The following is a 57,671-nucleotide window of genomic DNA, read 5'->3' as shown; positions in this document are numbered from 1 at the left end:
GATTAGGAGGCAGTTATGAAGAAAATTGCAATAATTACGTTGTTGTTTATAGTGATAGCAACAATGGGAGGATGCCAGAATTCATCCGGAGAACAGGAGATAGACAAACCTGAGGAGCTTGAAACACCATCTGAAGAAAACAACGAAGGAGCAGAAGAAGGATATAATACTTCACCAACTGATGACATCAAAGAAGGTGAAACTATCACTAGAGGCGAAATAATGCAGTTTGAAGGAGAATATATTCATATTATTTCAGGCGATATAGTCGAGGTCTTTGAATATGATCAGAGACAAGAAAATGATTTTTACTTAGGCCAAGAAGTATCACTAATTAAGGGAGATGGATTTAACACCCTGGAGCCAGTAATAAAAGATGATTTCAAAATGACATATAATAATATGGGGATGCCGATTGATACCATATCTGGAGAGGTTATTGGTACAGAAGAAAAAACTTTAATGATTTTGAGTAACAATACGGAAGTAACGTTTAAAACTTATGAGACTGCAAACATTGAGGAAGGTACAAATATAACAGTTTTTGCCATGAGTCTGGATAAGGATTTACAGACAGTAATCACAATTCTCAATGAAGACAGCAAACTATCATTAACAGTAACAGACATCCAGCGTGGTGAAAATGGGGAAATGCTTCTGTCAATGAAAGATGTCGATGATGGTGAATACATCGTTAATGCGAGCGGTTGTATGCTGGAACTAAACATGTCTGAAATTGCACTTGGAGACGAATTGACAGTTTATCATAATGGCGTTATGGAAAGTTGGCCAATGCAAGTTGATACAGTTATGCTAAGAAAATAGGAATTCAACTTAAAATATAAAAAACAAAATCAAAATATCAAATTTTTTGTGAAATTTGATATTTTTTTTATGTTTTGTTGATATAATTGTTGTATAAAAAGGAAGGATGCATTACGGAGGTAGATATGAAACTGGAACTAAAGCTGTTCGGAATACCGGAAATAATGTTGAATGGCAAAAGAACGGAATGGTCGTTTAAAAAGGCAGAAGCGCTTGTAATATATCTTTATATGATGAAATCTGCATTTAAGAGTGATATAGCAGACATGTTGTGGGGAGATACACTTAACCAGGAAAAAACCATGCAGAACTACAGAAATTGCATATATACCATCAGAAGAGCTTTGGGTAAGGATATTTTTATTAAAAAGTCAGGCGGGATAATATGCTTGAATGATTCATATAGGATAACAAGCGATTATGACAACCTGGTATCGGGGAAAATATCAGTAGTGGATATAGAAGACGTTGAATTCATGAAATCGTATTTCTTGAAGGAAAGCAGTCTATTCAATGAGTGGCTTGATGAGAAGAGGAATGAAACCAGGTCTTTTATTATTGAAAACTCTATAGCTGTTATTGAAGATGAAATAAGCAATGGCGAACTGGATAATGCTGAAAGGATAGCTCTTAAGGTTATGGAGCTTGACGAATTCGATGAAAGGACATATGAACTTTTAATACAAATATACGATGCTAAGGGCCAATTTGGGAAGATTATCGACCTGTACAATTGTCTGGAAAATCTATTCAGGGAAGAGCTCGCGATTGCTCCAAGTCCTTCAATAAAGAACTTGGTTGAAGCGGCTAGAATCAACAGGGACAGGATTCAAAAGAAAAACAGTTACGGTGAAACCGAAAAATCCGAGATAAGACTTTATGGAAGAAATAAGGAGAGGAGTTCCATAAGGCATGAAATCCAGTGTTTTTCGGAAGATCATGAAGCTAGTTCAATTATTGTAAAAGGTGAAGAAGGGATAGGCAAGACAAGTCTTGTTGACTCTTCAACATATAAAGTTTCTTCAAAGGCAAATATTTACAGGACTCAATGCTACAGAGCTGAAAGAAATTTCATACTGAAGCCTTGGTATTCAGTAATACAGAACATTTCAAGAAATTTTAGAGATGTTATTGAAACATTGCCACTAAATATAGTTGCTCCTTTGGTCACTGTTTTTCCATTTCTTAGAACTGATAAAATCATGAATGACATGGAAGTAGATAATATTATATTTTCCAACTATGAAGTTATAGAAAGGGAGGTGGTCAATCTTCTTTTAAAGATAATCGAGAACAAGAAGATCATTATAATTTTTGAAGACATTCAGTGGATAGATGATGTAAGCCTTTCCTTGATCAGAAATATTCTTCAAATGGATAAAAACAGGTCGCTTTTTCTACTTATGACGGCAAGGACGCCTTTCCCGGAAAAAATTGACGGTATGATATATGACATGGAAAGATCAGGATATCTTTCGGTGATAAATCTTGACAGATTTTCAAAGGAAGAGACGATTGAAGCTGCAAGATATATTTCACCTGATATTGAACTTGATGAAAATGAGGCGGATAGGTTGTATCTTGAAACGGAAGGAAACCCTTTTTATATCAAGGAAGTGTTGAGCAGTTTTATTGAGAATGGAATGTTTAACAATCTGACTTCTAATATAAAAAGCTTGCTCCACCAGAGAGTCAGCATACTTAATGATGAGGAAAAGAAGATACTGGAAATCATATCTGTACATTTTGACGGTGTAAGATTGGCGTTTTTGATGAATCTATCACTGACTGATGAAATCAAGCTTGTAAACATATTAGAAAAACTTATTGAGAGCAATCTTGTAGTTGAAAGGTATGAAAACGATGATATAGTATATCAATTTTCTCACATGAAGATTCAGGAATACGTATATGCGGAAATGTCCCGTGCAAAGAAGAAAATTCTACATGGAAAGTCGGCGTCAATATTCGAAGACATGTTAAGGGACAATGGGAGAGAATCCTTCTATTATTCAAAGATTATATATCATTATGAAAAATCTGGAAATATTGCCAAGTTTATAGAATATACAATAAAGTATCTTTATAATCACCTATGCGTAGCTCATGAATTCTTCCCGGTTTTTGAAAAACAATATGAAACGAAAGTAAAGATAGAGAGTGAAAACATAGAGCACCATTTTTCAAGGATAGCAAAATGGGTAGAAAATGTAGATCTTGATTTGATGGAAATAGAAACGAAAAATCAGATATCAATGTTTTATCATATGATTGGCAGATACTATATCAGGATGGGTGAGTATGACAAGGGAAAGACATATATCGAAAAACTCAAAATGCTGAACAGCGTAAAAATAAAACAAATCGACAAAAAAAATATCATTAAAGCCAACAGACAGCTTGTGTGCATTTACATGAATAGATTTGATCAAGATGATTTGGGCAGAATTGTTGAGGAGTCTCTTGAACTTGTCAAGGATGAGTGTGATGAAGAAAAAGCCATATGGTACAGGCTTAAGGGTTATCATGGAATAATGACAGGTGAAATTGAAAAGGCAAGGGAATATTTGGCTGATTCCATAAGGATTTTCGAGAATTCAACTGAAATCAATAAATATATTGTCAATCTTGCCGCGTCGCACAACTGGATGGGTGAAACATACAGGATAGAAGGAAGATATCCAGATGGCAGTAATCATTACGAAAGGGCGATATCTCTATGTGAAGAAAGTGAAACACTTGGGGGAACTCCCATATTTTATGCAAATTACGGACAGTATCTCTTTGAAATGGGAAAGTCCGATGATTCAAGGGTGTTATTCGAAAAATCATTGGAATTGTATAAAATGACGGATTCGCTCTGGGGCAAGTCGATACCTTACTCATATCTGGCGAGAATGGATTTTGACATGGGAAAATATGACAGTGCAAAGTCATATATTGAAAAAAGTATTATGTATTCAAAAAAACTGAAAAGCAGCTATGAAAAAGGAATATGCAGAAATTGTGCAGAGTATATAATAAAAAGACTAAACGGAGAAATTTGTACAGGGGCAAGTGAAATCAAGTCGGTTCTAGAAAAATATCTCCAAATTAGTATAAAATCAACAGTGAAATAGTGATTTAAGATGAATAGTCAAATACATAATTATCAAAATGTCAAATTCCTATAGGAATTTGATATTTTTTTTTATATTTCTTTTATGGCCAATGAGTACAATAAAGACAAATAAACAATCATTTGGAGGAATAAAATGAACAAATCAATACTGGATGAAAGAGTACAGTTGGATCAAGGCAAAGGCACCGCAACAGTTGTCCTGGATGGAGACAATCTTACTATACAGGATGTTGTAAATGTAGCGAGAAACAACTACAAGGTGGAAATATGCGAAGCCAGCAGGAAAAAAATCATAGAGATCAGAAAACATATTGACGAAAATTGGATTACGGATGATGCACCACCTGTGTACGGGTTCAATACAGGAGTAGGAAAGTTGAAGGATTACAATATTTCAGCTGAGGACAACAACAGGTTCCAGAAGAATATTGTAATGTCACACTGTGGAGGAGTAGGAGAGCCGGCATCTGAAGAGGTTGTGCGGGCTACGATGGTTGTGAGGCTCAATGCATTTTGCCAGGGGGTCTCAGGACTTAGAATGGAGACTGTTGAAAGGCTTGTGGATCTTCTGAACAAGGGAGTGCATCCTGTAATTCCTGTGCAGGGTTCCGTTGGAGCATGCGGAGATCTTGCTCCCCTAGCCCACATGACATCTGTAATGATCGGATACGAAGATGCAGAGGCGTATTTTGAGGGCGAAAGAATGAGTGCACCCGAGGCACTTGAGAAAGCCGGGCTGGCGAAGGAGTTTGAGCTAAAGGCAAAGGATTGTCTTGCTCTGATAAATGGAACAACCATGTTTGCAGGTATGGCTGCTCTGAATGTAGCAGATGCGGAGGAGCAGCTTGCTACGGCTGAAATCTCGGCAGCATTAAGCCTTGAAGCCGTAAGGGGGGAGCTTGCCGCTTTTGACGAGAGAATACACCTGGTAAGGAAGCAGGATGGACAGATCAAGGTTGCAGAAAACATCAGAAGACTGGTTGAGGGTAGCAAAAGAACAACGGAAGAGGCAAGAAAAGTGCATCTCAAGGATGATGTGCTTCACCCAAATTACCAGCCAAGAGTACAAGATCTTTATTCCTTGAGATGCTTGGCACAGGTACAGGGGGCGTGCAGAGACAATTTTGATTATGCAAAAGGCCTTATAGAGAAGGAGATAAATGCTGCAACAGATAATCCTCTTGTATTTTGGAATGAAGAGACACAAAATCTTGATTTTATAAGTGGTGGCAATTTTCACGGAGAGCCTATTGCCTTTGCAATGGATATAATATCGATGTCTTTAGCTGAGATAGGAAATATATCGGAAAGGAGGATATTCAGTTTATGTGACAATACCCTTAGCTATGGCCTGCCTCCGATGCTTGTAGGAGAACCAGTAGGGCTTAACTGCGGATATCCTGTAATTTCATGTGCTGCAGCAGCTCTTGCATCTGAAAATAAGACATTATGCTTCCCTGCAAGTGTTGACACAATACCTACCAAGAGCAATCAGGAAGATCATGTCAGCATGGCTCCCTGGGCATGCAGGAAGCTTCAGCAGATAATAGGCAACTTGAACAGGATACTTGGAATAGAATTCTTGCTGGCAGCAAGAGGGATATACATTACAGAGAAACACCTTGGCCAGTTTGAGCTGGGAAGGGGAACAAAGGCGGCTTACGATCTGTTGCGGGAAAGAATACCTTTCACTAATGACGATTCATACATGCCTAATCAGTCCAAGGCTGCAATAGAATCGGTTGAAGACAAATCCATATTGAATGAAGTTGTAAGGGAGGTAGGTGCATTTTAAAGAAACTTGTTAAAGATACTTGGAAAAATCAGTAAAAGTAGCGGAGGATAGGCAGATGCTTAAAGATTTCAATGAAAAAGTTGATAGAAGAAACACTAATTGCTTTAAATGGGATAAACTTCATGAGAAATATGGTAAAGAGGATGTAATTTCAATGTGGATTGCCGATATGGAATTCAGAGCACCTGAAAAAGTGATTGCCAGCATTGTAGAAAGGGCAAAACATGGCATATATGGATACACTTTCAGAGATGACAAATACTATAATACCATATCGGAATGGATGAAAAAGAGACATGATTGGAATATTGAAAATGACTGGATAGTTTTTAGCCCTGGGATAGTACCGGCATTGAGTTTTTGTGTATCATGTTTTACAAATGTTGGTGATGGAATAATAGTTCCTTCGCCAGCATATCCTCCCTTCTTTAATGCAGTAAAAGATCAAGGCAGAATAGTTGTTGAAAGTTGTTTGAAATACGAAGGAACCAGGTACAGTATTGATTTTAACGGATTGAACCGAAGTGTAAAGTTGATGAATCTAGAAATGGAAAAAAATGAAACAGAAAAGAAAGTTAAGATGATATTTCTATGCAACCCGCACAATCCAACAGGTAGAGTATGGACAAAAGATGAACTTTGCAGGATTGGAGAATTCTGTCTGGAAAACGACATACTTATTGTTTCTGATGACATACATTCCGATATTGTATACGAGGAAAATCAATATACTCCAATTGCTAGTATTTGCAAGGAGTTTGAAGATATTACCATAACATGTATTTCACCAGGAAAGACTTTCAGCATGACAGGACTTGCAACATCTTCAATTATTATACCCAACATCGAATTGAGAAAAACTTTTACCAAGATGGTTGAATCCTATGAACTTGACGGGGGAAATGTTTTTGGAATGGTTGCTTCTACTGCGGCATATGAGCATGGAGAAGAGTGGCTGATTCAACTTCTCAAGTATCTGGAAACTAACCGTAATTATATGCTTGATTATTTTGAAACAAATATCAAAGAAATCAAACCCATAAAGCCTGAAGGAACATATCTTGTGTGGCTTGATTGCAGCGGCTTGGGCTTGAGTGGAGCAGAACTAATGGATTTTTTTGTCAGCAAGGCAGGTATTGCAGTAAATCCCGGCATATCATTCGGCGAACATTCGGATCAGTTTGTCAGGATGAATATCGGGTGTACATTTGAACAGTTAGAGTCAGCATTGTCAACTCTTGAATATTCAGTAAGGAATTTATAAAAAAATGAATTAATGGGAGGAAGAAATGAATAATAAGAAAGAAACAAGCATAACATTGTCAAAGGCTATATTCGTATTTGTATTTTTGTTTGTATCAATGTTGCTTACGATTAAAGTCTTTGGAGGCTCGCCACATATGCCTCTATTGGTTACAGCCATTCTTGCAGCAATAATTGCAGTCAGATCCGGATACGAATGGAGTTATATTGAGGAAGGAATCAAGGAAACCATAAAGATGTCATCACAGGCCATAATAATTATGTTGATCATTGGAACTGTAATAGGAACATGGATTTTGGGAGGAATAGTGCCGACAATGATTTATTACGGTCTTAAAGTATTGTCTCCTGGAATATTCCTGATTGCTACTTGTATAATTTGTTCTGTTGTATCTTTGGCAACAGGAAGTTCATGGTCTACAATTGGTACGTTGGGAGTGGCTCTTACAGGAGTTGGAATAGGTCTTGATGTGCCTGTTGGAATGACTGCGGGAGCAATTATTTCAGGAGCGTATTTCGGAGACAAGATGTCTCCTCTATCAGATACTACGAATCTTGCACCTGCTATGGCTGGAGCACAGCTTTTTGATCATATCAAGCACATGGTTTACACTACAGGTCCCAGCTATGCAATTGCATTAGTCGTATTTGGAATTCTTGGGATGAAATTTGCCGGTAAAGATTTGGATGCAGCTACAATCAATCTCTATCTTGATACCATAAGCGCCAATTTCAATGTATCACCAATAATGTTCCTTCCACCTGTATTAATAATAATTATGGTGGTCAAGAGAATACCTGCATTGCCTGGATTGGTTGGAAGTTCCCTCTTGGGATGCATATTCGGAGGATTGTTCCAGGGAGCAAGCATATCTCAAATGATTGCATCGGCGCATTACGGGTACTCAATTGAAACAGGTGTGGAAGTAATTGATACACTTTTCAACAGAGGTGGATTGAATAGCATGATGTGGACGGTTTCGTTGATTCTCATTGCACTGTCTCTTGCAGGTATAATTGAAAAATCAGGAATGATCAAGGTTATTGCAGAAAAAATATTGACATATGCAAAATCAGACAGATCAATAATTACAGCTACTTTGATCACTACAATTTTCACTAATTTTGCAACAGGTGTTCAATATGTGGCCCTTGTATTGCCGGGAAGAATGTACAAGGATGTATATCGCGACAAAGGACTGCATCCTAAGAATCTTTCAAGAGCCTTGGAGGATACGGGAACTCTGGTCGCTCCACTTGTTCCGTGGAGTACTGATGCAGCCTTTATAACAGGAGCTTTGGGAGTAAGTCCTTTTGCCTATGTTCCCTTCTGCATGCTCAATCTAATCAATCCGATAATTGCAGTGATCTATGCACAACTTGGAATTACAATTGTGAAGATGGATGAGGAAGAAAAGACCGAATCAATTTAATAAGTATATTTGAATATAAATGGAAAGCAGGGAAGACTTAATGTTTTCCCTGCTTAGTACAGAAATGTCAGTAAAGGTGATATATGGATATAAAACACTGTAATCAATTCAAGTGTTTTAAATAACAAAAAATAGACTTAGGGAGGAACGAAATGGATTTTGTAGGTTTAATAAATACTCTTGTAGGGTATTTGTGGGGTACTCCACTTCTGGTAACACTTTTTGGAGCAGGAATTTATTTCACTGTAAGAAGTAAATTTTGGCAATTCGTACATTTAAGATATTCAATCAAGCAAATTGCCAATTCATTGAAACCCAAAAAAGATGACAGCAGTGGAATGCTTTCGTCCTTCGAGGCTGTTGCTACAGCTTTAGGTTCAGCAGTAGGAGTTGGCAACATAGCTGGAGTTGCAAGTGCGATAGCATTGGGAGGACCGGGAGCTCTTTTCTGGATGTGGGTTTCTGCCTTGGTTGGCATGGCTACCAAGATGGTTGAAATCACATTGGCTTTGCATTATAGGGAGAAGAATGAAAATGGCGATGCTTATGGTGGACCCACGTATTACATGGAAAAAGGATTTAAGGAGAAAAAGTATTTTGGGTGGAAAGTCTTGGCTACCGTATTTGGATTGGGAATACTGAGTGATTATTTTCTTGGAATGTCGGCATATACAGTTTCTGAAGCTGTATCTTCAGTATTTGGTATAAATCAAATTATGGTTGCTGTAGTATTTGCCATTGCCTTGACAGCAGTTGTTCTTGGAGGAATAAAAAGATTGGGAAAAGTCTTGTCTGTAGTTGTTCCCTTCATGTGTATTTTGTATTTGATTGCAGGGATCATAATTATCCTCAAGGATGCAGCTTCTCTTCCATCAAGTTTTGCTTTAATATTTCAAAGTGCTTTTAAACTTTCAGCTGCTATTGGTGGTTTTGCCGGAGCCAGCGTGGCACTTGCTTTTAGAACCGGACTTGCAAGGGGTGTATATTCCAATGAAGCCGGATGGGGTACAGCAGCCATGATACATTCAACTGCAAAGGTTAAACATCCTGTTGAACAGGGAGTTATGGGAGTAGTTGAAGTTTTCATAGATACAATTATAGTCTGTACAGTTACTGGACTTGTTATAATAAATACAGGAGCATGGTCGTCTGGTCTTTCGGCAGCCCCCTTGGCAATTGAAGCCTTTGAAATTGGTCTTGGCAGTTTTGGTCCGATGATACTGGTTCTTGCAATATTCCTTCTTGGATGGACTTCAGTTACTGCAAAATATACAAATTATGAAATTGTATTGAGACACATATTTGGAGTTAATGAAAAAACACTTAAAATAATTCTTAAGCTCTTCAGGTCCTGCGTAGCAATTCCCGGACTAATGCTTACCATTATCAAAGTGAATTTTGACATATCATCATCAGTAATATGGCTTTTTGCAGATCTTGTAACAGGACTTCCTACACTAGTGAATATCATTTCACTTTTGTTGCTTAGTGGAAAATTCTTTGAACTTCTGAAAGATTACAATGACAGGAATTTTGGAAGGCTTAAAGGAAGTGAAGGAAGGTCATCGATTAGACTTTTCTACGATGAAGATATTGTATAGTACAAACAAAACTAAAGCTTTTATCGAGTAATATTACGACAGTGCTGAATAACTTGAATAAAAAATAGATCCAAGGGGTCAAATAAATGAAGCTACTCATAACCGGATTGTTATCCGGTTATTGAGTAGCTTTCATGATTTCTTATTGTATTAGTTGTACCTTGCCATGAAGAACTTTTCATCTACTTCAAGAGCAGCTTCTGCAAGCTTCTTGAACTGGTTCTGGTCTATTTCCTTGGTGTTTATTATGTAATACTCCCTGAAGTGAATCTCTTCTTCTATTACATCCTTGAAAATATTTTCTACTTTCTGCACCATATCTTTGTCTTCAGAGTGGATTCTTGCGTAGTATTTACCTGTAAGAAGAGTTCCGTCAAACTCAATGGATTTGTTGAAGTCAGATGGATAGCTTGCGTGGCTGCCTGTAGCCACGTCTATTATATCCTGTACAACTGCATTTGCTGTGGGAAATTTTCCTGCTCCCTGGCCGTAGAACTTGAGATCTCCAATTGTTTCCCCAGCTAGACCTGCTATATTGAAGTTGGAAGTTACGCTGCCTGTAAGCTCACTCTGAGTATAGAGCACTGGCTGTACACTTGCGCAGTACTTGCCGTCTTCCTTAACTGAATTTGCCAGCATCTTCAGTGTAAGGTTTTGCTTTTTGAAGTAGTCTATGTCGTGCTTTGAAATATTTCTGATACCGAATGAATAAATGTCCTCCAGAGGAACTATGGACTCGTAGGCTATTGAAGACAGTATGTTGATCTTGTTCTTGATGTCGATTCCATCGATATCGGCAGATGGATCAGCTTCTGCATATCCCTTGCTTTGTGCAAGCCTCAGTATATTGTCGAATTCGTAATTGTTTTCATACATATTATATAGTATGAAGTTTGTTGTTCCGTTAAGGATGCCGTCCAGTTTTGTAACGTCATCAATTCTCATTGCTTGTTTTAGAGATTTGATGATCGGTATTCCGCCGCCGACACTTGCTTCATAAAGAAGTATTGCATTGTTTTCTTCTGCCAGTTTGTTGAAGTCTTTAAGGTGCTTGGCAACAACGGCTTTGTTTGCAGTTACGACATGTTTTCCTGATGATAAAGCTTTGCTGATAAATTTAAATGCGGGATTAATTCCGCCCATTACTTCTACAATCAAATCTATTTCATCATTTTCTAGAACATCCGCAGGGTTTGTTGTCATAATGTCCATAGTTACTTCCGACTGGTCTTTAACCAGAATCTTGACAACCTCCAGATCTTTCAAGAATTTCTTGTTTTTACCATTTGATATTATTTCGTAGACGCCTGAACCGACAGTTCCGCATCCCAATAAACCGATTTTCATTAAGTCCTCCTCTGTTTCTGTAAAAAAAACACTTGTAATTATATGTTGAACAGTATATCATAGATAGGAGTATATATCAATGTTTAAATTAACAGATTATTCGGAGGAAATAATGGTATTAAAATACGAAAGCACTAGGAATAAAAATATAAATGTGAATCCCTCAGAGGCAGTAGTTAAAGGCCTTTCAGATGATGGTGGATTGTTTGTTCCGAGAGAAATCGAAGAACTGGGACTTGATCTTCAAGAAATGTGCAGTCTTGGATTTCATGACACGGCCAAAAAAATCCTGAGTCTCTTTTTCGCGGACTTTTCAGAGGAACAAATCAATGATTCTGTAATGAATGCTTATGACAGCAAATTTGACAGTAAAGATATAGTGCCTGTTGAAAAGGTGGGAGACAGATTCATAATGGAACTCTTCCACGGATCTACAATTGCCTTTAAGGATATAGCTCTTTCAATACTGCCGTATTTGATGAAAAAAGCTCAGTCAAACTGCAAAATGAAGGAAGACATAGTAATCCTTACTGCAACATCAGGAGATACGGGAAAAGCGGCTCTTGAAGGATTCAAGGATGTAGAGGGAACAAAGATAATAATATTCTATCCAAATGACGGAGTAAGTCCCGTTCAGGAAATGCAGATGGTTACTACAGAAGGAGACAATACCCATGTAGTTGCAGTTGAAGGAAACTTTGATGATGCCCAGTCGGCAGTCAAAGAAATATTCAATGACCTGGAGTTGAGGGAAAAGCTTGGCGATATGGGGATGAAGTTCTCTTCTGCCAATTCAATAAACATAGGCAGGCTTGTGCCTCAGATTTCATATTATTTCACTACTTATGCAGACCTTGTCAAAAAGAATGAAATACAGATTGGAGATGAAATCAATTTCGTAGTGCCAACTGGAAACTTTGGAAACATACTTGCCGGCTTCTTTGCAAAGCTATTGGGACTTCCTGTAAACAAGCTTATATGTGCTGCAAATGAAAACAATGTACTTTACGATTTCCTTACTACGGGAGTCTATGATATAAACAGGGAATTCAAGAAGACCATGTCTCCGTCAATGGATATATTGATTTCAAGCAATCTTGAAAGACTTCTATATTTTATGAGCAACAAGGACAATGAGTATATAGCAGAATTGATGAACCAGCTTAAGACGGAAAAGAGATATGAAGCAAATGATGAAATAAAGGCGAAGATCAAGGAGCAGTTCTGGAGTTCATACTGTTCGGAAGATGATACTACAGATACGGTGAAGAAAGTATATGAAGAGTTCGGATACGTACTGGATACACATACTGCTGTTGCATATAAGGTTTATGAAGATTATCTGAAGGAAAACAAGGATGATTCAAAAACGGTAATCCTTTCAACTGCAAGTCCGTTCAAGTTTACTGGAAGTGTTTACAGGTCTCTCTTTGGAGATACTGACATGAAGGAACTCGACCTTATTAAGGAACTGTCTGACAAGACAGGCATCAAGGTGCCGGTACAGATAGATGGTCTTGGTGAAAGAAAGATCCTTCACAACAGACTTTGTACACCGGCATCTATGGACAAGGAAATATTGGACATATTAAGAGAGGGAAAGTAATGTTTGAAATAAGAATACCTGCAACAACTGCGAATCTGGGACCTGGATTTGACTCTCTCGGTGCTGCGCTTACGATGTATGCAACATTGACATTTGAAGAAGGCGACAAGAAACTGGAATTAACAGGTTGTGATGAAAAATACAATAATGAGGAAAATCTGATTTATACTTCATATGTAAAGACATTCGAAATATATGGAGAAAAAGTTAAAAATGTAAAAATAGGAATCAAGTCGGACATACCACCTTCAAGAGGCCTTGGAAGCTCGGCTGCCTGTGTGGTTGGAGGGGTGGCAGGTGCCTTGCACATGATGGGAAAAGAAATAAGGAAAGACAATCTTCTTGATATTTCAACCATAATTGAAGGACATCCGGATAATGTTTCACCTGCTATTTATGGAGGACTTACAGCTTCGCTTAAATATGGAGACAGGGTGTTTACAGAGATATACGAAGTAAATGAAGAAATAGTGTTTTATGCATTCATACCTGATTTCTCATTGGCGACTTCAGATTCAAGAAAAGCCTTGCCTGAAAATGTTAAATTCAATGATGCAACCTTTAATGTGTCGAGAATACCGCTTCTATTAAGGGGTTTTGAAAAAAATGACAAGGAACTTATAAAGGTATCTATTGAAGATGTTCTCCATCAGCCTTACAGAAAAGGTCTTATTGATGAATATGAGGAGGTAGTTCAGGTATGCAATGATTGCAATGGACATGCTGTATATTTAAGCGGTGCCGGTCCTACAATAATGTGCATATCAGATGAAGCTGGAAACAGGGATTCTCTGGAAAACAGCACGACGGAATTCAGAAACAATTGGAAAGTCAGGGAATTGAAGATAGACAGAGAAGGAATACAAATAATAAGGAGTTGATTTTTTGATTAAAAAATATCTTATAGTAAACAAAAAAATACTGCCTGATGTATACGAAAAAGTAATTGAAGCCAGAAACATGATCAATGAGAACAGGGTGAAGGGAATCAGTGAAGCGGTAAAGAAGGTTGGCATAAGCAGAAGTACTTATTATAAGTACAAAGACTTTGTATTTGCACCATCAGAAGATTCTGTAGGCAGAATGGCCATATTCGGAATCATGCTTTCACACAAGAGAGGAGTTCTTTCAGCAGTTCTCAACTCCATCTCCGACCACAATGCAAATATACTGACGATCAATCAGAACATCCCGGTTAATGGACAAGCCAATGTTACATTATCATTGGATATTTCGGGAATAGATACCAGCCTTGAAGAAATGATAGACTTTTTAAAGAGTATAGACGGAGTATTATCCGTAAAACTTATATCAATCGAATAGACTGAAGTATTTGAATCAATAATCGAATAATAATGAAAAAAGCCGTCTTTTTAACCCGAAGACGGCTTTTATATGACCTATATAACATGAGTCGTTCTCCAATTATGAATAACAGCTCCCTACTCCGTCGGCACGAAAATCCTTGACTTATGAGGAAGATTTACGAGCCTCCAAGTCGAGACCTCGCTGTTATTCATAATTGCTTCACTGTTCTGAATTATTATTCTGGGTATAAGAGGTTTTCTTCTTTGATATCAATCAATACCTCTTCAAGATATTTCTTAGCCTCGTATTTTGCCATGGGAAGGCTCATGTCGTGATAGTTACCGCAGGAAACGGCATCGCATCCTGGAATCTCTCCTTCGTAGTCGGCAATGAATTGGAACATTTCAACGAGAATGGGGACTATGTCCTTTGAGGTACGGTCTCCCTTGAGGATAAGGTAGAAACCGGTCCTGCATCCCATTGGACCGAAATATATTGTATCATCGTTGTAGATTTCATGATTCCTAAGGAAGGTGGCTCCCAGGTGTTCTATGGCGTGAAGCTCCCCTGTGTTGATGACAGGCTCCCTGTTGGGTACTTTCATTCTTATGTCATATGTAGTAATGAATGCATCGTTGACAACATCCTTTCTTGAAACGTAAACTCCTCTAATGAGCTTTTCGTGATCTATTTGAAAACTCTCTATTTTTTTCATACTGTCCTCCTGGAAACATATTTTGTGTAGTGATTTATAATTAAAGCAATCTTGTCTAATCTGATTATAGAATAATTTTGTTAATATTGCAAAAGAGAATTCCTTAAACCCAGGTATTCAAGGGATTGGGAATTTTTGCCTTGTTGATTTTTTTGAACTACATGGCATACATGCTTTGACATGGACTCAAACAGGGAATATAATTGTCCTTGTGATGGAAATATAAATGCAATAATCGAATCGATTATGATTAAGCATTTTGAAATAAAACTTATGCGAGGATAAGATGACTAAACGACTTTTTGAAGAAAATGTATATTTAAAGGAAACCAATTGCAGAATAATTGGAAAATCCGAAGTGGAGGGGAAGAAGCTTGTAGAGCTTGATGGCACCATATTCTTTCCTGAAGGCGGAGGACAGCCTTCCGATACTGGAACAATAGGAGAAGCAAATGTCCTATATGTATTTGAAAAAGGAGAAAGGATATACCATCAGGTGGATGTATTCCCCGAAGGTGAGGTTGTGAAATGCATACTTGACTGGAAGAAAAGGCTTGACCATATGCAACAGCATTGCGGTGAGCATATCCTGTCAGGTGTTATGCTAAAGGAATATGGTTTTCACAACAAGGGATTCCACATGGGAGAAGATTATATAACCATAGATATCGATGCCAAGAGTGTTACTGATGAAATGATCAAGAATATTGAACTGAAATGCAACGAGGCAATCTATGAAAACAGAAATATTGAAATTATAACTGTGGACAGTGTTGAAAAGGCAAGGGATTATCCAATAAGAAAAATGCCGGATATAGATGAAGATATCAAAATCGTCAATATAGTGGATACTGACTGCGTAGCCTGCTGTGGAACTCATCCGTCAAAAACAGGCGAGGTAGGACTTGTAAAGATTTTAAGAACTCAGAAATACAAGGGGATGACAAGAATATTCTTCAAATGCGGAATGAGGGCCTTTGAGGATTTTCAAAGGGAGCATGAAATTATATCTACTCTCAACAGGAAATATTCTTCAGACCTTGATACTCTAATCGATAGAAATGACAAGGAAACCATGAAGATGGACGAGATGAAGAATGATTTGAAAAGTTTGAGGAAACAGTTGTCAAAATATGATGCAAAAACCCTGATGGAAGAAGCTGAAGGTGAAAAAATATCAAAGCTGTTCGAATACAAGACGGCGGAGGAACTTGACAATATAGTTTCTGAACTTGCTGACATGGGAAGCTTTGAGATTATTCTTTCATCAGGAAAGGACAAAAGGATAGTATATGCAAACAATACAGACAACGGCAACAGCTGCGGCAAGATATTCAAGGAAAACATTAAGGATTACAATGGCAGGGGCGGTGGAAAGAACGAGCGGGCTCAAGGGTCCTTTGCAGACAAGGAAGATTTGATCAAGTTCCACAATTTCCTTAAAACTTTGTAATTGACAAGGCACTGGCGTGAATGTATAATTATGAATAGTAAGTTTAACTGAATACTTTTGTATTATTCAAGTGTGTCAATTCTAAGGCTTTGCTAAGAAAGTCACACCGATAGGGTATGTTTGGAAACAGACATATCTCCCGTGTTTGGAATGAATAATTATATTTGATTTTCTATGGCAGTATAGAAGATTTAACGTGTATAATTTGCGGGCATTCCTTAGGGGATGTCCGTTTTTTATAGCAACCATTATCATAATTTGGAGGAGAATTAGATGAAGAAAAAAGTATTATTAATGCTTGTACTGGTTATAAGCATGGTGATGTATGTTGGATGTTCACCAGCAGAGACAGTTGAAGAACCGGCAGAAGATGTCGAACCACAAGAAGAAGCAAATGCGGATGCAGATTCGGAGCCTGCAGCAGAACTGGAGGGAGATCTTGTGATTTACCATGCAGGAAGTCTTTCAGTGCCATTCGGTGAAATGGAAGCTGAATTCGAAGAAATGTATCCCAATGTTGATGTACTCAGGGAGCCTGCAGGTAGTAGAAGTTGCGCCAAGAAAATATCAGAACTCGGCAAAGAAGCACACATAATGGCATCAGCCGATTATACTGTAATCGACAACCTTCTTATTCCTGACTTTGCTGATTTCAACGTATTGTTCGCAAAGAATGAAATGGTTATCGCTTATTCTGAAACAAGCCAGTATGCTGATGAAATCACTAGTGAAAATTGGTATGAAATACTTCTGAGAGATGGAGTGAACTACGGACACAGCGACCACAATGCAGACCCCTGCGGATACAGGTCACTTATGGTATACCAGCTTGCAGAAGATCATTACGGAATCGAAGGACTTGAAGCGGAGCTTGATGCCCACTGTCCGGAGAAGAATATCAGACCTAAGGAAACTGACCTGCTTGCAATGATAGAGACGGGAACACTTGATTATTTCTTTATCTACAGATCGGTTGCAGTACAACACGATCTTCCTTTTGTGGAGCTTCCGGAAGAAATCAATTTAAGCAGTGTTGATTTTACTGACTTCTATGCAACAGCAACAGTTGAGGTGGCAGGTTCAGAGCCTGGACAAACCATAACCCAGGTTGGAAAGCCAATAGTTTATGGAGTGACAATTCCAAAGAATACTCCTGATGAAGCTCTTTCAGTAGCTTTTATCAACTATCTTCTTGACAGGGACAAAGGACTTGCGATAATGGACAAGAACGGACAGCCTGTTTTGGATCCATTGGTTGTATATGGAGAAGAAAACCTTAATGAAGGAATCGCAATAGAGAAATAAAAACAAATACCGCTGCCCTCGGGCAGCGGTATATGACTTATGAGGAGTATACATGAAAGGTAAAAGAGATTTGATACATTCGCTATCAATGATTGCAGGAATAATTATTATATTTTTTATTGTTTATCCCATTTTCATACTTGTAAGTACCACTGATTATGAGATTTTGGGAGAAACAATAAGGGACAGCTCAGTAAGGGATGCCATATGGACAAGTTTGTCCACGGGAAGTATCTCTACACTGATTTCAGCATTTCTTGGAGTTCCCCTGGCTTATGTGCTTGCAAGATTTGAATTCAAGGGAAAAAATATAGTTGAGAGCATACTGGACATACCTCTGGTAATACCCCATACGGTGGTGGGTATCATGCTTCTATCAATGCTAAGTCCGAGAAGTGCTGTGGGAAGCATACTGCAATATATAGGTCTTGAGGTGGTGGGAACAAAAAGGGGCATTGTTCTTGCAATGATGTTTGTAAGCCTGCCCCTAATGATATCGAGTGCAAAAAATGCCTTTATGGGAGTATCAGGCAAGATGGAGAATGTATCCAGGTCACTTGGAGCATCGCATATCCAGACAATAAAAAATGTAACATTACCAAATGCATACAGGGGAATACTTACAGGAATGATACTTACCTGGGCAAGGTCCATAAGTGAATTCGGAGCCGTGGTAATTCTTGCATACCATCCAATGATAGCGCCTACTATAATTTTTGACAGGTTCAATTCCTATGGACTTAAGTATTCAAGACCCATTGCACTTTTACTGATAATTATATCTCTTATAATATTCATAGTTTTCAGAATGCTTACATTGAAAGGAGACAGCAATGATTAGACTTAACAATATAAATGTACAGCTGTCCAAATTTGCACTCAAGAATATTGATCTCCATGTCGAAAAGGGAGAGTTTTATTCACTCCTTGGACCGACCGGGTCCGGAAAATCCATGCTCCTTGAAACCATAGCGGGACTTAAGAATGTTAAGAGCGGAAATGTAATCATAGACAAGATAGACAAGACGAAAGAAAAGCCTGAAAACAGGAATATTTCAATAGTATATCAGGATTTTGCACTTTTCCCCAATATGACAGTGGAGGAGAATATCAAATATGGACTTAGATTCAAGGAAAATGATCCAAAATATGAAGAAAATTATTATAACCTAATAAAAATATTCAATATTGAACATATCACAGACAGATACCCGAAGAACTTAAGCGGCGGAGAGAAACAGAGGACTTCACTGGCAAGGGGTCTTGTAGTAGAACCCAAGATACTCCTGTTGGACGAGCCTTTTTCAGCGCTCGACAACCATACAAAGAAGCAGATAATGCAGCAGATGAAGGAAATTCACAAGCAGTTCGATATTACAATTCTTATGGTTACGCACAATTTCAGTGAAGTATATTATCTTGCAGATAAGGTGGCTATAATAGACGATGGAGAAATAATTCAGGTTAATGAAATTGAAAAAGTATTCAATCAACCTGAGAACAAATTTGTTGCTCAATTTACAGGAATGGAAAACATATTCGAAAGAAAGGATATTGAACTTGGCTTGCCTGAAGAATTATCAGGGGACCCATACATATATGCAGGTATAAGGCCTGAAAACATACACCTTGGAAATGAGATTTGCGATTTGGTTTTTGAAGGAACAATAATCGATGTCTACAATAACGGCACCCATCTTGAAGTTACAGTTGAATACAACAACATGAAATTTATAATATTTACAATAAACCAGTTGATGAATACAAGGCTAAAAAATGGAGAGGCCATACAGTTCGGATTCAATAAAAAAGACGTTTGTTATATTAAATAAATCAAATATTTGAGTAATTCGATGAAATGTAATATCAGTAATGACAGCTGATGATATTGAGACGGTTAAACTGTCTCTTTTTTTATAGCATAGTAAAGAAACAGATAGCAATTGCTTTCAAGGAATCCTTTATGGAAATATACTGATAAAATTTAGAGTTTAAAACAATGGATCAGATTTTTATGAAAAAATAAATTATCATGACAATTTCGGCCGCAATCTTGATGACTGTGCCGCCCAGAATGCCTATTAAAGTTCCTATGCCCGAGCGCAGGGACTTTTTTAGTTCTCTGCCGGTCAGTAATTCTATAATTACTGCACCTGTAAAGGGACCTATTATTATCCCAAGAGGCCCCAGGAAAATCAGACCGATAATTGTACCAATAATAGCACCCTTGGCAGCATGCTTGCTGCCTTCAAAGGCCTTTGTGCCTACTGCGGACGCAACAAAATCAACTCCCAGTATGAATGCACAGGCGATTCCCTGGAGGATGAAGAAATTGACATCGAGACATTCAAATTTTGTCATTACTCCATAGATTATCATACCTCCATAGATTATTCCCACTCCCGGTAGAACTGGAAGAACTGTACCGGCAAGACCGATTATGAATAAGATTACAGCAACTATCAAGGCTAATGTATACATGTAGAACCTCCTGAGTATATTATATCATAGGAAATTGAGAAAAAGATTAAATAACATTAGAAGATAAAATTAAGGTAAAACAACATGGCAAAGGTGCATAAAGGGAAGGATTTATGATATAATAATGAAAATAGATTTATCTCAGTCCCGTATAAAACCCATCATTGCAAGGAGCTGTAAAGAGATGGAAACTGGGATATAGTTGCAGAAAAATTTGTAGAACTTAAGAGAGGTATGTTTTGAAAGATAAAATAATAGCAGGGAAAACAATAACTGAGTGGAAAAATAAATATCCGCTTATGAATGATATAATGGGAGCAAATGAAGTTTTTTGGATAAATCCGAAGCTTGAGAATTTTGAAAAGGCAATGGAGAAAATTTCATTGAATGAGGAAGATGTTAAAGATGCTGAAGCGAGACTATTGCGATTTGCACCATTTATTGAAAAGCACTTTCCTGAGACCTATAGGACAAATGGGATAATTGAATCCATGATTGTTGAAATAAATGACATGAAGATGGCTTTGGAGGAAATCTCCGGTCTTGAGATTCCAGGGATGATGTTGTTGAAGCTTGACAGTCATCTTCCCATATCGGGGTCAATAAAGGCAAGGGGAGGAATCTACGAGGTCTTGAAACATACTGAAGACCTTGCTCTTGCAAACGGGCTGATAGCTCTAGATGATGATTATTCGATTCTGGCCGAAAAAAAGCACAGGGAGTTTTTCAACCGGTATACAATCCAGGTGGGATCTACAGGTAATCTGGGTTTGAGTATTGGAATAATGAGTGCAAAAATCGGATACAAGGTTATTGTACACATGTCATCAGATGCCAAGAAATGGAAAAAGGATATGTTGAGAAGCAAGGGTGTAACTGTTAAGGAATATGATTCAGACTACAGTAAGGCAGTTGAAGAGGGCAGAAAGCTTTCCGATGCAGATCCAATGAGTTATTTTGTTGATGATGAAAATTCAAAGGATCTGTTCCTTGGCTACAGCGTAGCGGCAGCCAGACTGAAAAGACAACTGGATGATTTGGCTATAACCGTTGATGATGAACATCCGCTGTTTGTGTATCTTCCTTGTGGTGTAGGCGGCGGACCGGGAGGAGCGGCATTTGGTTTGAAATTGCTGTTCAAGGACAATGTGCATTGCTTTTTTGCTGAACCGACGCACTCCCCATGCATGCTTATAGGAATGATGACGGAAAAGCATAGTGATATATCTGTTTTTGATTTCGGTCTGGACAATACAACCGAGGCGGATGGCTTGGCGGTAGGTAGAGCGTCAGGGTTTGTAGGAAAGACTATGGATGAACTGCTGAGCGGTATCTATACAGTAGATGATGAAATACTTTATGTGCTTCTAAGCACATTGATAAATAGTGAAAATATTATGCTGGAACCTTCCGCCTGTGCAGGACTACCGGGACCCGTTGAGCTCATTGGAAATGAGAAGACTCTTGGATATCTGCAAAAGCATAATTTGGAAGGAAAGATGGAAAATGCAGCCCATGTTGTTTGGGCCACAGGAGGAAGCATGGTACCTGATGATGTCATGGAAGGATATTATCAAAAGGGAAGGTCATTGATATCAAAAATCTTACAGGAGGGATGAGGATGTCATTTGAAATAGTAAAAGGTGATCTGACAAAGATGGAAGTGGACGCAATAGTAAATGCTGCAAATTCAAGGCTTAAGATGGGTGGTGGAGTATGTGGGGCTATTTTTTCGGCAGCCGGACCCAGGAAGCTGCAGGAGGAATGTGATGCCATAGGGTTTTGCGACACAGGACAAAGTGTTATTACAAAGGGATATGGACTGGCAGCGAAATATGTCATCCACACTGTAGGTCCCGTGTGGAGAGGCGGCAGTCACAATGAACCTGAGCTTCTATACAGCTGCTACAAAACTGCTCTTGAGACAGCCAGGGAAAATGGTCTTGAATCCATTGCCTTTCCGTTGATTTCAGCAGGAATATTTGGATATCCAAAAGACAAGGCTATAGAAGTTGCTGTTGCGGCAATCAGTGAATTCATTGAAAAGAATGAAATGACAGTATATTTGGTGATATTTGACAGCAATATTTATGAGATGGCAAAGAAGCTGTTTCCATCATTATGATATGGAATTTTGACGGGGGGAGATGTGTATATGGAAGTATTCAAATTAAAGAAAGAGGATTATTTTTTAATAGAAACAGCAGCTAAAACTGCAAGGAGGCTTTTGAGGAATCCCGGAATAAAGCCCAGGCAGATAATCGGTCTTGGAAATGCAATGTATGCTTTGGAAAGATTGCCTGAAACAACTAAGGGAGTAAACGTTAAATTTGGCATTGTCTATGATCTTGGCAACCAGTATCTGAATGAAAAAAGAAATGTGGTTTTTACTATAGATGAAGACAAGTTTTGTGCAGCAATGAACAGGAGTACCTACGACAGGGAAGGTGGAAGCGTAAATCTTACGGAGCTTGACTGGAATGTATGTACTGATGGACACGTTGAAGAATATGGAGATATATTTTATCTGGAGGACCATATCAAGGAGCTTTTACATCTAGGAGGGGAAATTTTTGTTGATGATGATTCGGATATAGAATATAAAGATGAAGACCAGTAGGGAGGGTAATATAAATTGAAAGAGAATATTTTCTTGAACAAAACTCTTGAATTGCTTGAAACCAAAGGTGTTAATGAAGCTTATGAATTTATGCTTGATAAAAAGTATGAAGTCAAGACATGGAGTGCACAGTTATATAACTACCTTTATTGTCTTGCGGCCCTTTGTGGAAGAAAAGAAGAGGCAATGGCTTGGCTCAACGAAGTAATAATGATAAAAGGATATTGGTACAGGCCTGAAGTTTTTGATGATGAAGACTTGGATAGTTTGAGAGATGACAACAGGTTCAAAGAATTAAAGGCAATATCGGATAAAAGGTATTTGAATGCAGTTGAAGAAGCAGAGACCATTTGTACCTGGGAGAAAATCAGGGGTGCAGATCTGGCTCTTGCTCTGCACGGCAATCAGCAGAATATTGATATAAGTATTGAGAGCTGGAATTTCCTCAAGAAGTATGGCTATCAGGTCGAATACGTGCAGTCGGCTTTCGTTGATTCCTATGAACTATTCAGATGGGAGGACAATGGTAAAAATCAACTGGCAGGTGTATTGGACAAAATCAATTGGAATAAATATGGAACAAGAACGCTAGGCGGTTTTTCAGCTGGATGCAATGAAATTCTAAAGACATTTATTGTAAAGGATTTTAAATGCGAGCGGATTATTCTTCAGTCTCCATGGATTCCAGTCATAGACAATGAAATTGATGAAATTATGAACTGTCTTAAAGAGAGAGAAACTGAAGTCATAGTGATTTGTGGTGAAGATGACAAGGATTGTATTAGAAGAGCAAATATATTTGTTGACAAGGCTAAAGTTAAGGGACTAAATATCAGTGAATACTGGGTTAAGGGTCTTGGACATGATTTCCCTGATGATTTTGAAGATTATCTACTTGAAGTCATGGTCAGGAATTGATAGTTGAAATATTAGAAGGAATTAATAAATATAGTACATGCATAAAAAGTGCAGATGCTATATTTTTTATTTGTCACAAGGAATAAACTCCGGATTAAATATTAATAATTTTAAGAAATTTTCAACATGGAATTCTGTTATAATATAGAATAATGAGTAATTTTTTAATGGAATAGAAAATAGTTGAATCGAGGACAGATTTATATGAGAATACTTTATACCTTGGCAGCCGCTTCCATAGGCGGGCTTATAGGGTTGAAACTTAAACTTCCTGCAGGGGCCTTTATTGGAGCCATGTTTGCAAGTGCATTATACAATATTATTCTTGGAAGTGGATATATTCCTTTTGAAATGAGGATTTGCGCGCAGATAGTAATAGGTGCATATATTGGACTCAGCTTTTCCAAGGAAAGCATAGGGCAGATAAGGGATATGATCGGACCGATAATTGTTATGGTTTTGGGATTGTTTCTTGCCAGCATACTTCTGGGACTCTTTGTTTCAAAGGTTACTGGAGTGGATCTTGTAACTTCAATGCTTGGAAGTTCACCGGGAGGACTGACAGAAATGTCTATAATAGCAGATTCGTATGATGCAGATGTATCCAAAGTAGTAATAATGCATTTGATGAGGTTGATAGGCGTAGTTGTAATACTTCCGGCCTTGATCAGGAAGGTAATTGAAATTTTTGGCTCTTTTTAGGAAAAAAATAGTGAAATTTCCTGATTTGGTGTTATAATAGCAAATGAAAACAAAAATTATTAAAGTAGAAAGGAATTAAATATGTCACTTTATAAAGAATGGCTTGATTTTGCAGGCGAAGAACGTGATCAAAATGAATATGACAGGTTCTGGACAGAGTATTTCAAAAAAGAGCAGGCAGTATATGAAAAAATACTTGAAAACCATAAGGTCGTAATTGAAGGAAAGCTTGCTGCACTGGCAGAAGAATTTGATATGACTCCTTCGGTTTTTACTGGATATATGGACGGAATAAATACGAGTCTTGTGGAGGAAGTGGATCTTGAGTCATTGACTGAAGACAGCGATATAAAGCTTGCAGTGGATTTTGAGAAGCTTTACTACAACATGCTTGATGCAAAAGCCGACTGGCTGTATAACATTCCAGCATGGGACCAGGTCTTGACTGCAGATGCAAGAAAGACTATCAAGAAAGAACACAATAAGACAAAGACTGTCGTAAAAGGCAAGAAAATAGGAAGAAATGAACCATGTCCATGCGGCAGCGGCAAGAAATACAAAAAATGCTGCATGAACAAGGAAAACGAGTAATCACCAAAATCAATATATGAATCCTAAATATGCAGGACACCAACGTTTCAAGGGGTTATGCATATCTTAACTTTTTTATACTATGAAAAAAACAGCTATTGCCGGATTAACCGGATGTAGCTGTTTTTCTTGTATTGACCATCAAGGTCCGGTGTTTTTGCATTGAGCAGGCAGACTATCTTCCAAAAAAGGTCTTGTTATTGATGCATCGGAATGAAGCAGTTTTTCCGGAGTTCCGGCAAAAAGTATATTGCCGCCGGAAGTCCCTCCGCCAGGGCCGAGTTCTATGATATAGTCCGAACCCTTCATTATGTCAAGGCTGTGTTCTATGATGAACAGACTGTTGCCCTGGTCTACAAGGTGGTTGAAGAGATCCATAAGCATTTTCATATCATTGAGATGGAGGCCGTCAGTAGGTTCATCCATGATGAATATGCTTCCTTTCCTGTTAAGTTGACTTGCCAGTTTCACTCTCTGGAGTTCACCGCCGGAGAGGGTAGACATTGATTGATTTAGATGAAGGTATCCAAGCCCTGTTTTCTGAAGAGACTTAAGCTTTTCTGCAAATTCATTGTCTCCGAAGAATTCTACTGCATTGTTGACTGTCATATCCATAACTTCTGAAATGTCTTTATTCCTGTATTTGTAAACAAGAACTTCCTTTGCATATCTTTTTCCGTTGCATAGATCGCATAGCGTTTCAATTGAGTCCATGAAGCCCATTTCTGAAACTATGATTCCCTTGCCATTGCATGCAGGGCAGGCGCCTTCGGAATTGAAGCTGAAAAGCTTTTTGCTCACTTTGTTTTCCAATGCAAAAAGTTCTCTTATATTGTCTGATATGTCAAGATAAGTTGCAGGTGTTGACCTTGAGTTAATACCAATACTTTTTTGATGAATGGCTATAATATCTTCGGTACAGTTGTTTTCAAAATGATCCATAAGTGAACTTTTACCAGAACCTGCAACTCCGGCAATTACTGTCAGTACACCAAGGGGAAGGTCAATGGTTATGTTTTTCAAATTATGGAGGTTTGCATTTTCAATAGTTATCCAGTCTTTCGGATTTCTGAAGGCCTTTTTCAAAGGTGTTTTTTCTCTGAGAAGCTTTCCGGTCAGGTTATCTGAATCCAAAAGTTTTTCATAGGTGTTGCTGAACATTATTTCTCCACCCTTTGATCCTCCGGAGGGTCCCATATCGATGACATGGTCAGCAAGCTCTATTATTGCCCTGTTGTGTTCGACTATGAGTATTGTATTGCCCCTGTCCTTAAGCATTCTGAGGGAATTTTTCAAAAGGTCTATGTCATGGGGATGAAGTCCCGCACTGGGTTCATCAAGGACATAAACCATATCAGTCAGGGATGAGTTTATGTATTTGGCAATCTTTGTTCTTTGTGCTTCACCCCCTGACAATGTTCCTATATTCCTGTCAAGGCTGATATACCCAAGTCCTATATCCTTTAACGCCTGCAGCCTTTTAATGATTTCGGCCTTAATGTCTTCGGCAAGATGATGGCTGATTTGTGAAATGAAATCCATGGCATCGGGTATTGACATGGAAGCTACATCCGATATGTTTTTACCGATTATCCTGCATGACCTGATTTTTTCATTGTATCTCGTTCCATTGCATTGTGGACATATTGCAGTCGTTATCATTGTTTCGAGAATTTTCTGGTGTCGTTTCCCCTCTTTCTGATTTATGATGCTTCGATACATCCTGGGGTATATACCCTCGAATTTGGCTGATTTAGGCCAGTTGGGAGGAGGATTTTTTAGTCTTGTCTGAGGGGAGTGAAGGAAGAGGTTCAGTTCTTTTTCGCTATAGTCTTTTATTTTCTTGTCCAGGTCAAAGAGTCCGCTGTAGGCATATCTTTTCCACCTCCATGCTCCCGTGGTGAAAGCAGGGAAATTTATTACACCTTCATCATTTAGGGATTTGTCAAAGTCCACCAGTTTGTGGATATCGAGTTCGGTAGTAACGCCAAGCCCCTCACATTTTTTGCATTGCCCTGAAGGATGGTTGAAAGAAAAAATATCCGAATACCCTGCAAAGGGTTCCCCAATTCTTGAAAACAGCAACCTTAAAAGGGAGTGGATGTCCGTATAGGTTCCTACCGTCGATCTTGAATTGGAAGAAGGCTTTTTCTGATCAAGAAGTATTGTTACAGGAAGATTTTCTATACGCTCTACATCGGGTCTTCCATATTTTGGAAGATACTGTTGAATAAAGCTGGGGAAAGTCTTGTTCAGTTCTCTCCTTGACTCTGCAGCTATTGTATCCAGACAAATAGATGATTTGCCTGAGCCGGATACTCCTGTAAAGACGGTTATCTTCTTTTTGGGAATTTCAAGGCTGATATTTTTTAGATTGTTTTCATTTGCATTCACTATTTTTATATGGTCAAATCTATTGTTATCCATTTTTACAATCCCTGTATTATTTCATTTTTTGCCATGACCATTTTTATTTTGAAATATGATATTTCTTCAGGCAGAACTTCCTTTATGTTTCTGAGAAGTTCAGTGCCCGCCTGGTCAATGGCTTCAAGTATATCTGTTTCTTCATCATCGGTGAAAAATTCATCAAAGGAATCAACAAGACCTTCATAAGTGGATTTGCACATATGTTCTTCGATGGTCCTCAGCTTTATGTTTCTTTCTTCGGCGATTTCCTTCAATGACTTGCCTGCCTTGTACATATCGAAGGTAATGAGGTGAGTTTTGACCTTCTCAGTCATACCTCTTTTTGACGATGATTTGACAGCCGATGTATTGATGGTGATGACTTTATCCTCATCTATTTCAATGCTTTTTTCATTCATATATGACCTTATTGCTTCAACAAACATATTTCCATATTTATCCGCTTTTGAAGCACCTACTCCTGAAATCTGCAGAAGTTGCACCTTATTTACGGGAAGATGAATGCTCATTTCCTTTATGGTCCTGTCATGGAAGATTATGTAAGGAGGCACGTTTTCGTTTCTGGCGGTTGAATTCCTCAATGACAAAAGCCTGTTGAAGAGTTCGCTGTCCATATCTTTCTGGACAATTGCTTTTTCTACATTTCTGTATACCTTCACTTCGTTGCGCAAGACTTTTTTAGATAAATTCGAAAGCTTGGCAATGGGAAACTTGTCCTCTGTTATTATGATATATCCTTCTGCAGCAAGGATGTTTATGAGTTCTACAATTTCCTCTGTTGAGTATTCTTCCATGATGCCGTATGTCGAGAGTTTGTTGAGACCGAAGTTCAGCACCTTCTTGTTTTGCGACCCCTTCAGTACAAGGGCGATCATATTGGCGCCGAATCTCTGGCCGGCTCTGTGGATGCATGAAAGGATTTTTTGTGCTTCCAGTGTAATGTCCACCTTTTCGAAGTCATCACTGCAGTTTGTACAGTTGCTGCAGCTGTCTTTTCCATAAATTTCGCCAAAATAACCAAGAATGTATTTCCTGAGGCAGTCGCTGGTATAGCAGTAGTCATTCATTATTTTCAACTGCGAATACTTGTGGTTTTGTCTTTCTACATTGTCTATGCTGTTTTCTATCAGATATTTCTGTATGGTTATATCCTGTCTTCCGAAGAGGAGGATGCATTCTGAATCCAGTCCGTCTCTTCCAGCTCTTCCTGCTTCCTGATAATAGTTTTCTATTGACTGAGGCATATTGTAGTGGATTACAAATCGTATGTTGGATTTGTCTATTCCCATACCGAAGGCATTGGTTGCAAATACGACTTTGGTATCGTCATACATGAACCTTTCCTGGTTTTCAGTTCTTTCACCGGGGGACATGCCGCCGTGGTATCTGGATACGGGATATCCCTTTTTCGAGAACTTACTGTACAATTCATCAACCCTTTTTCTTGTTGCGCAGTACACTATGCCTGATGAGTCCCTGTGGTTATGAAGATAGCTTTCTATGAAGAGATCCCTGTCCAGACCTCTTAAAACCCTTAGTTCCAGATTTTCTCTGTCAAATCCTGAAATGAATATCTCTGGATTGCTTAATCCCAGAAGGTTTACGATGTCTTTTTTTACTTCCTCATTGGCAGTGGCAGTAAATGCAGCAACAACAGGCCTTTTATCGAAAGAACTTATAAAGGTGCTTATATTTCTATATCCGGGTCTGAAATCATGACCCCATTGGGAAACACAGTGTGCCTCGTCAACTGCTATCATGTCTACTGACTTGTTTAACAGGATGGATTTAAATCCTTCTAGCTCAAGCCTCTCTGGAGATACATAGAGAAGCTTGCATCGGTTTTCTTCAATGGCTTCCAACGCTTCGGAATATTCAGCCTGGCTTTGTGAACTGTTGATATATTCTGCAGGAAGACCAATTCTTTTCAATTCGTCAACCTGATCCTTCATGAGTGATATGAGCGGGGAGATGACTATGCTAAGCCCGTTGAACATGAGACTGGGAATCTGATAGCATATGGATTTGCCCCCGCCTGTAGGCATGATTGTAAAGACGTCATTGCCTTCAACAATGTTTTCGATTATTTCCTTTTGCTTGTTCCTGAATTCATCATAGCCGTATAAAGTTTTTAGTATTTCATATATTTTTTCCATTGATTGCTCCTATTGATATGATATGCAATTCAATAACGATTAATTTCAACTAAAGTATTATAACATAAAATTAAGGTCACAAAGGATGTTTGAAACAAAAAAGCTGACTGCACAGATAAAATCTGTACAGCCAGCATATGATTTTGTTTATTCTGTTTCATCTTTGTTTTGGTTAGTGTCGGTATTTTCAACGCTTGCAGCCCATTTTTTCATGTCCGGCAATAGCTCTCTAAGTTCCATGGGAAGAGGGAAGAGTATGGTTGTGGATCTTGAATCGGCTGCTTCCGAAAGGGATCTGAGCATTCTCAGTGTCATTGAACCATTTTGTTTAGCCAGTATTTCCGTAGCCTGGGCAAGCTTAACGGCTGCTTGCTTTTCACCGTCTGCCTGAATAACTACAGCCCTCCTGTTACGCTCGGCCTCAGCCTGCTTTGCAATTGCCCTTTGCATTTCCTGAGGCAGGGTTACATCCTTCATTTCGACGGCTGTCACCTTGATTCCCCATGGGTCCGTTGCCTCATCCACGATCTTTTGTATTACCTTGTTAAGCTTTTCTCTTTCCGACAACAGTTCGTCAAGATATGCCTGACCGACCACGCTTCTAAGGGTTGTTTGTGCATATTCAATTGTTGCCTCATGGTATTTTTCTACATTTACAATGACCTTGTCCGGAGCTACTACACGGTAGTAGAGTACGGCGTTGATCTTGCAGGTGACATTGTCCTTCGTAATTACTTCCTGTGTGGGAACATCAAAGACAATGGTTCTTAGGGGAACCCGTACTATTCTATCGATTATTGGAATTATGATTATGAGACCGGGACCCTTGACTCCTACAAGCCTGCCAAGTCTGAAAAGAACGCCTCTTTCGTATTCAAGGATAATTTTTATGGCTAGTCGGAGTATGAGAACAAGAAAAATCAAAACTCCAACAGCGGTTAAAAATCTGTCATCAAGAAAAAACATCTTTATACCTCCCTGGACCTTTTGTCCTTATCATTATTTGATTTTTCGACTATTACGTTCATTCCTTCTCGTTTGACTACAATTATTTTTTCGCCTGATTCTATAATGCTGCCGTCATTGCTGATTCCGTTCCATATTTCTCCCTGTACCTTTACAAGACCTTTGGGATTCAAGGCATCAATGACAGTGCCTTCCTTGCCGTTAAATTCGGAATCACCATGCACGACCTTGCTTTTTCTAAGCCTTATAATACCGCTCAGAATAACTACCATCAGGATGCCGCTGCCAATACCAATTCCTATTGCCATCATCCTGAAGCTTCTGAACCATCCTGCCGGCATCAGTGGTTCCACAGGAAGGAAGAGTATACCGAGAATTATGCTGACAATGCCGCCAAAAGCCAGTATCCCAAAGGTTGGAGTGAAGGCTTCGGCTACAAGTAGTGCTATTCCCAGCAGAAGCATGGCTGCTGCGAAGATGTTGACCTCGAAAAGCCCAAGACCGTATAGTCCAAGCATGAGTGCTATGGCTCCCAGTACTTCTGGTACGAAGGTTCCTGGTGCATTGAAGCCAATGATTATGCCGTAAATACCTACTATGACAAGTATGAATGTAATCTGAGGATTGCTGACAATATCCGTAATCCTGTCTACAGCGGTCATCTCAAGGGGTTGGATATTTGCATTTCTTGTGTTCAGTACGATGTCTTCATTGTTTGCTGTGACAACTGTTCCGTGGACTGCATCAAGAAGTTCTTCAAGAGTATTGGGAATGTAGTCAATGATATTTTTTTCCAGAGCTTCATATGCGTTTAGAGTGAGATTTTCAGTCACGAATTTTTCGGCGACATCAGTTGCACGCCCTCTTTCCTGTGCAATGCTTTTGATATGACCTGCCAGGAAATTGATTGTTTTGTCATCGGCTGTCTGGGTAGTGCCTTCAGTAGGGGATATGACCACAGGCATGGCAGCACCGCATGTTGTGCCTGGAGACATTGCGGCGATATTTCCGCTAAGGAGGATGAAGCTGCCGGCGGAGGCCGCGATAGCTCCCTGAGGGTATACATAGGTGATCACAGGTGTCTTGGAATTAAGCATCAGTTGCATGATATCAATGGTTGATGCTACCAGACCTCCGGGCGTATCTATAAGAAAGACTATTGCATCGGCATTCATATCCTCAGCTGTTTCAAGGCTTCTTCTAATGTGTTCCGTAGTACCTGCTGTTATTGTATTTTTGATTTCGATTGTTAAAACAAGGGGAGAGTCATTCTGGGCGGTAGTAAATACTGAAGAAAAAATGGATGTCAGGAGAATCAATAATAAAATCAGCATTGTGTACCGTCTGATTTCTTTAAACATTTCGACCATCCTTTGTATCGTTGGATATTAGACAAGTTATTTCTACTTAATTTAATTATAACACATTCATTGAAAAGTTATAAGAGGTCTGAGAAAATCTCCTTAACTGTGTAATACCAAAGCTTCAAGGGATTACACATTTAAACTTTCGTAGACTATAAAAACCCAGGGCAAGATGAAGAAATCCCCCTGGGTTGACGGCTGTTTTTATGATACAGAATATATGTATACATTGTCTCTTTTGTATTTGTGTATTTTCCCATTTTGCTGAAGGTAGTCAAGATGTGCTGCAGCCTCTCCTACGGCAAACCATTTCTGGTGTGGAGGGAAGTCTTTCCAGTCATTAAGTCTGACTGACCACGTCATTTTAGAAGCGACTTCATAAGATGAAAGTCCGCCGCTGTTTTCTACTATGGAATAAGCTTCATCAAGTCTTTCCATATGGTGTTCAATGAGTTCATTGATCCTCTTTTTATCATCTCCCATGGCATTTCGGTGAGACGAAAGAGTGTGTTCAACTTCCAGATCCTTCAATTTTTCAAGGCTTTTAAGATAGCAACCCAACGAATTGGTAATGCCCGGAAGGGGGCTTATGTTGGGAGTGATATCGAAAATTATATGATCGCCGCTGAACAATATTTTCTTGTCCCTTATATACAGGCACATGTGCCCTGGAGTATGTCCCGGAGTGAAGATTGTTTCCAGCCTGACTCCACCAAGGTCAAATACATGACCGTCTTCAACTGCAGTATACAAAGTGTCTTTTGGAGGAGCATATTTTACAATGGGATTGGTATCCTTGTTAACTAGAAACTCACTTTCGGAGAAACCTTGATTTACGAATTTGTCTTTTGTATCATCCCAGTAGGTGCCTTTGCAGAAGTATTCAAGATATGTCTTGTCAAGTGAACCAATAAATATTTTGCTGGATTCGGAGGCTATTCTTCCGCACAATCCTGTATGGTCTGAATGAAGATGGGTAAGGAATATGTCGGTGTTTTTCATAGTGGCACCGATTTCTGTTAATCCTTCAGTCAAAGCTTCGTAACAGATGTCATTGTTGAATCCAGTGTCAACAAGAAGGTTTCTTTTTTTACCTTTTATATAATAGCTGTTCAAGTTCTTCAGCGGATTGTTTGGAAGTGGAACTTCTATCAGATATATGTTTTTAAAGATTTCTTTTGTCATTTTTTATCACTTTCCTTAATAAGTTTTATGAACCATTATATAAAAAAATCATTGGAAATACAAGAACACAATAAAATAACCGCATACTATTTCCGTAGAAATGAGAATATTTTTCGAAAGGATATTAGTAAAATAGAATTCAATATTGTTGAAAATATGACGATCCTCTGGTAAAATAAGGTATAATAAAAACAGATATTATATTGTTCGAAGGAATATATATAAGGACCAAATATTACAGTTCGATTATCAGGGAGCTTGTCATGAATAATAAGAACAGAATTGAAAAAATAAATGAAGAACTCAATGAAACCATGGAATCGTTGCAGAATGTCAGAATAATACAGAAAAAGATAGCAAGTGTAAGCGAATCCCTGGGTTATCTGAAGAATCAGCGGGAAGAGCTTTACATAAAGCTGGAGAAGGAAGAGAAGGACGTTGAAAAGCTCAACAACTTCACCTTTGAAAATCTTTTTTGCACCCTGACAAGCAGCAAGACAGACAAGCTCCAAAAGGAAGAGGAAGAAGTGCTTGAAGTCAAATCAAGGATAGACCGCCTTAACTATGAAATCCAAGCGGAGGAAAGACAGCTTAAAAACCTCAAGTCAGATAAAAGCTCCAGACTGAAATTGAAGAAAAGATATGCTGAATTGCTGAATGAAAAAAGAGAAATCATCAAAACTATCTATCCTGGAATATGGCGGGAACTTGAAAAAAGAAACGAGGAGATAGATTGTCTGAAGCTTAAGCTGAAGGAGATAAAGGAAGCGGTTTTTGCAGGAGAAAGAGCATCAGCCCAGGTTGGAAAGATCCAGAAAACTCTTCAGTCAGCGGCGAACTGGGGAACCCTTGATATGGTGGGAGGAGGCCTCTTGTCTTCCGTAGCAAAAAGAAACAAGATGAGAGAAGCTCAGGACCAGATTCACGATTTCCAGCATACCCTGAGGAAATTCAGCAGGGAGTTGAAGGATGTAGACTTGGAAATAATAATAGACCTCGGTATTGATGATTTTCTAGGTTTTGCAGACTGGTTTTTCGATGGGCTTCTAGTCGACTGGATGGTACAGTCCAAAATCAACAATGCAAGGGATCAAGTAAACAGCCTGGACAGTAAAATAAACAACCTCATAAACAGGCTAAGAATGGAATTGAAAAGGACTGATAGTCAGATTAAGGACCTGGAAGAGATAAACAGGAATGAAATTATAGCAGTTGAAAGGGAGTCTTGATTTGATGTCCTGAGGAATGGAGATGATATTTTGGAAGCAAGTACTTGGATAGCAATTTATATGCCTATATATATTTTGTTGTTTGTAATTAGACCGAGTCAGATAAGAAACATATTGCTTGCAAGACTATTAAAAAAGAGAAGAGGTGTTGTAATGACGAATGAACTTGTGAAAAGGCTTATAGGCAAAAGATGTACAATTTCGACAGGGTCCATGGGTTCCACTTTCAAGAAGGCAAAAATACTGAATGTCGTGGACAACTGGATCAGTGTGGAAATCAATGGGAGGGAAGACCTTATCAATGCCGATTATGTTCAGTATATCAAGGTGGTCGACTGAAAAGGTAATATAAGAAAATGAAATCTTCTGTTAAAGATGCCAGTCTTTAGTGGAAGATTTTTGCATTTGTGTTATAATCATTAGACGCAACAAATATCAATTGTAAAAGGAAGAATAATGAAATTCAATATAAAAATTCAGTTCGATGACGGCCTTCATGCCAGACCGGCATCTGACTTGGTAAAGCTATGCAATGGCTTTGCATCCAAATCATTTGTGACATGCAAGGGAAAAACAAAAAACATGAAAAGCATCATTGAAATAATGTCTTTAGGACTTTCCAAAGGCGATGTAATGGAAATTGAAGTAGTGGGAGAAGATGAAGCTGAAGCGACGCGCTCGATAAGGGGGTTTTTCAAGGAGAATGACGATGAGTGATATTCTTCTTGGAATAAAGGTGGATGAAAATACAGTTTGTAGAAAAAGGCTTGAAATATACAGAAGGACAATTGAAAGATCCCCAAGGATAAACAACGGCAAAATCACTTCCTTGTCACCTTTAGACCTGAAACTCATATTTGACCTCTATGACGAAATATTTTTCAATCATTGGTTCAACAAAAAATGCAGCAGCAGGATAGAATTTTCAATATCCAAAAGGATGACAAGAAGTGCAGGTATGGTGAAGTGTTCAATAAACAAGAGGTCAGGTGAAAAGAATTTTATACTTCAGATAGGTGTCAATTTCTTTTTCAACTATGATGAACTCGAAAGTGAGAAGAATGTATGCGGGATAAAAACAGGGGATAGCCTTGAAGGATTGCTCCTTGTTTTCGAACATGAGATATGTCATATTATAGAATTTATAAGCTATGGGAAGTCAAGTTGCAGAGGTAAAAGATACAAGACTATAGCGAGGAATCTATTCAGCCATGTTTCAAGCTATCATCAGCTTCCTACATACAGGCAGATTGCCGGAACAAAGCATGGCGTGTCAGTAGGGGACTGTGTAGTGTTCCATCACCGTGGAAGGCAGAAGACTGGCTTTGTCAATGCAATCAACAAAAGAGCCACAGTAATGGTAAGACATGAAGAGGGTCAATATATTGACAGTAAAAACAACAGGTATGTGAAATTTTACGTACCTTTGGGTATTTTGGAAAAAGCTTGAGATAAACAATTGTGATATAATCTTAATAAATACAAATGATGATGGTGATGGACTATGAATATTATTAAATGGCTCCTTTCAGGCGATGTGTCTATAGTGTATCAGGTAAAAAGGGATATTCTTGGTATAGACGATATGCAATTTAAAACAAGAATAGAGAAGGAAGGGTATGGCAGAGACTTCCTTGAAAGACAAAACATCAATGGTCACTGGGGGCGGTCGTTTTACCAGCCGAAATGGACAAGTTCCCATTATACGCTGCTTGATCTGAAGAACCTTAATATTGGAAAGACATCAGCCATAGAAAGAACAATTGAGAAAATACTGGATGAGAATATTGAAGAGGATGGAGGTGTGAATCCTCACAGGTCTGTTCCAAAAAGTGATGTATGTATAAATGGTATGGCTCTTGATTATATGTGTTGGTTCGGGGCCCAAGAGAATAAACTGGAGAGTATTGTAGATTTCATAATAAGTCAGCATATGCCTGATGGAGGCTTTAATTGCAGGTTGAATTATTCGGGAGCTGTTCATAGTTCTCTTCATTCCACCTTGTCTGTACTTGAAGGAATAAGGACTTATGAAGAACAGGGATATAGCTACAGGCTTCATGACCTTCTTGAAATAGAAAAGAAGGGGAGGGAATTCATCCTTGAGCACAGGCTTTACAAGTCTGACAAGACAGGTGAAATTATAAGCAAGAGTTTTCTCATGCTGTCATATCCGTCAAGATGGAAATATGATATCCTAAGGGCACTTGTATATTTCGCAAATGCCGGTGTACCATATGACGATAGAATGAATGACGCACTTGACGTGCTTGTTTGCAAGCAACGAAAGAATGGAACCTGGCCCGTTCAGGCAAAGCATCCTGGAAAAGTGCATTTTGATATGGAGAAAACAGGAAGCGACAGCAGATGGAATACATATAGGGCACTGAAGGTGCTTGTTAAATATAGGAAAAGCCATATCATGAATCGGGTACTGGATAAGCTTTCACTGGAATTCGATAGGGCAAATGTGAAATATGGAATAGGAGCATCACTTTTGTTGAAGACCTGGGGGCTCTCTGAATTTGCCAATGATATTGACATCATAATTTCCTATGAAGACCGGGAAAAAGCCATAAGAGTTCTTGATGAACTTGGTGTAGAAAAGAGTGAAAAGAATCTGGAGCTTTACAGTACGGAGCTTTTCAAAACCTACAATGTCGATGGCATAAATATAGATATAATGTCAAACTTTACAATTAAGACAGATGAAGGATCTTATACATATCCCTTTGATGATGACAGAATTACCGGAATGAAGGTCCTCCAGTGTGAAAATATTCCAACCATGTCCCTTGAAAACTGGCTTGTAGCATATGATCTTATAAAGAGGAAGGTCAAGGCTGAAAAAATAAAAAATCACCTGGTGCAGAATGGATTCAACAGAAGGATAATAGAAGATGCCCTTGAAAAAGAGCTTAATAAAGACACAAGGAAGATGCTGGCGGAATTGTTAAATCTTAAATAGCATCTTTGACAGTAATTGAATTATCTGGGAAGATACAGCCGGCCAGGCAATAATAATATTGAAATTATTGAACTTCAGTTCTATAATTAATCTATGAGTTTATAACAGATAATGGAGGAATTATGGAATATACTAGTGTACTTTTGTCCAAGAAGGACAAGATTGGATATGTAACCTTGAACAGACCCGAGAACAACAATACTTTCAACATACCCTTGGCAATAGAGCTTAATGAAGGATTGATGGAGCTGGAAAGGGATGACGATGTAAATGTTATAGTGATCGATGCAAACGGCAAGAACTTCTGTACGGGAATAGAGGTTGACTATGTCGATGGGAAACCATTCCATGATTATATACAGTGGATAGGATATATGGAGAAAATGAATCTTACAATCGCCGAGATGGGCAAGCCTGTCATTGCATCTGTAAAAAACATAGCGGTGGCAAACGGCATCGGCCTGGTTGCGGCCTGCGATCTCGCAATAGCTGCGGAAAATGCAAAATTTGGTGCAACGGCAGTGAATGTGGGCCTTTTCTGCATGGGACCTGCAGTGCCTCTTCTGAAAAGCCTAGGCAGGAAGAAAACCCTTGAACTTATAATGACTGGAGACATGATAAATGCAGTTGAAGCTGAGAGACTGGGACTTGTAAACAAGGTTGTACCGACGGAGAATCTTGAAGAGGAAACCTACGCATTTGCGAAAAAATTGGCAGACAAGAGTCCTTTGGCAATGAAGCTGGGAAAAGAGTCTTTCTACAAAATGGAAGACCTGGACTACAAAAGTGCCATGGAACTTACTAACAACCATTTTGCAGCACTCTGCACTACGGAGGATGCCCAGGAAGGCGTGGATGCATTTTTGAACAAGAGAAAGCCTACATGGAAGAATAAATAAAAAACGACCACCGGATAATTTACCGGTGGTCGTTTTATAGGGAGGGGAATACACTTTTTTAGCATCGGTGGCTTTCCATAATTTCTATAATTGTAGCATCAACGTTGGACATTCCCTTTTTGCTGAGAATTCCAAGATTCTTTATTGATTCTTCTGCAGAGCCGGTTACAATACCATTGTTGTCGCTGGCATAGTGATTGTAAAGCGCATAAATAGCAGATTGGACTGCGGATGCTGCAGCTGTTCCAAGTTTTAGTGCACAGCCTGGCTTGGCACCGTCACATATTACACCTGCCTGATTTGCTATCATATTTTTGATTGAGTTTTCAAGTTGCTCAGTTGTGCCGCCCATGAGCCATACTATACCGCAGGTGGCACCTGTGGAAGCAGCTATGGAACAACCGCAAAGGGGAGTAAGCCTGCCTACATAATTTTTTATATAGCCTGTAATCACGTGGCTTATGGCTAATGCCCTGGCAATCTTTTCATCACTTGCTTTGTGATATTCTCTGTATGCGGCAATTGGGAGTATTGCTGTCAAGCCGTGATTTCCACTTCCATTAGAACTCATTACGGGAATAGCCATTCCGGACATTCTCGCATCAGAAGCCGCTGCTGTCAGCATCATTGCAGTGTTTGGGAAATCTTCCGTCAGCAGGCCGTCATCGATCGCTTTCTTTATAGCGGCTCCGACACCTATTCCAAGTTTTCCGGAGAGCCCCGTTTCTGCAGCGCGCATATTCATTTCCAAACCGTCAAGCATGAACGATATGTCTTCAAATTCCAACTCTTCTACTGCCTCTATGAGTTCTCTTATAGGTGTGTTATAGAATTCTTCATCAGGCATCAAATCTGTTGCAGCATTGGCTTGTGTATCTTCTTTTTTTAAAAACATGTCTTTGTCGTTGAGGGTGATTGAAATCAGATTGTCATGCTTTTTTACAATTACTGCTTTGGATACATCTTTGCCGCTTTTGATTGTTGCTTCCAGATACACATTTTCATCGGTATCGAGAAGGCTTACCTTTGCCTTGTTGCAGTTGAGGAGTTCAACAGCCTTGTTCCTTTCTTCAGCGCTGACTTCACCAAGAATCTCCAGACCTTTTTCGTGAGTTCCTATAACAGCACCAAGGGCCGCAGCAACATCAAGACCAGTCTTTTCGATTCCGGGTATACCGACATTCATTCCGTTCTTGTAGATGTTGGGGCTTATTTTTACTCTTATTTCATCAATCTCTCCACTGATTACAGATTTTGCCGCAGCTGCAGCCAGTGCTATGGCAACGGGTTCAGTGCATCCAACTGCAGGCTTTACATCGTTTCTTAAGAGTTTCATTACATTCCCCATATTTTTTGTAATAATTGTATTCATATTATTCTCTCCTTAATTAATTGGATGATTTTCTTATGTCAATATATAAAGCAAGTATCATGCCAAGAATTCAAAGAGGGAGAAATGTTGGAAATTAAAGGTTTAAAGATTTTTTAGCAATAATAAATCTCAAAACGATACAAAAATGATAAAATTCTCGTATCAAAATGATATAAAATATCAAAATGATACAAGAATTTTTATAAGCCGTATTTCTTTATTTTTCTATAGAGGGTTGCTCTTCCAATATTCAATGCCTCGGCAGCATTGTCTATTCCTGAACTGTTTCTGCCATAAAGCTTTAGCGCTTTTTTTATTTCATTCTTTTCAACTTCTTCTATTGTCATTACATTTATGGATTCTTTTTCAGGTGTAGTTTCAGCTTCTGCACTTTCTACATCGTAAAAATGTTTTTTCAGTCGATTTGGAAGACTGGATTTTTTACAAAAGTCCTCTTCTGAAATATTGACTAGATATTCAACAGTATTCTCAAGCTCTCTTATATTTCCGGGCCAGCTGTAGTTTGTAAGAAAATCCACGAGTTCATCTTCAAAATATTTCACTTCCTTGTTGAATTGATTACTGAACTTTCTCAGGAATACATTGGACAATATCATTATATCGTCTTTTCTCTGTCTAAGAGAGGGTATATGAATGGGTATGACATTCAGCCTGAAATACAGGTCTTCCCTGAATTCACTTTCCGCAACCATTGTCTCAAGATTCTTGTTGGTAGCCGATATAACCCTTGCATCCATGGAAATGGATTTGTTGCCTCCTACTCGAGTGAATGTTTTTTCCTGAAGCACTCTCAAAAGCTTGGATTGAAGGTGGAGGGGCATATCTCCTATTTCGTCAAGAAATATTGTGCCTTCTCCGGCAAGTTCGAACTTGCCCGGATTTCCTCCTTTCTTTGCTCCTGTGAATGATCCTTCTTCATATCCGAAAAGTTCACTTTCAATAAGGTTTTCAGGAAGGGCGGAACAGTTTACAGCTATGAAGGGATAATCCTTTCTCGGACTTTCGTTGTGGAGTGCTCTTGCAAAGAGCTCTTTTCCCGTGCCGCTTTCCCCCTGGATCAGAATAGAGGAGTTTCCTCTGGCAAACTGCTTTGCATGGTTTATTATGCTTATCATTTCTTTGTTTTCGCTGATAATATTGTCAAAAGTTATTTCCCTTGACTTTCCTGCAATATTGCTTAAAACACTAATGAGCTCTTCCAGTTCTGTGATTGTGAATACATATCCTTTGGTTTCATTGTCGTATATTATTGGATGTACGGAATAGAATCCATGGAACTTTCTTTCCTTTTCAGAGTAATTGAAGCTCTTGTTCTTTACTGTGTCCACTATTCCAATGGGAGACAGAGAAAGGATATTTTCTATAGTCTTCCCTTTTGCCAGTTGATTCTTGCTGAAATATTCCTGTGCTGTCTTGTTGCTTCTTTCTATCCTACCTTTTTCATCAGTATATATAACACCGATATCCAAAAGGTCCATAGTGGTATCAAGTTCGTTCGCCAGTCTTTTAATCCTCTGAGTGCTTTCGTGTTCAATTAATTTGGCTGCTATGAGTTTTGACATGTTTTTTAGAAAGTCAAGGAGGTTTATTTCATTTTCAACAATCCTTTTCTTTTGATCCGCATCGAATGCTATCAGGCCTATTACTCCTGCAGCCTGTCCCTGAACTATTATGGGGCAACATACCTGGGCAGCTTCTATGCATTCGTTTTTCTTGTCGCAATCTATGCACCGGATATTGACGCGAGGGTTTTCTATAATGAAGCTTTCCTTTGACTCAAGTGCTTTAGAGAAGACGCAGGTCTTTGAGATCCGTTCTCCGACCTTGGTCAGGTTGCTGCCTGAAGCAGTGATTCTTGTCAGATTGCTGTCGGCAATTGTCACTTCAACATTAATAACGCTTTTTATGGTTTTTGTTATGTCTTCAAGGGTTTTTTGAATGGCGCTCAAATTGTATTTCATAGTTTATACCGCCTTTCCTAAGCTATAAAAAATCCACCATTAATGGTGGATAAATTATGTTTCAATATTTAGTTTATCATGTATTCAATTATTTTTAAACATTGAATCTGAAAAGTATAACATCACCGTCTATTACCGTGTATTCCTTGCCTTCAAGTCTAAGCATGCCTTTTTCCTTGACACCCTGCATTGTACCTATTTCCTTAAGGTCTTTAAAACCTACGACTTCAGCACGTATAAATCCCCTTTCTATGTCGGAGTGGATTTTTCCCGCAGCTTGAGGTGCCTTTGTTCCTTTTTTGATAGTCCATGCCCTGGTTTCCTGCGGTCCGGATGTGAGGAATGAAATCAATCCAAGTAGCTTGTAACTGGCTCTAATAAGCTTGTCAAGTCCGGATTCCTGAAGTCCCATATCAAGAAGGAATTCTTGTTTTTCATCTTCATCAAGCTCGGATATTTCCGCTTCGATTTTTCCGCATAGAGTTATTACTTCGGAATTTTCAGCAGCTGCATACTCTCTCAGCTTCAGAACATGAGGATTGGTTTCCATAGTATCCAGATGGTCTTCGTCTATGTTTGCTGCATACAGTACTGGCTTGTATGTTATCAGGCTTAAAAGCCTCACCATTTTTTCTTCTTCCTCTGTGAATTCCATTTTTCTGACAGGTTGTTCGTTTTCAAGATTTTCGATAATTCTTGTTACAAGGGCAAGCTCGCCTGCAAGAGATTTGTCGCCCTTAAGGCTCTTTGTAAGCCTTTCTTTTCTTCTCAAAAGCATTTCAAGGTCCGACAGAATAAGCTCAAGGTCTATTATCTCAATATCCCGTATGGGGTCTATATTTCCTTCTACATGAGTGATGTTGTCGTCTTCAAAACACCTTACAACATGTACTATTGCCGCAACTTCCCTGATATGGGAAAGGAATTTATTTCCAAGACCTTCGCCCTTGCTTGCACCTTTTACAAGTCCCGCTATATCGTAAAATTCTATTGCCGTGTGTATTATTTTTTTTGAGCCATTGACTTGTGCAAGAAAATCAAGTCTTTCATCAGGAACTGAAACCACGCCTATGTTAGGTTCTATTGTGCAGAATGGATAATTTGCCGATTCGGCTCCTGCTGATGTTATTGCATTAAACAAGGTACTCTTTCCAACATTTGGAAGACCCACAATTCCCATTTTCATTATTTATAACGTCCTTTCTTAAAAAATATTCAAAATATTATACATCATATCAATGGAGGCTTCAATAAAAATATGGTGTATATTTGCAAAAATTAACTGATTTTTACACTTTCTGTTTGACCTTTAAAGCCAATTATGAGAAAATAAATACAAAATATATTATAAATAAATTAACGAGGAGATGCTATGCAGGGGTACAATAGTGTTGAAATTAAAATAGCAGGAAAGAAGTACAAGGTACAGACAAATGAAAACCAGGAATACATTAAAAAGATTGAAGAAATGATTAATTCTAAAATCCAACAATTCAAGTCTACTGACAAGAAATTTGACAGTTTTTCTTCCTTGGCATTCACCACGTTTATTATTTCTGACAAGTATTTCAAGATTCTGGATCAGCTTGAAAAAGCAAAGCAGATTGAAAAATCTGCAATTAATCCGGTGGAAATCAAAAAATTGAAGGAAGAGAAAAGTAACCTTGTAATAGATCTTGAAAGATCCACTGAGGAAAAGGACAAGTTGCTGCAGGAACTTATCCAGAAAAACAGTGAATTCGATATATTGGCAAACAAATTGACTGAATATGAAAATATGCTGAAGGAAAAAGATGAGGAGCTGGCCTTCATGAATGAAATGAACAAGGAGTTGGATGACAAGTTCAAGAAATTGTCTGAAGATTTGTTTATGATAAGAGAAGAGTCTGAAGAGACCAGAGAGATTCAGATGCCTCTGATACTTGAGGAAGTTGAATCATCTGAAAGAAAGGATATTGCTGACTCCTTGCTTAGCCAGAATGAATCCGGAAGATACGTTCCGGACGTATCCAAACTTTTGGATTCCCTTGATATAAAAGAAGAATAAACCGCTTGAACATTCTCAGGGCTTGATGTCCTGAGAATTTTAATTAATTTAGTATTTCGGACAAGATGTCCGATTTGAATGGAGAATAGAATGAAAAAACATGAATTGCTGGCGCCGGCAGGTAACAGTGAGTCTTTTTATGCCGCTGTTAAGGCTGGGGCTGACGCTGTATATTTGGGAGGCAAAGTATTTAATGCGAGAAATTTCGCGGACAATTTCACAGATAATGATTTGGAGGACTTGATAAAATATGCCCACCTTGCAGGGGTTAAGGTTTACGTCACCCTAAATACCCTTGTCAAGGAAAAAGAAATCATGGAAGCCCTCGAATATGCGAATTATTTGAATTCAATAAATGTGGATGCTGTCATCGTACAGGACTGGGGACTGATGATGCTCATAGATAAGCACATACCGGGACTGAATATCCATGGAAGTACACAGATGACAATATGCGACTACTTCGGAATTGAGCTGCTTGACAAGTATCATATAAAGAAGAACATACTAGCCAGGGAAACACCTTTTGAAAGGCTTAAGCTTATTAGGGAAAAGTCTGATAAATCACTGGAGGTGTTTATTCACGGAGCTCTTTGCTGTTCTTATTCGGGACAGTGTTATATCAGTGCCTATTTTGGCGGAAGAAGTGGAAACAGAGGAAGATGTGCCCAGACCTGCAGGCTGTCTTTTGATATAATTGACAAGGAAACGGGACTGAAAGCAAATGACAGACCTGTTTATCCATTGAGTCTTAAGGAGTTCAATATTGGATCAAAGATCCAAAAGCTTGCTGATATTGGGATAGATACATTTAAAATAGAAGGAAGAATGAGAAAACCTGAATATGTAGACAGGATAGTGACTTACTATAGACAACTTCTGGATGGCATATATGACGAAAATGTGAAGAAACAGGTGGAACAGGTTTTCAGCAGGGGATTCACAAAGGGGCTTCTTTTCGGAGACTTTGGAAAGGATCTTATGGCTTATGATTCGCCTAAGAATACAGGATCATTGTTGGGAACCGTCAAGAATATTAATGGAAACAGCGCAGGAGTGCAGCTGGTTGATGATGTTTCCGTTGGAGATGGAATAACATATGGCAGAAATGAAAGGAACAAGGGTTTTATCATAGAGCGTCTTGTACAGAAAGGAAAAAGCATCAAGGAGGCAAATGCCGGAGAACTTGTTTATATCAAAGCCAAGCAGAAGATGGAAATAGGAGATGTAATTTACAAAACTTTCAACAAAAAGCTTTCAGACGAAGTAAGCATTAGAATCAAGAATGACGACATATATCATTTGAGGCCGCTTGATTTTGATGTGAGGATAAGGGAAGGGGAAAGGATTTTCCTTAGGGCTGTTTCCGGTGAACATAAAACGGAAGTATACAGTGATGATGTAGTGGAAGGCGCCAAGAATGCTCCTGCCGAAGTTGAATATGTAATCAATCAGCTTTCAAAAACTGGAGGAACTGTATTTGCTGTAAAGGATGCAAACATTGACCTGGTAGGCAATGTATTTGTGAGTAAAAGTGTGTTGAACAGCATGAGAAGGAAAGCAATAGAATCGCTTGAAGAAAAAATACTTGAACATGACAAAAAGGAAGTTTCCCTGGAAATTGGAGAAAGGGAAGCTTTTGAAAGAGACAATGATATGAGATATTCCCTTAACATGAACAGCGACAGAGATTATGAAAGCATTAAATTCAATGAAATAGATCTTGTATACATACCATATTATTTTATCTCTGAAGAAATGGTTGATTGCATCAGTGAAAAGAATGATGATGCGGAAATAGTTCTGTCCTTTAGAAATGTATCGAAAACTTATGACTATGCAGAGGCGGAAAGAACCTATAAAAAGTTCAATGATTCAATAATAGGAATACAGGTTGATAATATTGACGGACTTGCATTTGCAAAGAGCCTTGGGGAAAAGAATATCTACTGTGACTTCGAGATGAATATCATGAATCAGTACTCCGCTGATTTTCTTAAGGCTGAAGGCGTGAAGTGCTTTACACATTCCGTGGAAGCAAGCCTTGAAGATATTGATGAAATAAATAAAGGAACAGTCATGAAGACGGAATGCATAGTGTACTCCAACCTGCCCCTGATGACTATAAGGAATTGCCCCCTTGCGCATATGAAAAACTGCAGGGATACATCGAAGTGCAGTAGTTGTGACATGTATGACAGATATGTGTTGAAAGACAGAAAGGGCTATTTGATATCCATGTCAAGAAATAGAGGAATAACTACAATCTACAACCCTGTCCATCTTTATATGGCCGACAGGATGTACGAAGTGAAGAAAACCGGGTCTGACTATGGAAGAATCGATTACGATGGGTCCATAGACATAAACAAGGTTATTGAAAGTGTTAAATACGGTATTGAGGAAATAGACAAAGGGGAAATAACCAGAGGCTATTACTATAAGGAAATATTATGAGTGAGGTAATATGAAAGAAAAGACTATCAAGGTTCTTGAGTTTGACAAGATACTGGAAATACTTGAAAAAAAGACGGAAACTGACCTGGGAAAAGAATACCTGAGAAAGAGCCGTGTTCTTTCCGATATAAACGAAATAAGAATCAAGCAGAAGGAAACTTCGGAGGGAATAACCCTCATAATGGAAAAGGGAAATCCTCCTTTCAACGGTGTATCAAGTGTAAGGGATTATATCAAAAGGGCGGAGCTTGGAGGAACACTGTCGGCGGGAATGCTTTTGAAGGTGGGACACTCGCTGAGGGCTTCAAGGGTAATAAGAAACTATATCAAGTCCAGTACGGGAACAAAGGATGGAGGGAATATAAAAATTCTTTCCCAGATGGCCGAAGGCCTTATTCCAAACAAAATTGTGGAGGAAGCGATTACCAATGCAATAATCAGCGAGGAAGAAATTTCTGACAATGCAAGTTCAACACTTAAGTCCATAAGAAAGAGCATTGTAAACAAGAACAATGTCATAAGAAACAGATTGAGCAATATAGTATCAACCTTGTCAGCCAAGAAATATCTTCAGGATGCCATAGTTACCATAAGAAACGACAGGCATGTTGTACCTGTGAAACAGGAATACAGACATCAGGTGAAGGGTTTGATACATGACCAGTCCTCGACAGGGGCGACCTTGTTCATAGAGCCCATGGCAATAGTGGAGCTCAACAATGAGCTCAGCACCTTGATGATAGATGAAAAGAAGGAAATTGAAAGAATCCTTGCTGAACTTACAGACCTTGTTGCTGCAATAAGTGAAGAAATACAATCAAATGAGATTTTATTGGGAGAGCTTGACTTCATATTTGCAAAATCAAAGCTTTCGCTTCATTACAACTGCTACGAACCGGTGTTGAATGATGAAGGATATATAAACATCAAGAAAGGAAGGCACCCCCTTATACCGAAGAATGATGTCGTTCCTACAGATATCTGGCTGGGAAAGGAATTCAGGACTCTGATAATTACAGGACCCAATACAGGAGGAAAGACAGTTTGTCTAAAGACAATAGGTCTGTTTACATTGATGGCACAATTCGGCCTTCATATTCCTGCAAAGAGCGGTTCTCAAATTGGAGTATTCAACAATGTCTTTGCGGATATTGGAGATGAACAGAGCATAGAGCAGAGTTTGAGCACCTTCTCTTCACACATGACCAATATAGTAGAAATATTCAATGAAATTGAAGACAATTCACTTGTGTTGCTGGATGAAGTGGGAGCAGGTACAGATCCGGTAGAAGGAGCCGCTCTTGCCACTTCCATATTGGAGGAGCTTCATGGAAGGAATGTAGTCACTGCTGCAACAACACACTACAGCGAGCTTAAAATTTATGCCCTTACCAGAGAGGGTGTAATAAATGGAAGCGTGGAGTTCGATGTCGAGACACTTAGCCCGACATACAAGGTGCTGATAGGAGTTCCAGGGAAATCAAATGCATTTGAGATATCTAAGAAACTCGGTCTTCATGAATATATCATTGAAATTGCAAGGAATTCAATAGAAAAGAATGATGTGCAGTTTGAAGATGCTCTTATCCAGATTGAAAAGGATAGAAAAGAGATTGAGTCTACGAAGGAAGAGATTTTAAGGCTTAAGAAGGAACAGAAGAATTTAAGCGAAAAACTGAAGATTGAAGAGGAAAAAATAAAGAAAAGAAAAGAAAGAATTGTTGATGAAGCAAAAGCTGAAGCCAAGGAAATTATTGAAAATGTAAAGAAAGATACTGGAGAAATGATTTCAAGAATTGAAAGATACAGCAGCATCATTGACAAGGAATCGAGAAAAGATGTCAACGATATTAAGTCAGGGTTGAACAAGAGGATAAAGGAATTGTCAAAGACTGAATACATTCTTGAAACTACTGATGATGGCAAGCCCATTAAAAAGGGTGACCATGTTTACATCAAGTCCCTTAATCAAAAGGGATATGTTCTTACGGAGCCTACTGACGACGGCAAGGTTACGGTGCAAGCCGGCATAATGAAGCTGAGCGTACCGGTGAATACCCTTGTGAAAACAGAATCTGAAGATGAAAAGTCAACCAAGAAGGCCAAGAACAAGATGTATTCGCTGAAGTCGAAAAACATAAAGACATCCATTGATTTGAGGGGAATGAATCTTGAGGAAGCTTTCCTTGAGATAGACAAATATTTGGATGATGCTTATTTGTCAGGACTTAAGGAGGTCCAGATTATCCACGGTAAGGGTACGGGAGTCTTGAGAAAGGGAATTGCCGAACTTTTAAGAACCCACAGGCTTGTTGTGAAACACAGGCTTGGAGAATTTGGGGAAGGCGGATCAGGGGTTACTGTCGTGACATTGAAAAGCTGATATTAATTGGCAGGAAAGCTGTGAAAAAATAAGAAAGGAAAAGCATGCTTATTCGACAAGCATGCAGACGAAAATATGCTTGTTAGTGCATGCCTGCTGGGACTCAACTGCAAATACAGTGGAGGAAACAATTATGATGAAAGGGTTTTAGAGCTTTTAATGAAGGAAAAACTCATTCCTGTCTGCCCAGAGCAGCTTGGAGGACTTGAGACACCAAGGATTCCCTGTGAAATCATTGTCGATGGCGATGAAAGAAAGGTTGTAAACAGAGATGGTGTCGACCTTACTGAAGAATTCATAAGGGGAGCGGAGGAAACACTGAAATTGGCAAAGCTCATGAAAGAGGATTCGATACTTTTGCAGCCAAGAAGTCCTTCTTGCGGCTGCAGGCAGATTTATGACGGTACCTTTAGCGGAAAGCTTATAGAAGGTGAAGGTATAACGGCAGAGTTATTGAGGAAAAATGGAATAAAAGTGTATGATACTGAAGATTATTTCAGTGATTGAGTTGACACAGATTGGACCTTGTGCTAATCTCATATAATAAGTTAGATACGGAGGATTTTGATGATAGATTATAAAGTTAAAGCTGCTGAACTTTTCGGGCAGCAGGTTGAAGGTGTATCAATTGATGAATTGATTGAAATGGTTGAGATTCCACCGAACTCCGAAATGGGTGACTATGCCATTCCGTGTTTTAAGTTCGCAAAGATTTTAAGAAAAGCACCAAATATGATTTCAGAAGATATCAGCAACAAGATTGCCACAGGCGATTATTTTGAGAAGGCAGTGAATACGGGACCATATGTAAATTTCTTTGTCAACAAGAAATTCTTTGCGGAGTCCTTGCTGAAGGAAGTTTTCGACAAGAAGGAAAAATATGGAAGCAAGGATATAGGGCAGGGAAGAAAGGTAGTGGTTGAATTTTCTTCGCCAAATATTGCCAAGCCTTTTCATATAGGCCATATAAGGACAACCGTAATAGGCAATTCTATCAACAAGATTTACAGATTCATGGGATTTGATGTTGTTGCCATAAATCACCTTGGAGACTACGGAACACAGTTTGGAATGTTGATTTCTGCATACAAGAAGTGGGGAGACAAGGAAGCTATAGAAGCCAATCCTATTCCTGAACTTCTCAAGCTATATATCAAGTTCAATGCAGAAGCTGAAGAAAATGAAGAATACAAGGACGAGGCAAGATACTGGTTCAAGGAGCTTGAAAACGGAAATCAAGAGGCTCTTGAATTGTGGCAGTGGATAAAGGATGTAAGTCTTACAGAGTTCAACAGGGTGTATAAAATGTTGAATATTGAATTTGATTCATATGCTGGCGAGAGCTTCTATTCCGACAAGATGCCCAGGGTTATAAAGGAGCTTGAAGAGAAGAATCTTCTAGTGGAATCACAAGGTGCACAAATTGTTGATCTTGATGAATTCAACATGCCGTCTCCTCTGATAAAGAAGAGTGATGGATCCACTCTGTATATTACAAGGGACATCGCAGCATCCATTTACAGAAAAGAGACCTATGATTTCTACAAGAACATATATGTGGTTGGTTCTCAGCAAAACCTCCATTTCCAGCAATGGATAAAGATAGTTGAGCTTATGGGATACGACTGGGCCAAGGATTGTGTCCACGTACCATTTGGGATGGTTAGTCTTGAAGAGGGAACATTGTCAACCAGGAAGGGTAGAGTGGTGTTTCTTGAAGATGTTCTCAACAAGGCTGTAGAAAAAACACTTGAAATAATCAACGACAGGAATCCAAATCTTGAAGACAAGGAAGAAGTGGCAAAGAAAGTCGGTATAGGTGCCGTGCTGTTCCAGGAGCTTTACAACAACAGAATCAAGGACTATACTTTCTCATGGGAGAAGACCCTTAGTTTTGAAGGCGAGACCGGTCCATATGTTCAATATACTTATGCAAGGACATGCAGTATTCTAAGAAAGTACCAGGAAGAACTTGATACTGACATAGACTACAGTCTGGTAACCGGTGACAAGGAATTTGAAATAATGAAAACTCTGGAAGGATTTTCAGACATTGTAGAGAGTTCAATGAACAAGGAAGAGCCTTTTTATATTACAAGATTCATCGTGGACCTGGCTCAAAAATTCAACAGATTCTATCACAACAGTCAGATTCTTACGGAAGACAAGGAGCTTACAAAAAGCAGAATATTGCTGACATATGCTGTAAACACAGCTATTAGGAACGGTCTTCAACTATTGGGAATTGAAACTCCTGAAAGAATGTAAAGAGAAGGACTCTGGCGGTTGAACCATTGAAAGTGGGTCAAAAGCGGTTGACAAATCATTTTTTGTAAAATATAATACCTCATATCCATGCTTCAAGGGCATGGATTTTGACATTGTACACAATGTACATGTCGACATTAAATTTTGCCGGTGACACAAGCTGGTGACTGAGAACGAGGAAAAACATTATATGAAGAAAAAGATTAAGATTGTATCAGTACTGTTAATATGTACCTTTGTGCTGATCGCATGTCAGACTGGAGCATCTACGACAGCCGTTTCTGAAGACGTCGAGTTGGAAGGAGAGGTTGCCACTGTGGAGGAAGAGCCTGTACCAATTAATCTATCCAGCGTTTATAAAAGAAGTATAGACTATGTTTCGATTAAGGACCACGTGGAAGCAGCGGAAAAGAAAGATTTCAAGGAATATGCAATGGAGTTGACCGGACTTGAGGCAGGTGCCATTGAACTGATGATGGCTGAATGTGATGAAGTAGGGATTGATCCATTCGTGATTCTGGGCCTCATGAGGCTTGAAAGTGAATTTGACACATACTGTGTAGGAAATCTTGGAGAAAGAGGACTTGGACAGTTGATGGCAAATACTGCGGAACCTGTAGCGAGGAATATGGGAATAGAGTATGATCCCGACAAGTTGTTTGAGCCGGAATACAACATTAAACTTTTCATGAGACAGTTCAAGTATCTATATGAATTTTACAATGGGGATATTCACATGACCTTGACTGCCTACAACAGAGGTCAGGGAGGATTGGACAAATACATGGCTTCAAGAAGCAAGTACGCCAATCCTGCAGTAAGCGACTATTCCATGGTACTGTTGAATTATGCAACAAGTTTTAAAGAAGAGTTTGATAACCAGTAAAAAAGTATATATAATATAGCTGATGTATGTCGGCTATATTTTTTTTACATTACTCGCTTGCATTCTAATGAGGAGACAACAATGGAAGGACTATACGATAATTTACTGAAGTATCTAGTTGATCAAAGAGGGGAATCATATCCTGAGTTGACAGAGGATAAGGGAGAATATATAATCAACAACGATTATTTGAATTATTTCATTATTTTCATGAAGTCCATGAGATACAATGATGATTCAGGAGTTGAAATAAATTATGAAAGGCTTGCAGATGAGCTGAAGCTTTACAAATATTATTCTTCAGGCAGACAGAATATCAGGAAGCTGCATATGTTTGCATTGATTTCAATGGCCTATGCAAATGAGAAGATTGAAGATATTGACAGGGAACTTAAAAGATACTGTAAATATTTTAAGATATCCATAGGCAGTCTGCCGGAGTATATATTTTTTTCTTATATGGTCAAAGCAAGTCAGAGGCAGAAGATTATTTGTGATATCAATGAAGAGGCAAAAAACAGCTTCATACGGTTTTCATTCAAGGATAGCATTGGAAGCGAGAGTGATGATATAATAGTTTTTGAGAAGAAAAGAGTGGCGCTTCTGAGTAAAGTTATTGCCTGCGATTATAAAGGGTATCCGTTACTGGAAACTTTCAAGAGCAAGATTGCTGGAGAAGATTCCGTCAGTTCATATGGAAATGATAAGATTGCTGCATTTGTCAAAATGATTCTTGACTATCTGGTTGATATCAGGAAGGGCCGCATAAATACAATGGTATATAAAATTGGCGAAAGCAAGCTTTATAATGAAAAGGAAAATTCAATTGTAGAACACAGCAATTTTGGAAAATGCAGGATTGTAAAAAGCATAAAAAACAAGGAAGGCAAAACCATTATAGTCAATACGAGATTTGGCTGTTACAGGTTGGAGAATTAAATGAAAATGAAGGTATTGTTTGTAGCGTTAAACAGCAAGTATTCGCATGTAAATCTTGCTATAAGATATATGAGCAACAGCATAAGGGATATAAAAGGAATAGAATCGGATTTTTTGGAATTCACAATAAACCAGAAGGAAGATTATATTCTATGGGAAATACTGGAAGCAAAAGCAGACATAGTGTGTTTTTCTTCATATATATGGAATATCAATGAGATACTGTCATTGTCTGAATCCCTTAAAATGGGAAATGAAAGCATTAAGATCCTTCTGGGCGGACCTGAAGTAACCTTTGAATCGGTGGAACTTCTGAATGACAATGAATTCATAGATTATGTCATTAAAGGTGAAGGCGAACTTCCTGTCCGTGAATTTTTCGGGAAAATGTCGCAGGGAGAGGATATAGACTCTGTCAAGGGACTAACTTATAGAAAAAATGGAGCTGTGGTGGAAAATGCAAACTACGGTCCAATCAAAGACATGGCTGCTATCGAATATCCTTATGGAATCGGGGAAAGCTTCAAAAACAAGTATGTATATTATGAAAGTTCAAGGGGATGTCCTTTTAACTGTAGTTTTTGTATATCATCAAGCATCAACGGTGTGAGCAATCTCCCCCTGGAAAGAGTAAAGGATGACTTGGACAAACTATTAAAAACCGAAGCGAATGTTATTAAGTTTGTGGACAGGACTTTCAATACCGACAGGAAAAGGGCGGTTGAAATAATCAATCATATAGTGAAGAACAATCACAAAAGAATGAAGATACATTTTGAAATAACTGCAGAGATTTTGGATGACAATATGATTTCGCTAATAAATGACCTGCCGGAAGACATGTTTCAGTTTGAAATAGGGGTGCAGTCGACAAATCCCTACACTTTAAATGCCGTTAACAGAAAGTCTGACATAGTAAAGCTCAGGGATATTGTTGAAAGGATAGGAGCAGGGAATAATGTCCACAGACACCTTGACCTGATTGCGGGACTGCCTGAGGAAGATATGGAATCCTTTGGAAAGTCCTTTAATGATGTCTACAATATGAAGGTGGAAAAAATCCAGCTTGGATTCCTTAAGGTTCTCAAGGGCACGGAAATCAGAAAGAACGCTGAAAAGTATGGAATAGTATATAAGAAGACTGCTCCCTATGAAGTGATAAAAACAGACTCGATGTCAAGTAAAGAGCTTCTTTATCTTAAGAAAATAGAAGAATTGGTGGATATATTCTACAATGAACATCATTTCATAAATTCCATTGAAAAACTTATGACCATATATGAACCCTTTGAATTTTTCAAAACCTTTTGTAGTTATTGGATCAGTGAAGGACTCTTTGACAAGCCTCTTAAAAAATCTGAAATGTATGGCATAATCAATGACTTTGCATTAAATGTTCCGGGTATAGATATAAGTGCTGAACTTATTGATGATTTCCTGTTTAACGAAAGAAACCTGGACCTGCCGTCGTTCTTTGACGAAATCCATGAAAAGGAATGCTTGAAGTTTAAGCATGAATTGTTAAAGAGCGAGAATTTCAGGAACAAATACTTTACAGGTTGTGAAGGGATTCAAAACAAAAGACTTGTAAACCGGTTCAGACTTGTAAGAAATGATGACAAATATATTGCATATATATACGGTGACAAGAGAAATATTTTTTCGAGAAGCATAAAAATTGACGTTACTGATATTTTGGAGGAAGAACTAAATGACATTTTATGAAGAAATAAGAATACTTAGAGAAAAAAACCTTGAATATGTACCTTTCGTAACCTTAAAAAAAGGTGCTAAGATTCCGGTTATAGAAGGTACCGTCACATTGGACAGAGAATTGGAAATACCTCTTCTTTTTGAAGATTTCATAGCGGATGTTAAGGGATCGACATTAAATGATGGATTGAGTATGGATAATATATGTGCTGGAATGTGCTTTATGATAGGAGCGGATCCGGAGTTTCTTTACAGAGACTATTATATGGAAATATTGAACAAGTCAAAATCAAACCTTCAATCATATATAATTCATCTGATAAACAAGTTCAATGAAAAACTGGAGTATGCAGTCATATTTGCACTGGCTCTTGTTGAGATTGAAACCAGTGCCAGGAACCTTTTTATTCTTGGAAGCGCTCTTGAGAATCTGGCTGTAGACCATTCTGAAAAGAAAAACAGCAAGAAGTCGGACATATTTTTTGACGAGGCGGTAAAATACTACCACAGCAGCTGTGACGAGGAGGAAAATTTCACTCTGTCCCTTTACAAGCTGGGATTTTACTATAGAGGGATTGGACAGTATATAAGGGCCAAGGACTACTGGGATAGATTCATGGAGCATGACAAGGACCCTGTCAGGATTGAGGAAATAAGAACAGAGAATGAAACTCTTGAAAAGCTTGTTGATTATGAAACAGGATATAGATATGTACTTGAGGGCAACAGTGAAGATGGTCTTGATAAGCTGCTTCCGCTGGTTGAGTATTTTCCTGAGTGGTGGAATCTTTTGTTTGTAATTGGACTTGCTTTCAGGCAAAATATGGAATATGAAATTGCATCGGATTATTTTAAGAATGTACTGTTTCTAAAGGCGGACCAGAAAGAGTCCATGAATGAACTGGCAATCTGCTATCTTAACATGAACAAATTCAAGGAAGCTGAAGAGATTCTTGACAATGCAATAATATTGTCGGACAACAACAGTGAACTTTTGGCCAACAGATCTGTTGCAAGAATATATCAGGACAAGATAAATGAAGCAGAAGAGGACATAGACAAGGCATTGGAAATAAATCCAAATGATGAAATAGCTATAAATATAAAAAAAGAAATTGAGAAAATGAAATGATATGAAAGATTCCATAGAAATCAAGGATATCAAAAATATGAAAAATATTAAGTGTATGCGGGAAATGCTCATTGCTTCTGTGGTTGCATTATGCCTATTCCTTATTATCATATCTGCATTGAATAATAAAACATCTGATAAGAAATTTTCAGGTGTTTATTTGAATGGAAATTTAATTGGCGACAGCAGCAGTCTAATACAAGAGAGCGGCAATACTTTTATTGAAGTTGAAATGCTGAAGGAAAACGACCTTCTGGATCTCTTTTGCAGCGAAGATGAGAATCTTATCCTTATATATTATGATTTGAAAGCATATACGGTAGACTTGACAAGGAACGAAAATGCTGTCTGGCGCAGTGTGGATTCGAAGATATTTCTAAATTTCAGCTATATAGAGGATAAGATGAATGGACAATATCGAATGTCCCTATATGAAGAGTTGCTGTTTATCGAGGATGATTATTCTGAAATAACAAATGAAAGAAACATCATATTCTATGGAGAACCAGGCATTGGAAGTGAAAAAATATCAAATGTTGAAAAAGGAAGCGAGCTGACAAGATATGAAATTACAGAAGATTGGAGCTTTGTCAGACTGGGGGACAAATTGGGTTATGTAAGGAATGATTATCTGAAATCCGTCAAGTCATATAGCGGAATCATTCTCTTGGAAAACAAAAGCACCAAGAATATTGTGCTGGCCTGGGATTTCTTCACCAGGGAACCTTCTGGATTCGAGGAGGAAGAGATATATCCCGGAATGAATGTGGTGTGTCCTACCTGGCACCATCTGGAAGAAGATACTCGAGAATTCTCGAATTGGTATATGAAGGAATATATTGACTATTACAATGAAAACAAGATTGAGGTGTGGGGTACATTTTCAAACTCCTTTGATCCGGATTTGACTTCAGATGTATTGAAGGACAGGTATGCCAGAAGCGACATTGTAGGGAAGATTGTTGACATGGCTGTAGGGAACGATTATAGAGGAGTTAATATCGACTTCGAAAACATATATTTGAAGGACAGGGAAAAACTGGCTGCCTTTTTCAGGGAACTCTATATGAGATTGAAAAAGGAAAACATACTGATGTCTGTTGATGTTTCGGTTATCTCCAGTAGCGAAAACTGGTCGCTGTTCTATGACAGGAAGACAATAGGCAGGTACTCGGACTATGTAGTGCTCATGGCGTATGATGAAAGAACCCTTCCAAATCATGGTATTGGATCGATAGCATCCCTGCCTTGGGTTGAAAAAGGTATTTCGGGGTTGCTGGATTATGTACAGGGTGAAAAGATAATACTTGGACTTCCGTTTTATACTAGATTGTGGGAAACGATAGAAACGGAAAAGGGAGCGGTATATGACGTAACTACATTGAGACTGACTTCGGCGGACGTTTTTGTAAAGGATAATGACTTTGAATTTGAATACGACGAAGAGTCGGGACAGAACTACGGGGAGAAAACTGTAGATAATGTGTATTATCAGATTTGGGTAGAGGATGAAGTATCCTTGAGAAAAAGGCTTGAACTAGTGGAAAAATACAACCTTAACGGAGTTGGTGTTTGGAGCCTGAATTACAGCAAAAATTCCATGTGGAAATTAATAGCGAATTTTTTCGAAAACTTGTAAAAAAAACGTTGACAATTAAACTGTAAATCCCTATAATAATAAAGCGCTCCGGAAAGCGGGGGGCAAAAATGAAGCCTGAAAATAAAAACTGAAAAAATTGAAAATAACAGTTGACAATTGAAAGGTAAATCATTATACTAATAAAGCGCCTCAAATGAGGAGCGAAAAAGACAGAAAGTAACGACATAAAGCAAGTAAAGAACAAGTAAAAAACTTGTAAAAAAGATTTAAAAAAACTTGAAAAAACAGTTGACACGGAAAAGCAAGAGTGGTATACTGAACAAGTTGTCAAAACAAGCAACAGCAACGGATACAGCAATGCACCTGGACAATAGAATAACACATAGTCAACGTAATTCTTAGAGTTAATTATGTAACAAACAAAAGTAATTTTGGGACTTTTTAAAAAAGAAAAGTCAGTGTAAGAAATGAGTTAAAGGCGAAAGCCTTAAATAGAGATTTTAAACGAGAGTTTGATCCTGGCTCAGGACGAACGCTGGCGGCGTGCCTAACACATGCAAGTCGAGCGGAACTGATAAAGTTTACTTTAACAGTTTAGCGGCGGACGGGTG

At 38.6% G+C, this 57,671-nt stretch carries 46 protein-coding genes, 1 rRNA gene and 1 riboswitch; of the genes, 36 read left to right on the top strand and 11 right to left on the bottom strand.

What is annotated here, in order from left to right; genetic code table 11:
- Positions 1-15 precede the first annotated feature (15 nt).
- The 6 genes from BUB05_RS09320 to BUB05_RS09295 all read left to right on the top strand — a co-directional run bounded on the left by BUB05_RS09320 (position 16) and on the right by BUB05_RS09295 (position 10,038).
- On the top strand, positions 16-825 hold the full coding sequence (locus BUB05_RS09320; protein ID WP_073049334.1) for a hypothetical protein: 810 nt from the start codon (positions 16-18) through the stop codon (positions 823-825).
- Positions 826-950: 125 nt separating this feature from the next.
- On the top strand, positions 951-3,944 hold the full coding sequence (locus BUB05_RS09315) for a tetratricopeptide repeat protein (RefSeq protein ID WP_073049333.1): 2,994 nt from the start codon (positions 951-953) through the stop codon (positions 3,942-3,944).
- A gap of 135 nt (positions 3,945-4,079) precedes the next feature.
- Positions 4,080-5,741 (top strand): histidine ammonia-lyase, encoded by a 1,662-nt coding sequence (hutH, locus tag BUB05_RS09310; protein ID WP_073049332.1) that lies wholly within the window; start codon positions 4,080-4,082, stop codon positions 5,739-5,741.
- Between the two features lie 55 nt (positions 5,742-5,796).
- Positions 5,797-7,005 carry a MalY/PatB family protein gene (locus tag BUB05_RS09305; protein WP_073049331.1) on the top strand — a complete coding sequence of 403 codons (1,209 nt, stop codon included), beginning with the start codon at positions 5,797-5,799 and terminating at the stop codon, positions 7,003-7,005.
- 25 nt (positions 7,006-7,030) lie between these two features.
- Positions 7,031-8,437 carry a Na+/H+ antiporter NhaC gene (gene nhaC, locus BUB05_RS09300; protein ID WP_073049330.1) on the top strand — a complete coding sequence of 469 codons (1,407 nt, stop codon included), beginning with the start codon at positions 7,031-7,033 and terminating at the stop codon, positions 8,435-8,437.
- A gap of 152 nt (positions 8,438-8,589) precedes the next feature.
- Entirely contained in the window at positions 8,590-10,038 is a 1,449-nt protein-coding gene (locus tag BUB05_RS09295; RefSeq protein ID WP_073049329.1) for an alanine/glycine:cation symporter family protein, read from the top strand.
- 150 nt (positions 10,039-10,188) lie between these two features.
- On the opposite strand, the gene BUB05_RS09290 is transcribed toward BUB05_RS09295, so the two are convergent.
- Positions 10,189-11,385 carry a homoserine dehydrogenase gene (locus BUB05_RS09290; RefSeq protein WP_073049328.1) on the bottom strand — a complete coding sequence of 399 codons (1,197 nt, stop codon included), beginning with the start codon at positions 11,383-11,385 and terminating at the stop codon, positions 10,189-10,191.
- A 79-nt stretch (positions 11,386-11,464) separates the two neighbouring features.
- Here BUB05_RS09290 and thrC point away from each other — a divergent pair, with 79 nt between their 5' ends.
- The 3 genes from thrC to BUB05_RS09275 are packed head-to-tail and all read left to right on the top strand — an operon-like array spanning position 11,465 to position 14,314.
- Positions 11,465-12,991: a threonine synthase gene (gene thrC / locus BUB05_RS09285; protein WP_245819832.1), complete on the top strand. Its 1,527-nt coding sequence runs from the start codon at positions 11,465-11,467 to the stop codon at positions 12,989-12,991.
- A complete protein-coding gene (thrB, locus tag BUB05_RS09280; RefSeq protein ID WP_073049327.1) occupies positions 12,991-13,872 on the top strand; it encodes a homoserine kinase in 882 nt (293 codons plus the stop codon). Before thrC ends, thrB begins: the two co-directional genes overlap by 1 nt.
- Before the next feature lie 7 nt (positions 13,873-13,879).
- Complete coding sequence (locus BUB05_RS09275) at positions 13,880-14,314, top strand: ACT domain-containing protein (protein WP_073049382.1); 435 nt, start codon at positions 13,880-13,882, stop codon at positions 14,312-14,314.
- 220 nt (positions 14,315-14,534) lie between these two features.
- Here BUB05_RS09275 and BUB05_RS09270 read toward each other — a convergent pair whose 3' ends face one another.
- Positions 14,535-15,014, bottom strand: coding sequence for an S-ribosylhomocysteine lyase (locus tag BUB05_RS09270; protein ID WP_073049326.1), 480 nt, complete (start codon positions 15,012-15,014; stop codon positions 14,535-14,537).
- A gap of 286 nt (positions 15,015-15,300) precedes the next feature.
- On the opposite strand from BUB05_RS09270, the gene BUB05_RS09265 reads away from it, so the two are divergent.
- From BUB05_RS09265 to BUB05_RS09250, 4 genes are all read left to right on the top strand, one after another.
- On the top strand, positions 15,301-16,467 hold the full coding sequence (locus BUB05_RS09265) for an alanyl-tRNA editing protein (RefSeq protein WP_073049325.1): 1,167 nt from the start codon (positions 15,301-15,303) through the stop codon (positions 16,465-16,467).
- A 52-nt stretch (positions 16,468-16,519) separates the two neighbouring features.
- A riboswitch (molybdenum cofactor riboswitch) is annotated at positions 16,520-16,639 on the top strand.
- A gap of 101 nt (positions 16,640-16,740) precedes the next feature.
- Complete coding sequence (gene wtpA / locus BUB05_RS09260) at positions 16,741-17,772, top strand: tungstate ABC transporter substrate-binding protein WtpA (RefSeq protein ID WP_073049324.1); 1,032 nt, start codon at positions 16,741-16,743, stop codon at positions 17,770-17,772.
- 52 nt (positions 17,773-17,824) lie between these two features.
- Positions 17,825-18,613: an ABC transporter permease gene (locus BUB05_RS09255; RefSeq protein ID WP_073049323.1), complete on the top strand. Its 789-nt coding sequence runs from the start codon at positions 17,825-17,827 to the stop codon at positions 18,611-18,613.
- The gene (locus BUB05_RS09250) at positions 18,606-19,604 is read left to right on the top strand and encodes an ABC transporter ATP-binding protein (protein ID WP_073049322.1); all 999 of its coding nucleotides are present in this window, start codon (positions 18,606-18,608) and stop codon (positions 19,602-19,604) included. Before BUB05_RS09255 ends, BUB05_RS09250 begins: the two co-directional genes overlap by 8 nt.
- Positions 19,605-19,776: 172 nt before the next feature.
- Here the strand turns inward: BUB05_RS09250 and BUB05_RS09245 are convergent, their stop codons facing one another.
- Complete coding sequence (locus BUB05_RS09245) at positions 19,777-20,253, bottom strand: DUF456 domain-containing protein (RefSeq protein WP_073049321.1); 477 nt, start codon at positions 20,251-20,253, stop codon at positions 19,777-19,779.
- A 239-nt stretch (positions 20,254-20,492) separates the two neighbouring features.
- Here BUB05_RS09245 and BUB05_RS09240 point away from each other — a divergent pair, with 239 nt between their 5' ends.
- The 6 genes from BUB05_RS09240 (at position 20,493) to BUB05_RS09215 (ending at position 25,084) form a co-directional block, all read left to right on the top strand.
- Positions 20,493-21,872: a D-serine ammonia-lyase gene (locus tag BUB05_RS09240; RefSeq protein ID WP_073049320.1), complete on the top strand. Its 1,380-nt coding sequence runs from the start codon at positions 20,493-20,495 to the stop codon at positions 21,870-21,872.
- 2 nt (positions 21,873-21,874) lie between these two features.
- The gene (locus BUB05_RS09235) at positions 21,875-22,378 is read left to right on the top strand and encodes a macro domain-containing protein (RefSeq protein WP_073049319.1); all 504 of its coding nucleotides are present in this window, start codon (positions 21,875-21,877) and stop codon (positions 22,376-22,378) included.
- A 30-nt stretch (positions 22,379-22,408) separates the two neighbouring features.
- Complete coding sequence (locus BUB05_RS09230) at positions 22,409-22,873, top strand: hypothetical protein (protein WP_073049318.1); 465 nt, start codon at positions 22,409-22,411, stop codon at positions 22,871-22,873.
- A gap of 15 nt (positions 22,874-22,888) precedes the next feature.
- Entirely contained in the window at positions 22,889-23,791 is a 903-nt protein-coding gene (locus tag BUB05_RS09225; protein ID WP_073049317.1) for a TPR end-of-group domain-containing protein, read from the top strand.
- 204 nt (positions 23,792-23,995) lie between these two features.
- On the top strand, positions 23,996-24,493 hold the full coding sequence (locus BUB05_RS09220; protein WP_073049316.1) for an AbrB family transcriptional regulator: 498 nt from the start codon (positions 23,996-23,998) through the stop codon (positions 24,491-24,493).
- A gap of 81 nt (positions 24,494-24,574) precedes the next feature.
- A complete protein-coding gene (locus tag BUB05_RS09215) occupies positions 24,575-25,084 on the top strand; it encodes an SEC-C metal-binding domain-containing protein (protein WP_073049315.1) in 510 nt (169 codons plus the stop codon).
- A gap of 141 nt (positions 25,085-25,225) precedes the next feature.
- Here the strand turns inward: BUB05_RS09215 and BUB05_RS09210 are convergent, their stop codons facing one another.
- The 5 genes from BUB05_RS09210 to BUB05_RS09190 form a co-directional block, all read right to left on the bottom strand.
- The gene (locus BUB05_RS09210; protein WP_073049314.1) at positions 25,226-27,511 is read right to left on the bottom strand and encodes an ATP-binding cassette domain-containing protein; all 2,286 of its coding nucleotides are present in this window, start codon (positions 27,509-27,511) and stop codon (positions 25,226-25,228) included.
- A 2-nt stretch (positions 27,512-27,513) separates the two neighbouring features.
- Complete coding sequence (gene recQ / locus BUB05_RS09205; protein ID WP_073049313.1) at positions 27,514-29,670, bottom strand: DNA helicase RecQ; 2,157 nt, start codon at positions 29,668-29,670, stop codon at positions 27,514-27,516.
- Positions 29,671-29,817: 147 nt separating this feature from the next.
- Positions 29,818-30,636: a slipin family protein gene (locus tag BUB05_RS09200; protein ID WP_073049312.1), complete on the bottom strand. Its 819-nt coding sequence runs from the start codon at positions 30,634-30,636 to the stop codon at positions 29,818-29,820.
- 2 nt (positions 30,637-30,638) lie between these two features.
- The gene (locus BUB05_RS09195; RefSeq protein WP_175548540.1) at positions 30,639-31,997 is read right to left on the bottom strand and encodes an NfeD family protein; all 1,359 of its coding nucleotides are present in this window, start codon (positions 31,995-31,997) and stop codon (positions 30,639-30,641) included.
- Between the two features lie 207 nt (positions 31,998-32,204).
- Positions 32,205-33,185, bottom strand: coding sequence for an MBL fold metallo-hydrolase (locus tag BUB05_RS09190; protein ID WP_073049311.1), 981 nt, complete (start codon positions 33,183-33,185; stop codon positions 32,205-32,207).
- 263 nt (positions 33,186-33,448) lie between these two features.
- On the opposite strand from BUB05_RS09190, the gene BUB05_RS09185 reads away from it, so the two are divergent.
- From BUB05_RS09185 to BUB05_RS09160, 6 genes are all read left to right on the top strand, one after another.
- A complete protein-coding gene (locus tag BUB05_RS09185; RefSeq protein WP_073049310.1) occupies positions 33,449-34,414 on the top strand; it encodes a hypothetical protein in 966 nt (321 codons plus the stop codon).
- Between the two features lie 30 nt (positions 34,415-34,444).
- Complete coding sequence (locus tag BUB05_RS18850; RefSeq protein WP_245819830.1) at positions 34,445-34,753, top strand: SH3 domain-containing protein; 309 nt, start codon at positions 34,445-34,447, stop codon at positions 34,751-34,753.
- Between the two features lie 117 nt (positions 34,754-34,870).
- Positions 34,871-35,131, top strand: a complete 261-nt coding sequence (locus BUB05_RS09175) for an HPr family phosphocarrier protein (protein ID WP_073049309.1) — start codon at positions 34,871-34,873, stop codon at positions 35,129-35,131.
- Positions 35,124-35,864: a SprT-like domain-containing protein gene (locus BUB05_RS09170; protein WP_073049308.1), complete on the top strand. Its 741-nt coding sequence runs from the start codon at positions 35,124-35,126 to the stop codon at positions 35,862-35,864. The genes BUB05_RS09175 and BUB05_RS09170 overlap by 8 nt, the downstream gene beginning before the upstream one ends.
- Positions 35,865-35,918: 54 nt before the next feature.
- Positions 35,919-37,382 (top strand): hypothetical protein, encoded by a 1,464-nt coding sequence (locus tag BUB05_RS18670; protein WP_073049307.1) that lies wholly within the window; start codon positions 35,919-35,921, stop codon positions 37,380-37,382.
- Between the two features lie 122 nt (positions 37,383-37,504).
- The gene (locus BUB05_RS09160) at positions 37,505-38,281 is read left to right on the top strand and encodes an enoyl-CoA hydratase/isomerase family protein (RefSeq protein ID WP_073049306.1); all 777 of its coding nucleotides are present in this window, start codon (positions 37,505-37,507) and stop codon (positions 38,279-38,281) included.
- Between the two features lie 58 nt (positions 38,282-38,339).
- Here the strand turns inward: BUB05_RS09160 and BUB05_RS09155 are convergent, their stop codons facing one another.
- From BUB05_RS09155 to ychF, 3 genes are all read right to left on the bottom strand, one after another.
- Positions 38,340-39,653, bottom strand: a complete 1,314-nt coding sequence (locus BUB05_RS09155; protein ID WP_245819828.1) for an L-cysteine desulfidase family protein — start codon at positions 39,651-39,653, stop codon at positions 38,340-38,342.
- Between the two features lie 200 nt (positions 39,654-39,853).
- Positions 39,854-41,635 carry a sigma-54-dependent Fis family transcriptional regulator gene (locus BUB05_RS09150; protein ID WP_073049305.1) on the bottom strand — a complete coding sequence of 594 codons (1,782 nt, stop codon included), beginning with the start codon at positions 41,633-41,635 and terminating at the stop codon, positions 39,854-39,856.
- A 94-nt stretch (positions 41,636-41,729) separates the two neighbouring features.
- The gene (gene ychF / locus BUB05_RS09145) at positions 41,730-42,821 is read right to left on the bottom strand and encodes a redox-regulated ATPase YchF (RefSeq protein ID WP_073049304.1); all 1,092 of its coding nucleotides are present in this window, start codon (positions 42,819-42,821) and stop codon (positions 41,730-41,732) included.
- Positions 42,822-43,007: 186 nt separating this feature from the next.
- Between ychF and BUB05_RS09140 the strand changes: the two genes are divergently transcribed.
- The 11 genes from BUB05_RS09140 to BUB05_RS09090 form a co-directional block, all read left to right on the top strand.
- Entirely contained in the window at positions 43,008-43,682 is a 675-nt protein-coding gene (locus BUB05_RS09140) for a cell division protein ZapA (RefSeq protein ID WP_073049303.1), read from the top strand.
- 90 nt (positions 43,683-43,772) lie between these two features.
- The gene (locus BUB05_RS09135) at positions 43,773-46,139 is read left to right on the top strand and encodes a U32 family peptidase (protein ID WP_073049302.1); all 2,367 of its coding nucleotides are present in this window, start codon (positions 43,773-43,775) and stop codon (positions 46,137-46,139) included.
- Between the two features lie 10 nt (positions 46,140-46,149).
- Positions 46,150-48,522, top strand: coding sequence for an endonuclease MutS2 (locus BUB05_RS09130; RefSeq protein ID WP_073049301.1), 2,373 nt, complete (start codon positions 46,150-46,152; stop codon positions 48,520-48,522).
- A 75-nt stretch (positions 48,523-48,597) separates the two neighbouring features.
- Entirely contained in the window at positions 48,598-49,029 is a 432-nt protein-coding gene (locus tag BUB05_RS09125; protein ID WP_073049300.1) for a 2-thiouracil desulfurase family protein, read from the top strand.
- A 60-nt stretch (positions 49,030-49,089) separates the two neighbouring features.
- Positions 49,090-50,790, top strand: coding sequence for an arginine--tRNA ligase (gene argS / locus BUB05_RS09120; protein WP_073049299.1), 1,701 nt, complete (start codon positions 49,090-49,092; stop codon positions 50,788-50,790).
- Between the two features lie 190 nt (positions 50,791-50,980).
- Positions 50,981-51,676 (top strand): lytic transglycosylase domain-containing protein, encoded by a 696-nt coding sequence (locus BUB05_RS09115; RefSeq protein ID WP_073049298.1) that lies wholly within the window; start codon positions 50,981-50,983, stop codon positions 51,674-51,676.
- A gap of 81 nt (positions 51,677-51,757) precedes the next feature.
- The gene (locus BUB05_RS09110; protein WP_073049297.1) at positions 51,758-52,615 is read left to right on the top strand and encodes a hypothetical protein; all 858 of its coding nucleotides are present in this window, start codon (positions 51,758-51,760) and stop codon (positions 52,613-52,615) included.
- Entirely contained in the window at positions 52,616-54,340 is a 1,725-nt protein-coding gene (locus BUB05_RS09105; RefSeq protein WP_073049296.1) for a B12-binding domain-containing radical SAM protein, read from the top strand. It begins immediately after the preceding gene.
- Complete coding sequence (locus BUB05_RS09100; RefSeq protein ID WP_073049295.1) at positions 54,327-55,460, top strand: tetratricopeptide repeat protein; 1,134 nt, start codon at positions 54,327-54,329, stop codon at positions 55,458-55,460. Before BUB05_RS09105 ends, BUB05_RS09100 begins: the two co-directional genes overlap by 14 nt.
- Positions 55,461-55,620: 160 nt before the next feature.
- Complete coding sequence (locus BUB05_RS09095; protein WP_175548539.1) at positions 55,621-57,099, top strand: glycosyl hydrolase family 18 protein; 1,479 nt, start codon at positions 55,621-55,623, stop codon at positions 57,097-57,099.
- Between the two features lie 461 nt (positions 57,100-57,560).
- Positions 57,561-57,671 (top strand): 16S ribosomal RNA (locus tag BUB05_RS09090); the annotation flags it as partial.

Origin of the sequence: Dethiosulfatibacter aminovorans DSM 17477 (genome assembly GCF_900142005.1) — a bacterium.
Classification (GTDB): domain Bacteria; phylum Bacillota; class Clostridia; order Tissierellales; family Dethiosulfatibacteraceae; genus Dethiosulfatibacter; species Dethiosulfatibacter aminovorans.
The sequence above is the reverse complement of the archived record's forward strand: the minus strand, read 5'-3'. Positions and strand labels throughout refer to the sequence as shown.

Bases quoted from the DNA above. Each gene is read 5' to 3' on its own strand.
- BUB05_RS09170 (WP_073049308.1), top strand. From the start codon at position 35,124: ATGAGTGATATTCTTCTTGGAATAAAGGTGGATGAAAATACAGTTTGT.
- BUB05_RS09175 (WP_073049309.1), top strand. From the start codon at position 34,871: ATGAAATTCAATATAAAAATTCAGTTCGATGACGGCCTTCATGCCAGA.
- BUB05_RS09250 (WP_073049322.1), top strand. From the start codon at position 18,606: ATGATTAGACTTAACAATATAAATGTACAGCTGTCCAAATTTGCACTC.
- BUB05_RS09140 (WP_073049303.1), top strand. From the start codon at position 43,008: ATGCAGGGGTACAATAGTGTTGAAATTAAAATAGCAGGAAAGAAGTAC.
- BUB05_RS18670 (WP_073049307.1), top strand. From the start codon at position 35,919: ATGAATATTATTAAATGGCTCCTTTCAGGCGATGTGTCTATAGTGTAT.
- BUB05_RS09195 (WP_175548540.1), bottom strand. From the start codon at position 31,997: ATGTTTAAAGAAATCAGACGGTACACAATGCTGATTTTATTATTGATT.
- BUB05_RS09210 (WP_073049314.1), bottom strand. From the start codon at position 27,511: ATGGATAACAATAGATTTGACCATATAAAAATAGTGAATGCAAATGAA.
- nhaC (WP_073049330.1), top strand. From the start codon at position 7,031: ATGAATAATAAGAAAGAAACAAGCATAACATTGTCAAAGGCTATATTC.
- BUB05_RS09200 (WP_073049312.1), bottom strand. From the start codon at position 30,636: ATGTTTTTTCTTGATGACAGATTTTTAACCGCTGTTGGAGTTTTGATT.
- ychF (WP_073049304.1), bottom strand. From the start codon at position 42,821: ATGAAAATGGGAATTGTGGGTCTTCCAAATGTTGGAAAGAGTACCTTG.
- wtpA (WP_073049324.1), top strand. From the start codon at position 16,741: ATGAAGAAAAAAGTATTATTAATGCTTGTACTGGTTATAAGCATGGTG.
- BUB05_RS09190 (WP_073049311.1), bottom strand. From the start codon at position 33,185: ATGACAAAAGAAATCTTTAAAAACATATATCTGATAGAAGTTCCACTT.
- BUB05_RS09100 (WP_073049295.1), top strand. From the start codon at position 54,327: ATGACATTTTATGAAGAAATAAGAATACTTAGAGAAAAAAACCTTGAA.
- BUB05_RS09130 (WP_073049301.1), top strand. From the start codon at position 46,150: ATGAAAGAAAAGACTATCAAGGTTCTTGAGTTTGACAAGATACTGGAA.
- BUB05_RS09135 (WP_073049302.1), top strand. From the start codon at position 43,773: ATGAAAAAACATGAATTGCTGGCGCCGGCAGGTAACAGTGAGTCTTTT.
- BUB05_RS09265 (WP_073049325.1), top strand. From the start codon at position 15,301: ATGACTAAACGACTTTTTGAAGAAAATGTATATTTAAAGGAAACCAAT.
- BUB05_RS09110 (WP_073049297.1), top strand. From the start codon at position 51,758: ATGGAAGGACTATACGATAATTTACTGAAGTATCTAGTTGATCAAAGA.
- BUB05_RS09305 (WP_073049331.1), top strand. From the start codon at position 5,797: ATGCTTAAAGATTTCAATGAAAAAGTTGATAGAAGAAACACTAATTGC.
- BUB05_RS09160 (WP_073049306.1), top strand. From the start codon at position 37,505: ATGGAATATACTAGTGTACTTTTGTCCAAGAAGGACAAGATTGGATAT.
- BUB05_RS09290 (WP_073049328.1), bottom strand. From the start codon at position 11,385: ATGAAAATCGGTTTATTGGGATGCGGAACTGTCGGTTCAGGCGTCTAC.
- BUB05_RS09270 (WP_073049326.1), bottom strand. From the start codon at position 15,014: ATGAAAAAAATAGAGAGTTTTCAAATAGATCACGAAAAGCTCATTAGA.
- BUB05_RS09185 (WP_073049310.1), top strand. From the start codon at position 33,449: ATGAATAATAAGAACAGAATTGAAAAAATAAATGAAGAACTCAATGAA.
- recQ (WP_073049313.1), bottom strand. From the start codon at position 29,670: ATGGAAAAAATATATGAAATACTAAAAACTTTATACGGCTATGATGAA.
- BUB05_RS09215 (WP_073049315.1), top strand. From the start codon at position 24,575: ATGTCACTTTATAAAGAATGGCTTGATTTTGCAGGCGAAGAACGTGAT.
- BUB05_RS09320 (WP_073049334.1), top strand. From the start codon at position 16: ATGAAGAAAATTGCAATAATTACGTTGTTGTTTATAGTGATAGCAACA.
- BUB05_RS09295 (WP_073049329.1), top strand. From the start codon at position 8,590: ATGGATTTTGTAGGTTTAATAAATACTCTTGTAGGGTATTTGTGGGGT.
- hutH (WP_073049332.1), top strand. From the start codon at position 4,080: ATGAACAAATCAATACTGGATGAAAGAGTACAGTTGGATCAAGGCAAA.
- argS (WP_073049299.1), top strand. From the start codon at position 49,090: ATGATAGATTATAAAGTTAAAGCTGCTGAACTTTTCGGGCAGCAGGTT.
- BUB05_RS09155 (WP_245819828.1), bottom strand. From the start codon at position 39,653: ATGAATACAATTATTACAAAAAATATGGGGAATGTAATGAAACTCTTA.
- BUB05_RS09230 (WP_073049318.1), top strand. From the start codon at position 22,409: ATGGAAGTATTCAAATTAAAGAAAGAGGATTATTTTTTAATAGAAACA.
- BUB05_RS09125 (WP_073049300.1), top strand. From the start codon at position 48,598: ATGCTTGTTAGTGCATGCCTGCTGGGACTCAACTGCAAATACAGTGGA.
- BUB05_RS09150 (WP_073049305.1), bottom strand. From the start codon at position 41,635: ATGAAATACAATTTGAGCGCCATTCAAAAAACCCTTGAAGACATAACA.
- BUB05_RS09255 (WP_073049323.1), top strand. From the start codon at position 17,825: ATGAAAGGTAAAAGAGATTTGATACATTCGCTATCAATGATTGCAGGA.
- BUB05_RS09235 (WP_073049319.1), top strand. From the start codon at position 21,875: ATGTCATTTGAAATAGTAAAAGGTGATCTGACAAAGATGGAAGTGGAC.
- BUB05_RS09315 (WP_073049333.1), top strand. From the start codon at position 951: ATGAAACTGGAACTAAAGCTGTTCGGAATACCGGAAATAATGTTGAAT.
- BUB05_RS09105 (WP_073049296.1), top strand. From the start codon at position 52,616: ATGAAAATGAAGGTATTGTTTGTAGCGTTAAACAGCAAGTATTCGCAT.
- BUB05_RS09245 (WP_073049321.1), bottom strand. From the start codon at position 20,253: ATGTATACATTAGCCTTGATAGTTGCTGTAATCTTATTCATAATCGGT.
- thrB (WP_073049327.1), top strand. From the start codon at position 12,991: ATGTTTGAAATAAGAATACCTGCAACAACTGCGAATCTGGGACCTGGA.
- thrC (WP_245819832.1), top strand. From the start codon at position 11,465: ATGTTTAAATTAACAGATTATTCGGAGGAAATAATGGTATTAAAATAC.
- BUB05_RS09220 (WP_073049316.1), top strand. From the start codon at position 23,996: ATGAGAATACTTTATACCTTGGCAGCCGCTTCCATAGGCGGGCTTATA.
- BUB05_RS09115 (WP_073049298.1), top strand. From the start codon at position 50,981: ATGAAGAAAAAGATTAAGATTGTATCAGTACTGTTAATATGTACCTTT.